Genomic DNA, 56,238 nt, shown 5'->3' with positions numbered 1-56,238 from the left:
GCGACTCGAGCGCCTCCGAGCCGGGGAGGGTGCGCAGGAACCGCGGGCCGGTCTTGGCCGGAGTGGGGGCATCGCCGCGCTCGTCCTGGAGCGCCCGCAGCTCGGCCGCAGCAATGGTCCTGCGCTCGCGGCGCGCCTGCATGAGCTGCAGCACCGAAAGGCCGAAGGCAAGCGCGAACAGCGCCGTCGCCAGCGAGGCGACGAAGACGTGGATGACGAGCCACACCGACTTCAGGGGGTCCATGAGCGGCGTGATCTCGACGTAGAACTTGAGCGCCGAGGCACCGAGCAGGAGCACGACCATCCCGGTGATGAAAGCCCCGAGGAAGCGCAGGTCGTAGCGCAGCAGCACGATCAGATACACCGCGACGATGAGCAGGGTGCCGGTCAGCGCGAACTCGTACATGTTCGACCACGGCACGCGTCCCGAGGCGATGCCGCGGGTGACCGCTCCACCCAGGTGGAACAGGAATCCGAGCACCGTCAGCGACGTGCCGATGCGCGCCCACACCATCCGCGGGCGACGCGACGGCGGCGCCTCGAGCGCCGCTTCAGCGGCACGCCCCTCCGCCCGCAGCCGCGCGACGGAATCGTCGGCGACACCGGCTGCTCCCACCGAGACGAGCTCCCGATCACGGGCGAGCTCGGCATCCTGCGCGTCCACGGCGTCGGCGCCTCGGCGCGAGAGGTCGACGGCGTACGCGATGAAGGCGAGGGCGTAGACCGCGATCGCGGTCCACACGAGGAGCACCGACACCGAGTCGAGTGTGAGGGTTTCGGGCATGGCGATCAGTCTACGTCCGGACGGATGCCGCGACCCGGCGCCGCTGACCCGTCGCGGAGTGCGACCTCGAGCGCGTCGCCATGCCGTTGCGCCACCTGGTCGATCGCGGCGGCGAGGGTGGGATCCTCACCTCGCGCGAGCGCGGCGTACTCGATCCGGATGGTCCGGCCCGCGGTGGTCGCCTTGACCCACATGCGGCGGCGCGGGACGAACAGCGCTGCCAGAAGGCCGAGCAGCGCCAGCACCGCGAACGAGAGCACCCACGGGGCGATGACATCCCGGTGCACCGAGAGCGAGACGTAGCGCTTGACGGCGCCGTCGTAGCCCTGTGCGTGGGTGCTGTCATCGCCGGTCGCAGCGCCGGGCGCCTCGTTCTCGAAGGTGATCGTGCCGTAGCCGTCGGGCAGATCGGTGGTCTGACCCGGCATGAGCTCGATGGGGTCGACTCCCGTATCGCCGCCGGTGAGGCGGGTCATGCCGGTCGGATCGAGGCTGTAGACCGAGCGCGGAGTGCCATCGTCGATGCCGAGGTCGCCCGAGTACACGTTCAACGTGAGCACGGGATAGACGAGCGCCGGATAAATCGAGGTGAGGGCTCCTGTGGAGAGCTTCTGCGCGGTCGGATAGAAGAAGCCGACGAGGCCGAGCTGCTTCGGCAGGCCGTCCGGCACCTTCACGACGCCGAGCGATGTCATGTGCGCGTCCTGCGGCAGGAACGGCACCGGGTCCTGGAACACGATGTCGCCATCGGCGTTTCGGATGGTGATCGTGGGGGCGTAGCCGTTGCCCATGAGGTAGATCTTGTCGCCCGCGACCTCGAGCGGGTGATTCACCCGCACTTCGCCCTCCTGCGGCGCCTCTCCCCCGAGCTCGGTCGTGAGGTGGGCGATGAAGTCGCCGGCCTGGCCGGCTCCGGCCGAACCGGGCGGCTGGTACGTGACCGAGAACTTGTCGAGGGTCAGCGAGTACGGGGTCAGCTTGTCTTCGTCGACGAAGCGACCGGGGTTGAAGGAGGAGTAGTCGAGCATCGTGTTCACGAAGCTGCGACCCTCGATGATGACGCTCTGTCCGGTATAGGTGAGGCCACCGCCCACCGCCACCGCGATGAGCACCCCCACGAGCGCCCCGTGGAAGATCAGGTTTCCGGTCTCGCGGAGGTAGCCGCGCTCCGCCGAGATCGACAGCGAGCCGGCCGTGTCGTACCGCTCTGTCCGGTACCCGGCGCGCTTCAGCTGGGCCTCGGCGAGGCTGATCGCGGTCGCGGCAGAGGCCGCGGCATCCGCATCCGCAGTCAGCTCGACGATCGACTCGCGGTGGTCATCGAGACGGCTGAGCCGCGCAGGAGTGCGCGGCGGGCGAGCGCGCAGCGCCTTCCAGTGATGCTTCGTGCGCGGGATCACACAGCCGATCAGCGAGACGAAAAGGAGGATGTAGATCGCCGAGAACCACGCCGACGAGTACACGTCGAACAGCTGCATGCCGTCGATGATCGGGGCGAGCGTCGGGTTGTCGGCGAAGTACTGCGCGACGCCGTTCGGGTCGGCGCTGCGCTGCGGGACGATCGATCCAGGCACCGCCGCGATGGCGAGCAGGAGCAGCAGCACGAGGGCCGTGCGCATGCTCGTGAGCTGCCGCCAGCACCACCGCAGCCATCCGATCGGGCCGAGGGTGGGCTGGACGATGTCGTCGCCGCCGGCAGCGGGCGGCGCGGAGTCGGCGTGGTCGGCCGGCCGCAGCGGATCGCCGACGACCGATTCCCCGTCGCCGGAACCGTCAGAGCGGGAGGGGGACACTGGTCATCACCCCCTGCAGCTGGGCCATCGCGGCGCTCCACACGCCGGTGACCATGAGCACGCCGAGCACGATCAGCAGGATGCCGCCGATGATGTTGACCGCGCGGATGTGCCGCCGCAGGAAGGTGACGGAGCGGGTCGCCCACCCGAATCCGAGCGTGATGAGGATGAACGGGATGCCGAGCCCGAGCGAGTACGCGAGCCCGAGCAGGGCCGCGCGGGCGGGGTCGCCGAGGTTCCACGAGACGGAGATGATGGCGGCGAGCGTCGGGCCGATGCAGGGTGTCCAGCCGATGCCGAGCGCGATCCCGAGGAGCGGGGCGCCGATCAGGCCGGCGTTGCCGCGCACCTGCGGGTGGACCGTGCGCTGGGCGAACCCGAACACGCCGATGAAGACGAGCCCGAGCAGGATGATGACGACCCCGAGCACCCGCGTGATGACCTCGTTGTACTGCAGGAAGAACTGGCCCAGCGTTCCGCCGAGGATCGTGACCGCCATGAACACGACGGTGAACCCGGCGATGAACAGCAGCACGCCCAGCAGCAGGCGCGACCGGGTGGGGGCTTCGGGCTCGACGGTCGCTGAGCCTGTCGAAGCGGGTGCCACCCCGGTCGCTGAGCCTGTCGAAGCGCCCGAACGCTCTGCGCCGACCGGCTTGGGCCGCGGCTGGACGGCTCCCCCGATGAAGCCGAGGTAACCAGGAACAAGCGGCAGCACGCACGGCGAGAGGAAGGACAGCAGCCCGGCGATCAGGGCGATCGGCAGTGCGACCCACAGCGCGCCGCCCGCCATCACGGCATCGAGGCTCACTGCTTCTCCGCGAGCGCGTCGCGCACGAGCGCCGTCAGGATCGAGGCATCCGGAAGCTGGCCGATGATGCGCGCCGCGACCCTGCCCTCCTTGTCGAGCACAAGGGTCGTGGGGGTGGCGCTGATGGGGGTGCGCTCGGCGAACGCGAGCTTGATCGCGCCGTCCTGCGCCGCGAGCAGGCTCGGATAGGTCACGCCGTACTTGTCGGCGAAGGCGACGGCCGAGGCCGCCGAGTCGCTCGTGTTGATCCCGAGGAAGGCGACATCGTCGCCCTCGAAGGCCGCCTGGGCCTTCTCGAGATCACCCGCTTCGGCGCGGCAGGGCCCGCAGCCGGCGTACCAGAAGTTGACGACGAGCACCGAACCGGCGAAGTCAGAGCTGTCGACGGTGTCGCCGGTGGCGGTGGTCCCGTCGAACTCGACCGGCTCGCCGCGATCGGCTGCGGCGATCTCGACCGTCTGGAAGCCATCGGCGGCGATGTAGCCCTTGTTGTCGCCTGCCCGGTACTGCTCTGCCAGCGGGTCGTTGGAGCAGCCGGCGAGCGCAGCGGCGAGGGCTGCCGCGACGAGGACGGATGCCGCGGCACGGCGGGGACGAACGGTCACACCGCCCCCACATCGACAGCGTCCGCCGTGGCCGCGGGCTCGACGTAGCCGACCTCGACCCACTCATCGCCGCGACGCTCGAAGCTGGTCACACTGGAGAGGGCGCAGCGCCGCTGCCGGGGATCGTGCCGGGGAGGCACCCGGCTGACGGCGAGGTGGGTCACCCAGATCGGCAGCTGATGGGAGACGATCACCGCGTCGCCGGATGCCGTGGCGTTCCAGGCATCCTGCATCGCGGCATCCATCCGCGCGATGATCTGCGCGTACGGCTCTCCCCAGCTGGGCGTGGCCGGCTGGCGCAGGTGACGCCAGCTGAAGGGATTGAGCAGCGCCCGCTTCATGCGGCGCCCCTCGAAGACGTTGGTCGGCTCGATGACGCGCTCGTCGATCTGCGGCTGAAGGCCGAAGAGCTCGGTGAACGGCTCGGCCGACTCCTTCGTGCGCTGCAGCGGCGAGCAGACGAGCGTCGTGACCGGCCGCTCGAGCGTGCGTACGTACTCGGCCGCCTGGCGCGCCATCCGGCGTCCATCCACGCTGAGTCCGAACCCTTCGAGTCGCCCGTAGAGCACGCGAGACGGGTTGTGGACCTCTCCGTGGCGCACGAGATGAAGGCGGTCGGCAGGCACGGCGTCAAGTCTACGGCGGCCGGTTCTGTGGGGATGCCGAGCGCCGGACCGCGGGCAGCTGTGCGGCCAGTCGGGAGCGACAGCCACCGCACGTAGACTGGTCGCTCGTGAGTGAACGCGTTCTGGTGAAGCAGCTTCAGGGTCTTTCCGATGGCCCGGTGTCCGTGTCGGGATGGGTCGAGACCGTCCGCGACCAGAAGAAGGTGCAGTTCGTCATCCTTCGCGATGAGACCGGCGCGGTGCAGCTGGTGAACCCCGCGACCCGCCCCGCGGACCCTTCGACAAGTTCAGGGACCGAGGACCCGCAGGATGCCTCAGCCCTGGCGCTCACCGAGCTGATCTCGGGCCTCGCGACCGGCACGTTCCTGACTGTCAAGGGCGAGCTCAAGCACGACGAGCGCGTCAAGCTCGGCGGCGTGGAGATCAAGATCGGGTCGCTCGACATCGCCGGTGCGGCACTCCCCGAGACGCCGATCGCCGCCGACAGTGGCCAGGACAAGCGCATGGACTGGCGCTTCCTCGACCTGCGGACCCGCCGCAGCAACCTCATCTTCCGCGTGCAGACCACCCTCGAGCACGCGATGCGCACCTATTGGATCGAGCGCGACTACATCGAGGTGCACTCGCCGAAGCTGATGGCATCAGCATCCGAATCCAATGCCGAGCTCTTCTCGCTCGAGTACTTCGGCGACCAGACCGCCTACCTCGCGCAGTCGCCCCAGTTCTTCAAGCAGATGGCCCAGGTCGCCGGATTCGGCAAGATCTTCGAGATCGCGCCGGCGTTCCGCGCCGACCCCTCGTTCACCTCCCGCCACGCCACGGAGTTCACGAGCATCGACGCCGAGATCAGCTGGATCGACTCGCACGAGGATGTCGCGGAGATGCAGGAAGAGCTGCTCGCGTTCGCCATCCAGGCCGTCAAGGACAAGCACGGCGCCGAGATCGAGGAGCTGTTCGGCCTCGAGGTGCAGGTGCCGGCGGTGCCGTTCCCGCGCATCCCGCTCGCTGAGGCGCTCGAGATCGTCAAGGCCCGCGGCTACGAGGTCCCGCGCACCGATGGCGACCTCGACCCTGAGGGCGAGCGCCAGATCTCCGCGCATGTCGAGGAGACCTTCGGCCACCAGTTCGTGTTCATCACCGACTACCACCCGGAGATCCGCGCGTTCTATCACATGCGCGACGAGGAGACCGGGCTCACCAAGAGCTACGACCTCCTCTTCAAGGGCGTCGAGATCACGACCGGCGCGCAGCGCGAGCACCGCGTCGACGTGCTGATCGAACAGGCTGCCGAGAAGGGTCTCACCCCCGAGCACCTCGACTTCTACTTCGACTTCTTCCGGTACGGCGCCCCGCCGCACGGCGGGTTCGGCATGGGCCTCGCCCGGGTGCTGATGCTGCTGCTCGGCGAATCGTCGATCCGCGAGGTCACCTACCTCTTCCGCGGCCCCACGCGCCTCGCCCCGTAGCCAGGCGTTAGCGGGCCTCAGCTCGACGCCACCTCGAGCGCCGCGCGCAGGCGATCGGCGGAGACGCGCCAGTGCGCGTGGAAGTCGCCGTCGATCAGGACGACGGGGATCTTCTCCCACCAGAGGGCGTACAGCGCCGGGTCGTCGAGGATCGACTGCTCCTGCACCTCCACGGCGTCATCGGGATAGTCGGCGACGACCAGCTCCACGATGTCGCGAGCGACGTCGCACAGATGGCAGTCGGGCTTGCCGATGAGGGTGAGGGTCGTCACCGTCTCATCCTATGAAGTCACCGGTGCGCCGGCCGCACGGCTCAGAGCTCGACGTCGTACCCGGCCGAGACCCAGTCGCTCGTGCCGCCGTCGACGTTCGTCGCGTCATACCCTCGCGCCTCGAGGGCCTCGGCGACCCGGGCGGAGCGGCCGCCCACCTGGCAGATCACGTCGAACGCACCCTCGGGGAGCTCATCCAGCCGCGAGCCGATGGTCGACATCGGCAGATTGACCGCTCCGGGAACGTGCCCGCGGGCGAACTCGTCCTCTTCACGCACATCGATGAGCGGCACGCCTTCGCGGGCGTGCAGCTGGTGGACGTCGATCGACTTCATGGCGAACCTTCCCTGGCGGATACACGAAGCGCCCGTCCAGAGGACAGGCGCTCGGTGTCTGAGCCGCTGCTACTTCTTGTTGCGGCGCTGGTGGCGAGTCTTGCGAAGCAGCTTGCGGTGCTTCTTCTTCGCCATGCGCTTGCGGCGCTTCTTGATGACTGAACCCACGGAAAACCTCACTATGTCGTGGTCTGGGCGCAGAACGAACTGCGCCCGCGATCGGGCAGAAATGAAATATGCCTCGCGACAGTCTAGCCGACGTCGGCGATGGGCCGTTGCAGGGCCTCGGTGACCGCGGATTCGGGGACACGATAACTGCGCCCGAACCGCACGGCGGGCAGTTCCCCGGAGTGCACGAGCCGGTAAACCGTCATCTTCGACACCCGCATGAGCTCGGCGACCTCGGCGACCGTCAGGAAACGGACGTTCGGCAGTTCAGCCATGTTCCCCCGCCCCCCATTTCGGCGCACGCGTGCGCTGGTGCCACTCTAGAGCCGGGCCGGGACGCGTGTAAACCCGTGGGACTGCTGTGACCGATGAGACGGATGCCGCGGCTCGGCCGTGCACCGACTCCCAGCGAATCCATAACGGCGGGGCGTGCACTGTGATCATGGACGACCCGACCCTGCCTGCAGCGCCGCAGCCTAACGCCGATGTCCCCCCGCAGCCGGGGTACGGACCCCCTCAGCCGGGGTACGGACCGGCGTACGGGCCCCCGCAGCCGGGGTACGCCCCTGCCCCGCCCGCTTCGAGCGGATCGTCCCACCTCTGGGTCATCCTCGTCTCGATCATCGGCGGCCTGCTCCTGCTCGCCGGAACGTTCATGACCGGCGCAGCGGTGGGCTTCTGGGTCGGCGCGCATCATGGGGCACGGATGAGCATCGGCGTTCCCGGCTGGGGGCCGCACGGGGGCCCGCTGCAGTGCGAGAACGGGAACGGGAACGGCAACGGGAACGGCAACGGGAACGGGAACGGGAACTCGGAGAAGCAGGACTCCCGTGGGTGGACCTGCGAGTACACCGAGCCGTGATCGCCCGGCGGTGGCAGGGGTGATGCTCAGGCGGGCGCTCAGCGCCCGGGAAGCTTCTTCAGCGCGCTCGTGACGACGTGCTTGGCGGAGGCCGCAGCCCGGCCGACAACGTCGGCCGCGTGCGCCGCGGAGTCCGTCAGCGTCTGCGCGCTCCCGGCCGGGGCCGTCAGGTCGTCTTCATCGATGAGGAACGGGATGAGCCAGTCATCGACCTCGTCAAGCGGAGCCGGCGACAGGCTGTAGTAGCGGTGCTGTCCTTCTTCGCGGACTGAGACGAGGGATGCGTCCCGCAGCACTTTGAGGTGCTTCGACACGGTGGGCTGGCTCACTCCGAGCTCCTGGACGATGTGCGAGACGCTCGTCCCGTGCCGCCCGTCGACGGAGCGGGAGAGCAGCAGCTGCAGGATGTCGCGCCTCGTGCCGTCTGCGATCACGTCGAAGATGTCCGCCATGGGGCAAGACTAGTCGGGCGCCTTGCGCAGTACCATGACGAAGAGTTCGACAGGACAGGGGACGACGTATGACGCCGGATCCGGTGAGCCCCTTCTCCGCTGTGCGCGTGCGTCGGAGCATCCGGCGAGTGTGGGATGACCTCCGCAATCTGACGACCGCCTCCCCCGCGCGGTTCGCCGTCCTGGTCTTCGCGACTCTGGTCGCGCTCTTCACCGCACTGCTCTCGATGCCGGCCGCCGCGGCCGACGGACAGCGGACGCCGTTCGCCGATGCCCTGTTCACCGCGGTGTCGACCATCTGCGTGACGGGCCTCTCCACCGTCGACATGGGCACGCACTGGTCCGGTCTCGGGCAGGCGATCATCTTCATCGGCGTCAACGTGGGGGCGATGGGCGTCCTCACGCTCGCTTCGATCCTGGGCCTGGTCATCTCCAAGCGCCTCGGGCTGCGTGCGAAGCTCATCGCCGCGGGCGACACCAACCCCGCCCGCGCGCACGGTGGGCCGGTCAACGAAGGGCAGACCGTGCGGCTCGGCGAGGTCGGGCAGCTGCTGCGCACCGTGGCCTTCTCGACGATCCTCATCGAGCTCGCACTGGCGATCCTGCTGTATCCCTCGCTGCTGATCGGGGGCGTCGCTCCGCTGACGGCGCTCTGGGAGGCGCCCTACTACGCCGCGATGGCCTTCACCAACACCGGCTTCTCACCCAATGCAGGCGGCCTCACTCCGTTCGCGACGGACTACTTCTTCCTGACGGTGATGATGGCGGGTGTGTTCCTCGGATCCATCGGATTCCCGGTCATCTACACACTGTGGCGGTACCAGTGGCATGTGCGGCACTGGTCGCTGCACGCGAAGCTCACCCTCATCACGACGGTGCTGCTCTTCTTCGTGGGCGCCGCGGCCTTCCTCAGCCTCGAGTACGACAATCCGTTGACCTTCGGCGAGATGAACGGCTGGGACACCATCTTCCAATCGTTCTTCCTGTCGGCGATGACCCGCTCCGGCGGGTTCTCGGTCGTCGACATCGGAGAGCTCAATGGCTCGTCGCTCATCGTCGGCTCGATGCTCATGTTCGTCGGCGGCGGGTCGGCATCGACCGCGGGCGGCATCAAGGTGACGACGCTCGCCGTGCTCGCCCTCGCGGTGTGGTCGGAGGCGAAAGGACGCCAGTCCGTGCAGGCGTTCGGCCGGCGCATCCCGAGCGACGTGCAGCGGGTCGCCCTGTCGGTCGTGGCGTGGGGCGCGACGATCGTCGCGCTGTCGACGATCACGATCACCCACTTCACCGGCGCACACGTCGAAGACGTCCTGTTCGACGTGATCTCCGGCTTCGCCACCGTCGGCCTGTCGACGGGACTCACCGAGACCCTGCCCGACCCGGGCATCTACATCATGGCGCTGACGATGTTCATGGGTCGCGTTGGTACAGTGACTCTCGCCGCGGCCGTGGCCGCGACATCCCGTTCGCAGCTGTATTCGCTGCCGGTGGAAAGGCCGATCGTTGGTTGAGCAGATCCGCGGCGACGCACCCGTCCTCGTCATCGGCCTCGGGCGCTTCGGCGCCGCCTGCGCCGGCGAGCTCGACCGGCTCGACCGCGAGGTGCTCGCGATCGACGACAGCCTCGAGCTCGTGCAGAAGTGGTCGGAGCGACTGACGCACACGGTGCAGGCCGACGCGAAGAACATCGATGCGCTGCGGCAGGTGGGGGCTCAGGACTTCCAGGTCGCGGTGGTCGCGGTCGGCTCGAGCATCGAGGCATCCGTCCTCATCACCGCCAACCTCGTCGACCTGAAGGTCCCGCAGATCTGGGCGAAGGCGGTCTCGCAGTCGCACGGCAAGATCTTGTCCCGCGTCGGCGCGAACCATGTCATCTACCCCGAGCGCGAGGCCGGCGAGCGCGTCGCGCACCTCGTGAGCGGACGGATGCTGGACTTCATCAACTTCGACGACGACTTCGCCCTCGCCAAGATGTACCCGCCCAAGTTCATCCGGGGCGTCGGGCTCAACGAGTCCGGGGTGCGGACGAAGTACAACATCACCGTGGTGGGAGTGAAGAGCCCCGGCAAGCCGTTCCGCTACGCCGAGGCGAACACCATCGTCACCAACCACGACCTCATCATCGTCTCGGGCACGAACAGCGACATCGAGCGGTTCGCCTCGCTCGACCGTTGACGCGCTACGTCAGCTGCGCGAAGGCCTCGACACGATCGGTCGGGCCCACGATGAGGATCGCATCGCCCGGCGAGAGCACCGTCTGATTGTCGGCGTTGACCCAGCGATCGCCCTTCCCCTTGAAGGCCGTGACCGTGACGCCGTGCGCCTGCCGGAGGTTCGTCGCGCCCAGAGCTGTGCCCTGGTAGTCGGGCGGCGCGGAGATCTTCGCGAGTGAGTACCCCGGCTCGATCTCCAGATAGTCCATCGCCGCGCCGCGCACGAGGTGCGCGACCCTTCGCCCCATGTCCTGCTCGGGATTCACGATGTGGTGGACGCCGAGCTGCTCGAGGATGCGACCGTGCTGCTCGCTGATGGACTTCGCCCAGATGATGGGCACCTCCATGTGGCGAAGGAGCGCGCACACCAGGATCGAGGACTGGATGTCGTGCCCGATCGCCACGACGACGCGATCGAATTCGTGCACCGCGAGCTGGCGGAGCACCTCCTCCTTCGTGGCATCGGCCCGCACCACCTGGGTGAGCTGACCGTTGTGCGATTGCACGAGGTCCTCGTCGGTGTCGATGCCGAGGACCTCCGTGCCTGTGTCCATGAGTTCGAGCGCCAGCGCGCTTCCGAACCGGCCGAGGCCGATCACGGCGACGGAATCGGCTTCGGCGATGCGACGGGCACTCGTGCCCAAGAGGGGGAATTTAGCCAATGGCGGGCCTCTCCTTCGGATAGGTGTACAGGATCTCGCGGTCGCGCAAGGCCAGGGCGGAGCCCAGCGTGAGCGGACCGAGCCGGCCCAGGAACATCAGCAGCACGAGCACCACTTCGGCTGCGGGCTGCAGGTCGTAGGTTATGCCGGTCGTGAGACCCACCGTGCCGAATGCCGAGATCGCCTCGAAGAGCACCTTGTCGAACGGCAGTTCGGTGAAGATCATCAGGGCGATCGTGCCGGACATGATCGCGGCGATGGCGATGAGCACGACCGTGATCGCCTGGCGATGAACCGCACGGGAGAGCTGCTTGCCGAAGACGTTGACCACCGCGCGGCCGCGCAGCTCGGCCAGCATGATGAAGAAGAGCACGGCGAACGTCGTGACCTTGATGCCACCGGCCGTGCCGGCAGGTCCGCCGCCGATGAACATCAGGATGTCCATCCCCACCCACGTCTCGTCGTGCATCAGCCCGATGTCGACGGAGTTGAACCCGGCCGTGCGCGTCTGGACCGACTGGAAGAACCCGATCAGCAGCCGGGCGGCCGGGTCGTAGCGGCCGAGCGTGCGCGGGTTGGACCACTCGAGAATCGTGATGTAAGCCGTGCCCAGCACGAGCAGCAGCGGGGTCGCCGCGAGCACGATGCGTGTGTTCATGGTCCAGCGCAGCGTGTTGCGGAACTCCCGGCGCAGCTGCAGCAGCACCGGGAACCCCAGACCGCCGAGGATGACGGCGGCGCTGATCGGCAGGCAGATGAACGGGTCGGCCGCGAAGCCGATGAGGTTGTCGCTGTACAGCGCGAATCCGGCGTTGTTGAACGACGACACCGAGTGGAACAGCGCGTGCCACGCGGCATCGCCGACGCTGTAGCCGTAGCCGACCAGGAACCGGGCGAAGAGGAAGCAGAACGTCACGGCCTCGATCAGCAGCGAGATCAGCACGATCCTGCGGACGAGTCCCCGGATGTCGGACAGCTCGATGACGTTCGCCTCGGTCGCGGCGTTGAGTCGCGACCGGACGCTCATCTTGCGGGCGAGCACGAGACCGACCAGCGACGCGAAGATCATGATCCCGAGGCCGCCGAGCTGGATCAGGAGCAGGATGACGACAAGCCCGAGTCCGCTCCAGTGCGTGGCCGTGTCGACGACCGTGAGACCGGTGACGCACACGGCAGAGGTCGCCGTGAAGAGCGCGTCATAGAAGTTGGTGCCTTCGCCGCTGCGGGACGCGGCGGGAAGCATCAACGCCCCCGTGCCGAGCAGCAGGACGACCGTGAATCCGCTGACGATGCTCTGCGCCGGGTGCACACGGAGCCGGCGCCGGATACGCGCTCTCTCTGCGCTGACGCGACCTGCCACGGCTGAGCACTCTACGCCCGAACGATTGCGCGCGGATCACGACACGGGACGCCGCCTCTCCCCAGGTTGGTGCGGCAGCGGTCAGGAGCCGGCAGCGAGCTCCCGCGCGCGGGCGAGCGCGGCATCCGTCGCCTCAGCGAAGAGGCCTGCCAGCTGCGCGTGCTTGAGCACCGCGACCGCCCTCTCGGTGGTGCCCTTCGGGCTTGTCACCTTGCGACGCAGCGCGGCAGGCTCGTCGCCGGATGCCTCGAGCAGCGCGGTCGCGCCGATGAAGGTCTGCTCGGCCATGAGTCGCGCCTGCTCCTCGGTGAAGCCCTTGCCGACGGCGGCTTCGGTGAGCTCCTCGATCAGGAGGAAGACGTACGCCGGGCCCGACCCCGAGATCGTGGAGAGCGCGTCGATCTGGCTCTCCGGGACCTCGACCACGCAACCCACCGTCTCGAAGAGGCGCCGGACGAGCGTGGTCTGGGCAGGGCTCACGCCGTCTCCGGCGGCAAGGCCCGTGACGGCCTTGCCGACCAGCGCAGGCGTGTTCGGCATGGAGCGCAGCACGGCGATCTGCGCGCCCAGGATCTCCTGGAAGGTCGCAATCGTCACACCGGCCGCGAGGCTGACCACGATGGTCCCGGGGCTCAGACGCGGCGCGATCTCGCGCAGCAGGTCGGGCACCATCGCCGGCTTCACGCCGATCAGGATGATGTCGGCGGATGCCGCGGCATCCGCATTCCCCGATGACTGACGTTCGAGGGCGACGCTGGTCACCCCGGCAAGCTCGGCGAGCTCGTCGGCCTTCGCCGCCGAGCGATTGGTCGCGGTGATGCCGCTGGCGGCGAGTCCAGACGCGACGAGCCCGCGCAGCACCGCACCGCCCATCGAGCCGGCGCCGAGGATCGCGATGGAGGGGAGGGTTTCAGGCATGCCGACCATGCTAGCGAGCGAGCGTGAACGGCTTTCCGTGGGCCGGCGCCGCACTTGCCGGAGATCCGCCATTCACCCGCGCCGACCGCCGGACTATGGTCGAAGAAGCGGGCGCAGTGGGGTTCCCGCGGGACAGCGAAGGATGCGGCATGACCCTGTTCGACGGCATCACGGCACGTGCGATCGAGACGCCCCGGCTGTTGGTGAACATTCTGGAGCGGGTCGGTGACGACCCGGCCACTGCACCGGAGAAGACGGTCGTGCTGATCCATGGCAACGTGTCCTCTTCGCTGTTCTGGCAGGAGATCATGCAGGATCTTCCGAGCGAGCTGCGGGTGATCGCGATCGATCTGCGCGGCTTCGGAGACACCGAGAACGCGCCCGTGGATGCCACACGCGGCGTCCGGGACTTCAGCGACGACGTATCGGCGACGCTCGAGACGCTCGGCATCCCGTCCGCTCACCTCGTCGGCTGGTCGATGGGTGCAGGCGTGGTCATGCAGTACGCCCTCGACCACCCGGTGCTCAGCCTCACGCTGCAGTCACCCGTCTCCCCGTACGGATTCGGCGGCACGCGACGCGACGGATCACGACTCACCGACGACGACGCCGGAAGCGGCGGCGGGGGTGCGAACCCGGACTTCGTCGAGCGTCTGAACGCCCGTGACACCAGCGACGAGGTGGCGACGTCGCCGCGCAGCGTGTTCCGCTCCGGATATGTCGCCGAGGGCTATCAGACCGCCCACGAAGACATCTGGGTCGCCTCGATGCTGTCGACCTCGACGGCAGTGGGCAACTACCCAGGCGACGCCGTGGCCAGCGAGAACTGGCCAGGATTCGCAGCGGGGACGACGGGCGTGCTCAACACCATGGCCCCGAAGCATTTCAACACTGCGGGCATCGTCGCCCTCACCCCGAAGCCGCCGATCCTGTGGATCCACGGCACGGCCGACGCCATCGTCTCCGACGCGTCGTTCTACGACTTCAACCACCTCGGGGCGCTCGGGATCGTCCCCGGATGGCCCGGCGCCGACATCGCGCCCGCGCAGGAGATGGTGTCGCAGACCCGCGACGTGCTCGGGGCATACGCCACCGCGGGCGGCGAGGTCACCGAGGTCGCCCTGGAGGGTGTCGGTCACTCCCCGCACCTGGAGCGTCCGGCGGAGTTCCGCAGCGCCCTCCTCCAGGTGATCGGCTACGTGGGGCATCCTGTCGATCCCTCCCCGCCGACTGAGGCCATCATCATCAGGTCTTCGGACTGACCCTGCAGGCGTCACCTGCGCGCCGACGCGATCAACGGCGACCGTAGACTCAGCGCATGAGTACAGAGGGTGGCACCAAGGCGATCATCGCGGCTATGTTCGCGAACCTCGGCATCGCGGTCGCGAAGTTCATCGCCTGGATCGTGTCGGGCTCGGCATCGATGCTCGCCGAGGCGATCCACTCGCTCGCCGACACTGGCAACCAGATCCTGCTTCTCCTCGGTGGACGCCTGTCCAAGCGCCGTGCCGACGCGGACCACCCCTTCGGCTACGGGCGCGAACGCTACGTCTACGCCTTCCTGGTCTCGATCATCCTGTTCACCGTCGGCGGCCTGTTCTCGATCAACCACGGCATCGAGAAGCTGCAGCACCCGCACCCGCTCGAGAACGTGTGGGTGCCGGTCACGGTGCTGCTGATCTCGATCGTGCTCGAGTCGTTCTCGCTGCGCACCGCCATCCGCGAGAGCAACCATGTGCGCGGCAAGGACCAGTCCTGGGTGTCGTTCGTCCGCCACGCGAAGGCCCCTGAACTGCCCGTAGTGCTGCTCGAGGACATCGCCGCACTGATCGGTCTCGTCTTCGCGCTGCTCGGCGTCACCCTGACCGCGATCACCGGCAACTCGGTGTACGACGCCGTCGGCACGCTCCTGATCGGCTCCCTGCTCGTGCTCGTGGCGATCGTCCTGGGCATCGAGACCAAGAGCCTGCTCGTGGGTGAGGGCGCGACGATGGCCGACCACGACCGCATCCTCGCCGCGCTCGAGGGCGGCCCGCAGGTGGAGAAGGTCATCCACATGAAGACCCTCTACCTCGGCCCCGACGAACTGCTGGTGGCGGCCAAGCTCGGTTTCGCCTCCGATCGGCTGCTCGGCGAGATCGCGAACGATATCGACGTGATCGAGGCGCGTGTGCGCGAAGCCGTGCCGATCGCACGGGTGATCTACCTGGAGCCCGACATCCTGCGGGCGGGCGGGCCGGCCCCGCTGACCGAGGAGATCGTCGTCCGCTCGAGCGACTGACCGATCTCGATGCAGTACTGCCTGTTCACCGAGCCGCAGCTCGGCGCCGGCTACGACGACCAGCTCGCCTTCGCCCAAGCGGCTGAGCGCCTCGGCTTCGACGGCTTCTTCCGCTCGGACCACTATCTGCGCGGCTCGGCGGGTGATCCCCTCCCCGGCCCCACCGACGCCTGGACGACCCTCGCCGGGCTCGCCCGCGAGACCTCGCGCATCCGGCTCGGCACGCTCGTCTCATCGGTGACGTTCCGGATGCCGGGGATCCTGGCGATCCAGGTGGCGCAGGTCGATGCGATGTCGGGCGGGCGCGTCGAGCTGGGCCTCGGGGCGGGGTGGTTCGAGCGCGAGCATCTTGCGTACGGCATCCCGTTCCCCGTGAAGCGGTTCGACCTGCTCGAGGAGCAGCTCGAGCTGATCACCGGCCTGTGGTCCACCCCGGTCGGCGACACATACAGCTTCGTCGGCGCGCACTACTCGCTGACGGATGCCCCGGCACTGCCCAAGCCCATCCAGGCACGCGTGCCCGTCATCGTGGGCGGAAACGGTCCGCGCCGCACGCCGGAGCTCGCCGCGCGGTTCGCGACCGAGTTCAATCTCGGCTTCCCCGCACTCGACGACATCCCGGAGCGGATCGCGCGCGTGCACGCGGCGTGCGAGCGCATCGGGCGGGATCCCGTGAGCCTGTCGCTCTCGCTCGCGATGTCGACCTTCGCGGGACCGGACGATGCCGCAATCGGGCGGCGGGCGGCACGTATGGGAAAGACCGCGGCGGAGGTCCGCGACGGCGTCAGCATCGTCGGCGACGCGGACGAGATCGCCGAGCGGATGACGCGGTACGCGGAGCTGGGGATCGACCGGGTGTACCTGCAGCTGCTCGACCTGCAGGACATCGACCACGTCGAGTACCTCGGCACCGAGGTGCTCCCCCAGCTGCCTCGCTGACCGGGCGGGGCAGGCTCAGCGCCGCGAGGCGAAGAACTCCTGCAGCAGTGCGGATGCGGCATCCGCTCGAATTCCCGCGACCACCTCGGCGCGGTACGGCAGGCGCCGATCGCGCACGACGTCGTACACCGAACCCGCCGCCCCGGCCTTGTCGTCCCACGCGCCGAAGACGAGTCGCGAGAGGCGTGCCTGGAGCAGCGCGCCGGCGCACATCAGGCACGGCTCGAGGGTCACCACGAGCGTGCATCCCTCGAGATTCCAGCTTCCGACGGATGCCGCGGCCTCCCGCATCGCGACGACCTCGGCGTGGGCGAGCGGATCGTGCGTGAGTTCGCGGAGGTTCCGGCCTTCGCCGATCACGGTGCCCGCGGCATCCGTCACCACCGCCCCGACGGGGACGTCGCCACCAGCGCCGGCCTCCGCGGCGAGCGCGAGCGCGCGGTCCATCGCGGCGAGATCCGCAGGGTCGGTCATCACACCACGAGACTACGACCCGGCTAACCTGGGCGTATGCGCCTCCACGTCGCCGACCACCCGCTCATCACCCACAAGCTCACGGTGCTGCGCGACGAGCGCACCCCGTCGCCGGTGTTCCGTCAGCTCACCGAAGAGCTCGTCACGCTGCTCGCGTACGAGGCGACGCGCAACGTGCGCGTGGAGCCGCACGAGATCCGCACCCCCGTCACCACGACGATCGGCGTCCGCATCGGAGAGCCGCGCCCGCTCGTGGTGCCGATCCTCCGCGCCGGACTCGGGATGCTGGAGGGCATGGTCAAGCTCATCCCCACGGCTGAGGTCGGCTTCCTCGGCATGGTGCGCAACGAGGAGACCCTCGTGCCGTCGACCTACGCCGAACGACTGCCCGACGATCTGAGCGACCGGCAGTGCTTCGTCCTGGACCCCATGCTCGCCACCGGAGGGTCCCTCGGCGCGGCGATCGAGTTCCTGTTCAAGCGCGGGGCACAGGACGTGACCGCCATCTGCCTGCTGGGCGCGCCGGAGGGCGTCGCCGCGATCGAGAAGCAGTGCGGCGACCGGGACGTGACCCTCGTGCTGGGAGCGCTCGACGAGCGCCTCAACGAGAAGGGGTACATCGTCCCCGGGCTCGGCGACGCGGGCGATCGCCTCTACGGCACCGTCTGAGCCACCGCTGCGGGTCTACAGCTGACGCTGCAGCTCTCCGACCGATCGCAGCTCGACCGGTTCGGGCGCGGGCGCCGACTGCGCCCCGATGTCGGGTACGCCGCGCAGTGCCGCGATGGGCGTGAGCGCGCGGCCGTTGAACCGGCTGGCCGTGACCGCGGTGTAGGCGCCCATCGTCGGGCTCACCAGCAGATCTCCGACCGCGAGCTCGGGCAGCAGCTCCTCGCGCGCGACGACGTCGGCGCTGTCGCACGTCGGACCCGCGAGTGTCGTCCAGCGGTGCGATGACGGGTCAGGCGTGTCCAGCTCCCGCACCGCGAAGACGAGCGGGTGCACGTCCTCGCTGACGACGTTCGAGTACGAACCGTAGACCCCATCATCGAGGTAGGCCCAGAGCCCGTCGGCCCGCTCAGCCACACCCACCACGCTCGTGACGAGCGTCATGGCTTCGGCGACGAGGATGCGCCCGGGTTCGGCGATCACCCTGAGGTGGGCGGCCCGCTCCTCGAGAATCGGTCGGATCGCGGCGGCGACCTCCTCCAGCGGGGCGACCGGGGTGTCGTAGCCGACCGGGAACCCGCCGCCGATGTCGAGGGTGTCGAAGCGCACCCCCTGGGCGCGCTCGAGCTCCGCCATGAGATCGAGGGTGTCGTTCGTCGCTGCGGCGAACCGCGCGGGGTCGTCGAGCTGGCTTCCGACGTGGAAGCTGAAGCCCGCAACGCGCAGTCCGAAGTCGCGCGCCCTGGCGACGAGCTGCGCGGCCTCGAAGGGGCCTACGCCGAACTTCGATGACAGGTCGCTCTTGGCATGCGGGCTGCGGTACGCGAGGCGGATCAGCAGCCGCGTCTCCGCCGGCGCACCGGCGAACTTGGCGAGTTCCCCGGCATTGTCGATGACGAAGGTGCGGATGCCGGCATCGAGCGCTTCGGCGATCTCGGAGCTCTTCTTCACCGGGTGCGTGTGGATCACCCGGTGCGCGCCGATGCCCTCGGCGCGCAGCAGGGCCAGCTCGGCATCCGACGCGATATCGAAGCCGCACCCCTCCCCGGCGAGCGCGCGGATGACCGCGCGGTGCGCGAGCGCCTTCACGGCGTAGTGGAAGCGCACGGACGGAAGGGCGGCCTGCAGCCGGCGGAACTGCCGGCGCACGCGGTCGGTGTCCAGCAGCAGCAGCGGCGTGCCGTGCACCGCGAGCGCGGCGCGGGCCTGATCCATCGCCAGCAGTGCGGCGGTCTCAGCGCGACGGGTGTCGAGGAATGCGTGCGCCGGCCGGATCGGCGGGTGTGGCTGGTTCATGATGCGTTCTCCTCGGTGGCGCCGCGCAGCCCGGTGCGGTCGGTGACGGTGAATGCGCCGGCCGCGATCACGTAGAAGACGATGTCGGCGACGACCTTGCCGGCGAGGAGCCCCCAGAACGGATCCGGGATCAGCCACACGCCGAGCACGAGCGCGGCAGGCCGGATCACGAGCGAGTCGAGCAGTTCGGACGGCCCGAACTCCGCAGCCAGGAGCAGCAGCGTGCGCACGCCCGCGCGTCGGCGGGAGCGGGTGATGCCGCGGCCGGGCCGGACCACCCGGATCTGCTCGAGGTAGACGGTGAAGGCGAGGACGGCGTAGAAGCCGATGCTCTCGCCGATCAGGGCGGCTACGGCGATGACGGCCGGGGCGTCGGTCCAGGCCGTGACGCCGAATCCGGCGAGCATCAGCGCCGCCGTGCCCACGATCTCTGCCGGCAGATAGCGGTGGATCCAGAACCGGATGCCGTGACCGGTTCGATTCCCGTCGTCCGCCACTTCCTCGATCGCGGCTGACGCTGCGTGTTCGACTGCGCTCATCGCTGACTCCCCCCTTCCCCAGGAGAGAGTCCGCTGCCGCGCCTTTGATACCTCCGCTGCGGAACTCGGGGTCAGTGCAGGACGAGCCGGGCGAATCCGCTCAGCCGTGCGACGCCTTCCGGCGTGTGCGGCAGGTCGTCGAGGAGTCCGGGCGAATGCACGACGTACGCGGTGTGCATGGCTCGTGAGATCGCGACATTGAGGCGGTTGCGCAGGAGCAGGAACTCCAGACCGCGCGGCGCGTCGCGGCCCGACGACGCCGCCAGCGAAAGGATCGCCACCACGGCCTCTTTGCCCTGGAACTTGTCGACAGTGCCGACCGGCACACGATCGAACCCTGCCGCCGCAAGGGACTCCTCGATTTCCACCTGCTGCGCGTTGTAGGGCGTGACGATGATGATGTCCGACTGCTCGAGCGCGCGCGGGGCGAGCACGGTGATCTCTTCGTCACTCACCGTCGTGCCGGTCCAGGCCCGGCCGAGCAGCCCTCGCACGATCGTCACGACGGCGTCCGCCTCCTCCCGCGATTGGGTGGAGTTGCCGTGGTGGCGCACTGGGACCGCCGCCAGTCCGGGCTCGATGCCCTCGAGGACGCGCAGCCCCGCGGAGGGATGCGATGCGAGCTCGCCGCGGTACGACAGCCGCGACACCGGCTCCGCGACGGCCGGATGCATGCGCCAGGTGCGGGCGAGGAAGTACCCGAACTCGGGTGGAACGACATCCGATCCGTCCATCACCCAGCCGAGCGCGGACGTGTCCACCGGCTCGGGGTGGGTGCCCTGGCTCACCTGGGGCAGCTGCTGCGGATCGCCCAGGAGGAGCAGGCGGGACGCGGCGAGCGACACGGCGATCGTGGAGGCGAGCGAGAACTGCCCGGCTTCGTCGATCACCAGCAGGTCGAGGCTGCCACGGGGAATCCGGCCCTCGTGGCTGAAGTCCCATGCCGTTCCGCCGACGACGAACCCGCCGGTCTGCTCGGCGACGTACGCCGCCATGCCGTTCTTGGGGATGACGGTGAAGGATGTCTCGGCCGAGGCATCCTTCGGCGCTTTGGCCACCTGCGCGGGCGAGACGCCGGCGTCGACGATGCGGTCGAGCATGTTCTCGACCACGGCGTGCGACTGGGCGACCACGCCGATCTTGTAGCCGTGCTCGCGGATCAGGCGCGCGATGACGTGCGAGCCGACGTAGGTCTTACCGGTGCCTGGTGGGCCCTGCACCGCGAGGTAGCTGCGGTCCAGGTCGAGGAGCGACCGCACGATCGCATCGACGTCGTTCCCCGACGACTGCGCGAGCCCTCCAGCCGGTCCCTGAGCGTGTCCAGCCGGTCCCTGAGCCTGTCGAAGGGTGCGCGGCGGGCGCCGGCGCAGGATGTCGGTCGCAGGGTCTTCGGGGAAAGCCGGCGCCGCGGCGATGAGCGTATCGGCCCACGCGTCGATCGCGGACTGCTGGTTGCCTGCGCGCGGCGGGGGCGGCGGAGTCAGGGCGATCGGCAGTTCTGACCACGTCTCGCCCTGCACCGCGTATTCCTCGACGATCGCGCCGTCGTCGAGGACCTCGACCACCCGCACGCGGTGGTCGGCATGGATCCAGCGGGGCGACGGCTCGAACGGGAACGGCGCAGGCAGCTCGTAGAGCGCGAAGGGGTCGGTCCCTGCGCTCAGACGGGTGCCGGGCGCGAGCTCGCCGCGCAGCTCGAGCACGCGCCGGTCGGCCCTGGCGCCCTCCGGGCGATTCCAGTCCTCGATCACCTGGCACCGGGCGCCGTCGAGCACGACGACGTCGCGCACCTCTTCCCAGATGGCGACGGGCTCGCGCAGGCGCAGAAAGTGCGTTCCCCAGTAGCTCTTCGCCTCGCGCGGGTAGTAGTCGATCGCGGCGGACGCGAGGCGCAGCGACTGGGCGTCGTCCGAGTCGTCCGGGAGGCTGCGCGACGCGGCGGACAGGGCGAGGGCGCGCGGCGACGGCTCGTACACCTTCTCGTCGGGCTCGGGCTCCGGTGACGGCCGCAGATTGGCCTCGCGCGCCCGGTCGACGAGCCAGTCCCGGAGGCGCCGAGTCGAGACGCAGTCGTACCGGTTGTAGTCGGCGAGATCGTCCAGGATTTGGCCGGCGCCCGCGGTGTCGCCGTCTTCCTGCAGCGCCCGCGCCTGGACGTACTTGACGATCGAGTCGTCGCCCTTCTGCACGTCGCTGGTGCGCACCTCGTCGCCCATGTACAGCGGCTCGAGCTTCTTGATCGAGTACGACCGCGACCCCACGCGCAGCGACCGGCGCACGATCGGATAGAGATCGACGAACACCCCATCGCGCAGCAGTCGGTCGACGTCGGATTCGCGGATGCCGTGGCGCGCTGCCATCGACAGCAGGTGCGTCGGCTCGTAGGGCGCGTAGTGGTAGATGTGCATCCCGGGGTGCTGGCGGCGGCGGAGCGCGACGAAGTCGAGGAAGGTCTCCAGCGCGACCCGCTCCTGCGCGAAGCTGTGCGCCCAGAGCGGGGTGTACTGCTCCCGCAGATCCACCCACCCGAACAGGTAGTCGATCCCCCACTGCAGGACGCCCATGGCATCCGGCGCCTCGGTGTACAGCGGGTCGCCCTCGAAGTCGAAGAAGAGGTCGCCCAGGTCGGGCCGAGGCAGCGCGCCGAGCGCCTGCGGCAGCACAACCTCGAAGGTCGGCACGACCACGCCCGATTCGGTCGCGGGCGCGTGCTCACCACCGTCCTCCGGGTGGGCAACGAGCGGAGGGATGCCGCTCCCGGCCGGGCTCGCCAGCTGGAGGCGAGCCTGGGTGCGCAGCATCGCGAACGTGTCGGCGCTCATCCGCGCCGGCACAGCGGTCGCGGTGGCGAGGTCGTCGATCGTGAGGATGCCGGCCGCGCGAAGTCGCTCGCGCTGCACGGGTCGCATCCCGGCCACGAGCAGCAGGTCGCGGCCCGCGATCACCTCGGCGTCGCAGGTGGCGCAGCGACCGCACGCGACGACGCCGAGCTCTCCGCGCCCGTCACCCCAGGCGATGGCGGCGCCCTGTGCGCCGAGCGTCAGCTCGCGGTCGTCGATGAGGGCGCGCAGCCGCGCGCGGCGGAGTTCGAACACCGGGAAGATGTCGGCGACCTCGTGCACGCTCACCGTGCCGTCGCCGAGCAGCAGTTCCACCCGATCGGCGCGCGGCACCCCGAGGCGATCGAGCTGATCGACATAGGCCGCGAGCTGCATGAGCGCGGTGACCTTGGCGCGCCGCGCGAGCTTGGTGTCCTGCACGATCCAGCGGCCGGCCTCATGTGGAGCCTGCCCTGAGCCTGTCGAAGGGTCGCGCACGAGGAAGTCGGCGAAGCCGACGAAGTCGGGGGTCGAGAACGCGGCCTGGTAGATCACCGTCACGTCATCGGACGCCAGTGCTTCATTCGTCCGCGCGACGGCTTCGGCGAGAGCCGCGGCATCCGTCGACCGCGCCGCGGCGATCTCGACCACGCGTTCGCCGTGCGCCGCACGGTAGGAGGCGAGGGCGCGAAGCTCGTGCTCTCCGCCGAGGCGGCCGGCGCGTGCCAGGGTGAGGTCTTCCGGCTCGACCACCGCCGGCACACGACCCAGTCGTGCGTCGATCGCCCGCAGCCACGCGAACTCGCACTCGGCGGCGGCTTTCAGGTCGCTCGCACTCCAGACGATCCGGCCTTCGCCTTCGATGTATCGCATGATGCCCTTCCGCCCTCGACGATAGCCGCGAGCCCCGACATGCCCGCGCGCGTCGCCTGTCGAGGCCGACCCGCCACCTGCCAGACTGGGACGGTGAGCACAGCCCTCCCGTTCGAGAGCGCCTATCGGCATGGCTTCGCGCGCGTCGCGGCCTGCACCATTCCCGTCGCGATCGCCGACCCGGCCTCGAACGCCGAGGCCGTGCTGCAGGCGGCCCGAGAATGCGATGCCGAGTCGGTCGCCGTCGCCGTCTTCCCCGAGCTGTGTCTCAGCGGGTACTCGATCGACGACCTCCTGATGCAGGATGCCCTGCTCGACGCTGTCGAGGCCGCCGTCGCACGACTGGTCGAGGCATCCGTCGATCTCTTCCCCGTGCTCGTCGTGGGAGCGCCGCTGCGCCATCGCAACCGCCTGTACAACTGCGCCGTCGTGATCCACCGCGGCGAGCTGCTGGGCGTCTCGCCGAAGTCGTACCTGCCGACCTACCGCGAGTTCTACGAGCGCCGCTGGTTCGCGCCCGGCGACGACCAGCAGGGCGAAGACATCCGGGTCGCAGGCCTCGAGGCCCCCTTCGGGCCTGACCTGCTGTTCGAGGCCCTCGATGTGCCCGGTCTCGTCCTGCACGCCGAGGTGTGCGAAGACGTCTGGGTGCCGATCCCGCCGTCGTCGCTCGCGGCCCTCGCGGGCGCCTCGGTGCTGCTCAACCTGTCCGGCAGCCCGATCACGATCGCCCGCGCGGACGATCGCAAGGCGCTCTGCCAGTCGCAGTCCCTCCGCTGCCTCGCCGCCTACGCCTATGCCGCGGCCGGCGCCGGCGAGTCCACGAACGACGTCTCGTGGGACGGCCAGACCATGATCTACGAGGGCGGCACTCTGCTCGTCGAGACCGAGCGCTTCCCGGACGGCCCGCGGCGCAGCGTGGCCGACGTCGACCTCGACCGCCTCCGCCAGGATCGCCTCCGGCAGGGGACGTTCGACGACAACCGCCGCACCCACGACGCCTATTTCCGGACGGTGCACTTCGAGCTCGACCCACCCGCCGCGGACATCGGCCTGAAGCGCACCCTCGACCGGTTCCCGTTCGTGCCCGACGACCCGGCCAGACTCGCCCAGGACTGCTACGAGGCGTTCAGCATCCAGGTCTCCGGCCTGGTGCAGCGGATCAGCGCGATCGGCGGCCCGAAGCCCGTGCTCGGGCTCAGCGGCGGCCTCGACTCGACGCACGCGCTGCTCGTGGTTGCGCGCGCGATGGACCGGCTCGGCCGCCCGCGCAGCGACATCCTGACCTACACGATGCCCGGATTCGCCACCAGCGAGCACACCAAGGCCAACGCGATCGCCTTAGCCGAAGCGGTGGGCGCGTCGATCGAGACGATCGACATCCGCCCCGCCGCCTTGGAGCTGCTCGATCGCATCGGGCACCCCTACGCCGACGGCGAGCCGGTGCACGACATCACCTTCGAGAACGTCCAGGCAGGGCTGCGCACCGATTACCTCTTCCGGCTCGCCAATCAGCACGGCGGCATCGTCATCGGCACCTCCGATCTCTCCGAGATCGCCCTGGGCTGGTCGACCTACGGCGTCGGCGACCAGATGAGCCACTACGCGGTGAACCCGGGCGTGCCCAAGACGCTCATCCAGCACCTCATCCGGTGGGTGATCGCGCACGACGACGAGACCACCCCGCTGGGCGATCACGCCAAGGAGGTGCTGCAGGCGGTGCTCGACACCGAGATCAGCCCCGAGCTCGTTCCCGCCGGCCAGGACGGCCGCATGCAGTCCACCGAGGATCGCATCGGCCCCTATGCCCTGCATGACTTCGCGCTGTTCCACATCCTGCGTTACGGGTTCCGGCCCTCGAAGATCGCCTTCCTCGCGGAGCGGGCATGGCAGGACGCGGATGCCGGAGCCTGGCCGCCCGGATTCCCCGCCGAGGACCGCTACGCGTACGACCTGCCGACCGTCGCGAAGTGGCTGCACGTGTTCCTGAACCGCTTCTTCGCCTTCGCGCAGTTCAAGCGATCGGCGATACCGAACGGCCCCAAGGTGTCGCCTGCGGGCTCGCTGTCGCCGCGCGGCGACTGGCGCGCCCCGTCGGACGGCAATGCGCGCGCCTGGATCGCCGAGCTGAAGGCCGCGCTTCCCGACCTCGTCGAGGACTAGGTCGAACGCGGGTCAGGACTCGTTCGAGTAGGCGAGCGTGATGACCCAGCCGTCGCGAGACAGGTCGACCAGCGAGTAGTGCACCGGTCGGTCGGGGATCCAGCCCTTGTGCTTGGAGAGGTCGAGCCGCACATACTCGGGCTTCATCCGCACGCCGCGGCCGTCGGCCTCGCGGACGGCCTGCACCTTGGTCCAGTGCGAGATCAGTGCCGACATGTCATCGATGTTGACCATGTGCGAGTGCTTGCGCATATCGGCCAGCGTGGCTTCGTCAGGCTGCGTGTCGCGCAGGTCGATGCCGAGCTGCACGCCGTCGTCGGCGACCACCGCCACCGTCGCTCCGCGGAAGCTCGCGGTGCGGATCTCCAGCGGCAGCTCCTTCTCGTCGATCTCGGCGAAGAGCTGGGTGTGGAAGCCGAACTGCGCGGGCGCTTCGCGGTGGATACGCACGGCCTTCTCCTCGACGCCCATCCGGGCCGAGATGATCTGCCGCGCCAGAATGCGCTTGCGGTCGTGCTCGGGGAGCTTCGGGTCCCAGCCCAGTCGGGCGCCGATCCCACTCGGGGTGTCGAGCAGCACGGATTCCATAGAGCACCTCTTCCTGCGGACGATCGCACTTCATCTTGGCGCATCCCGTGGTCACCTGCACTCAGCGCGCCCGACGCCCTCGGCGAACGCCGGGACGGTCGGCCTGACTGCACGCACTCATCCGGCGCGAAGACCCTCGCCGCAGTGGGAGACTGACCCCATGGCCAGGCGCGCGACCGTCGTCGGCAGCGGGCCCAATGGACTCGCCGCGGCGGTCGCGCTCGCCCGGGCGGGCCTCGAGGTGGTGGTGCTCGAGGCGTCGAGCACGATCGGCGGCGGCGTCCGCACCGCCCCGCTGACCCTCCCCGGGTTCCGGCACGATGTCTGCTCGGCCGTGCACCCCGCGGCGCTGAGCTCACCCTTCTTCCGTGCCTTCGGGCTTCGCGAGCGAACCTCGTGGATCGTGCCGGAGGCCTCGTTCGCGCAGCCCCTCGACGGCGCAGCGGGCGGTGGCCGTGCGGCGATCGCGTGGCGCGACATCGACCGCACCGCCGACGCCCTCGGCCCCGACAGCCGCGCCTGGAAGGCCGTCGTCCGGCCGCTCGGCGAGCATCTCGACGGCGTGGTCGACTTCACCGGCAATCAGCTGATCCGGATGCCGCGGCATCCGGTGACGACCGCGCGCTTCGGTCTGCGCGCCCTGGAGCTGGGCACGTCGCTCGGACGCCGCACCTTCGCGACCGAGGAGGCGGATGCGCTCTACGCCGGGGTCGTGGCACACGCCAACTCCCAGCTGCCCACGGTCGGCGCGGCGGCTTCGGCGCTGTTCCTGCTGGCCCACGCCCACGGGCCGGACGGCTGGGCGTATCCACGTGGTGGTGCGCAGTCGATCGCGGACGCACTGCTCGCAGACCTGCGCGCGCATGGTGGCGAAGTGCGCACCAACTCGAACGTCACCTCGCTCGCGACGCTCGATTGGGGAGATCCGGATGCCGGTGACCTCCTGCTGCTCGACACCTCGCCGCGCCTCGTGCTGACCCACCCCGACCTGCCTGCACGGTATGCCCGCGGCATCCGGCGCTACCGGTATGGGGCGGGCGCAGCGAAGGTCGACTTCGCGCTCGACGGCCCGGTGCCCTGGTCGCACCCGGACGTCGGCCGCGCGCCGACCGTGCACCTCGGCGGAACCCGCGCCGAGATCGAAGCGAGCGAGAACGCGGTCGCCGCAGGCCGGATGAGCGACGCGCCGTATGTGCTGGCCGTGCAGCCGTCGATCCTCGACGACTCGCGGGCGCCGGACGGCAAGCAGGTGCTGTGGGCGTACCTCCACGTGCCGTCCGGGTCCACGCTCGACCCGACCGAGCTCGTCACCCGTCAGGTGGAGCGGTTCGCGCCGGGGTTCCGCGACCGCATCCTCGCGTCGCACTCGATGAGCGCCGCGGACCGCGCCGCCTTCAACCCGTCGGACATCGGCGGCGACATCCTCGGCGGCGCGTTCACGTTCGTCCAGGCGTTCCGTCGGCCGGTGGTCTCGCGCACCCCGTGGCGCACCCCGCTGCGCGGGGTCTACCTGGCGTCGGCGTCGACTCCGCCCGGACCAGGGATCACCGGCATGCCGGGGTGGTTCGCGGCGCGCCAGGCTCTGGCCGACGCGGCCGGGGTCCCGGTCGAACTCGAGGACCTCTTCGAGGACTGACCCATGGACGGGTTCGCGGCGGTCGACTTCGAGTTCGCGCGGCAGGTGCTCCAGCGCGGGATTGCCGCGCTCTACCTCATCGCCTTCCTCTCGAGCTTGAACCAGTTCCGTCCGCTCCTCGGCGAGCACGGCCTCCTCCCCGCCCCCGAGCTGCTCGAGTGGGCACGGTCATCGAAGAGCCGGGGACGGATGCTGCGCCCCACCCTCTTCCGCCTGCTGCGGTACACCGACCGGCGCCTGGTGGTGCTCTGTGCGGGCGGGATCACCGTGTCCGCGGCCCTGGTCGCTGGGCTCCCGCAGCTGGGGCCGCCCTGGGTGCCGGCACTGTGCTTCCTCCTGCTGTGGGGCGCGTACATGTCGATCGTGAACATCGGGCAGACCTTCTACGGCTTCGGCTGGGAGATGCTGCTGCTGGAGGCGGGGTTCCTCGCCGCCTTCCTCGGTTCGGATGACCAGCCGCCGGCGACCGCCGTGATCGTGCTGTTCTGGTGGCTGCTGTTCCGGCTCGAGTTCGGCGCGGGGATGATCAAGATCCGCGGTGGGCGGGAGTGGCGCGATCTCACCGCACTCACCTACCACCACGAGACGCAGCCGATGCCTGGTCCGCTCAGCCGTCAAGCGCACCTCCTCCCCCGCTGGTTCCATCGGTTCGAGGTCATCGGCAACCACTTCGCGCAGCTGGTGGTGCCGTGGTTCCTGTTCGCGCCGATCCTCGGGCTCGTGGTGCCAGGACCGGTGCCGGCGATCGTCGGCGCGGTCGCGGCATCCATCGTCCTCGCCACACAGCTGTGGCTCGTGTTGACCGGCAACTTCGCGTGGCTGAACTGGGCCACGATCGTGCTCGCGTTCTCGGCGATCGGGCTGCCCGCCCTTCGACAGGCTCAGGGACCGGCCGCCGCGGCCGCTGGACCGTGGCTCGTCGTCACGAGCGCCGTGGGCGTGTTCTACCTCGTGATCAGCTGGCCGGCGGCCCGCAATCTCACCGCCCATCGACAGCTCATGAACGCGAGCTTCAACCGGTGGCAGCTCGCCAACGCCTACGGCGCGTTCGGCACGGTGACGAAGCGCCGCATCGAGTACGTCGTCGAGGGGACGCTCGACCACAATCCGGATGCCGCGGACTGGCGTGAGTACGACTTCAAGGGCAAACCAGGCGACGTCCGCCGGATCCCGCGCCAATGGGCGCCCTATCACCTGAGGCTGGACTGGCTGATGTGGTTCCTCCCGCTTGGGCGGTCGCTCGACGACTGGTTCCAGGTCTTCCTCTTCCGCCTCCTGGAAGCGGATGCCGCGACCCTGCGCCTGCTCGCCCGCGACCCGTTCCGCGGCGAGCGACCGCGCTGGGTGCGGGTGGTCTCGTATCGCTACCGCTTCGCCACCCGGTCCGAATTCCGGGCGGTGCGCGCGCGGTGGGTGCGCGACGAACGCCACATCCTCGTCCGCCCCATCGGGCTGCGCGGCTGATGCCCAGGCGGAATGGACGTACCCTCGAAGGGTGAGCAGCCCCGCACCCGACTCGAAGAAGCCCTCGCCGTCGCGCATCGCCATCTGGGTCGTCGTCGGAGCCGTGGGGGTCTACATGCTGGGGTCGGGCATCATCGGGATCATCTCCGGCGGAAGCTGAGCGTCGCGCTCAGGCCGTCCTGACAGACTGGCGCGGTGAGACTCCTCGTCGCGGCCCTCGAGGCCGAACTGATCGCCTTCCCCGCCGAACTCCCCGGATTCGACCGCCTGGTCACCGGACCCGGCAAGCTGCAGGGCGCCTTCGAGCTCACCCGCGCACTGCAGGCCGCGGACTACGACGAGATCGTCGTGGTCGGCACGGCCGGGGCGATCGACCCTCTGCTCGAGGCATCCGTCTACGAAGTCGGTTCAGCGATCCAGCATGACGTGACCGACATCGACGGCATCGTCGGCCAGCACGTCTCGCTGCCGACCCGCCTCGAACTCGGGCGGGAAGGCGTCACGATCGCCACTGGCGACCACTTCGTCGATGACGCTGAGGCCGTTTCGGTGATCCGGCCGCTGGGTGCGGGCCTCGTCGACATGGAGACCTATGCCTATGTGTGGGTGGCCGAGCGGTTCGGCATACCGATCCGCGTGCTGAAGGCGGTCTCGGATCGCGCGCAAGACGGCGCGCTGACCGACTGGCGCGAAACCGTGACCGCCTGCAGTCACCAGCTGCGCGAGCGAATCCAGGACGAGTACGGCGCCTGATCGGTTGGGCCTACGGCACCCAGTGCGAGGCCGTCCAGGCGACCCCCGCGAACTTCGTCTGCCCGGCCAGCGACGGGTGGAAGTAGTCGTTCGTCGAGATGTCGCTGGAAAGGAACGCCGTGGTTGCGATGGCGTTTCCGTCGAAGGTGCAGTTGATCGCGGCGGTGCAGAGAGCGGCGAGCGCCGCGTTGTAGGCGGTGACTCGCGCCTGCACGTCATTGCGCCTCTGGACATCCGCGGGCTGGGTGCTTCCGGCGTTCGCCAGCATCGACTGGCAGACGCCCCCCAGAGTCCAGATGAACCGGGCACTGAGGCTGCTCGCGTTGACGGAGTACAGCGTCAGGAGGTTCGGGATCGATGCGACGAAGATCTTCGGATGTGAGCCGGTCGGCTTCGAGAGCTCGGTGAGCGCTGCAGAAATGTTGGCGGAGTAGACCTGGGGGTCGGTCATCGTCGCGACCGACGGGGTGCAGGCGTCGTTCGCACCGATCTCGATCGTCACATACTGCGCCTGCTGAGCGACCGCCTGCTTCGCCTGCCCGAGCAGCGCGTCTGCCTTGACGCCACTGACCGAATCGTTGAAGCGGGTTGTCGCTCCAAGCCGCGAGGCGACGGACTGCACGGTCACGTTGGTGCCCGTCGCCCAGCTGTTCGCCGGGCAGTCACTGATGCTTCCGCACGACGACATCGCCTGCGTGATGGAGTCGCCGAGGGCGGCGATGATCTTCGTCGGTGCTGGGGTCGAGGTCGGCGTCGCGGTGGGCGTTGCTGTCGGCGTCGCAGTGGGCGTCGCAGTGGGCGTCGCGGTAGGGGTCGAAGTCGGCGTCGACGTGGGCGTGGACGTGGGCGTCGACGTGGGCGTCGAGGTCGGGGTCGACGTGGGGGTCGAGGTGGGGGTCGAGGTGGGCGTCGCGATCGGCGTTCTGGTCGGCTTTCCCTTGGGCGCCGGCGCCTGGGTGGACGTTGCAGTTGGCGCAGGCGAAGGCTTCGCGCCGGGCGCGGCCGAGGCTCCTGCACTTCCGATCATCGAGCCGGCGACGAGGACGGCTCCGACGATGAGTGCGGCGACGACACCGCGCGTCCGACGTGGTTCGTTCATGGCTCTCTCCCCATCGGAGTCTGGCCGGATCATCGCGCGGTCGTGCTCACGTCCGATTCACCGGAGTTTCGGGTCAACGACCCCCAGGCCGATGGCGCAAACCTTACGCCCGCCGGGAAGATCGCACAATCGAGCGGCGGCGCGCCACGCCGATCAGACCTGGGCGGCTACTTGACGTACTGCGTCTGAGCCCAGGTGTTCTGAGCGAGCTTCACCTGTCCCGCCAGCGACGGGTGGAAGTAGTCCCGTGTCGAGATGTCGCTTGCAAGGAAAACGGTGGTCGCGACGGTGGCGTCGAAGCGGCACCGTGGGGTCTTGCTGCACACCTCAGCCAGCACTGCGTTGTACGCGTCCACCTGGGTCTGCACCGCAATGCGGCGGTCGAGGTCGGTCTGCTTGGTGCTCGTGGGACTCGCCAGCATCGACTGGCAGATTCCGAGCACAGTCCAGGTGAAGCGAGCGCTCGAGCTGCCCTTGTTCACTTCGTAAAGCTGCTTGAGGCTCGGGATCGAGGCCACGAAGATCTGCGGCTGCGAGGGGCTGGCCGCGAGCGTCGCCAGTGCGGTGGAGATGCTGGTCGCGAAGGTGCCGGCGGCGCCATCCCCGACCTTCCCGACCGGCGTCATGGTCGCCACCGTCTTGGTGCAGGCGTCGTTCGCACCAATCTCGATCGTCACATAGCCGGCGGCCTGACCGACCGCCTTCGTCGCCTGCGCGGGCAGTGCGCTTGCCTTCGCCCCCGACACGGAATCGTTGAAAGCCTTGGCCGGAAGGATGCCGAGCTGCTTGGCGTGGGAAGGCACGCTGGCCGCCGAACCGGTCGACCACGAGTTCACCGGACACCCGGAGAGGCTGCTGCAGGTCATGAGCGCCTGGGTGATGGAGTCGCCGAGGGCAGCCATCGCTGTCGGGGCCGGGAGCAGCAGCGTCGGGGCCGCCGTGGCTGCGGACCCGCCCAGCAGCGATCCGGCGACGATCACGGCGCCAGTGACGACGGTGGCCAGGATGCGGCGCGCCTTACGAGTTGTGTGCATGGTCTCTCCCCAGCGATGCCACACCGGCGAGTTCGTGAACGGGCGTGCACGACCGACATCTCCGGCGATTTCGGGTTTCGGCAGGTCCCCCAGGGGCCTGGCTCGCGCACACCCTATCCCGCGCTGGGAAGATCGCACAATCAGACACGTGCGCGCTGTGGAATCAGACGGTCGACGCGACATCCTGGCGAATGACGCTGGGGCCGCGACCGCTCGCCTCGACGAGCAGCTGAGCGGGCAGCTGCTCCTTCATCGTCTCGACGTGGCTGATGACGCCGACAGTGCGGCCGCCCTGGCGCAGCTCGTCGAGGGTGCGCATCGCGAGTTCGAGGGTGTCGGCGTCCAGTGAGCCGAAGCCCTCGTCGATGAAGAGAGTGTCGAGTCGCACCCCTCCGGCCCGAGCGGTGACGACCTCGGCGAGCCCGAGCGCGAGCGCGAGCGAGGCGAGGAATGTTTCGCCGCCGGACAGCGAGTGCGGTGGCCGGGTCTGACCGGTGTGGGCGTCCATGACCTCGAGCCCGAGTCCGGACGACGCCCCGCGGGCGGCTCGCGCATCGGTGTGCTGCAGCAGGTAGCGTCCCGCGGTCATCGCTCCGAGGCGCAGGTTCGCGGCGAGCACGATCTCTTCGAGCTCTGCCGCGAGCACGAACGACTCGAGCGTCATCCGGTGGGTGTTCGGCGCGCGCCCCGCGACCGTGTTCGCCAGGCGGGTGACGACGGCGCTGTCCGCCGCGAGGTCGCCGAGGGCAGCGTGGGCCGTCCGCGCGCGGTCGATGAGGTCGGCCACGCGCGCTGAAGTCTGCGAGGCCTCGGCCGCCTGGTCGACGGCACGACTCCAGCGGTCGCGGGCCGCGGCGAGGGCTGCGCTCGACGGCTCGAGATCGATGACCTCTTCGGGAGCACCGGCCAGCTCGAGCTCCAGCTCGCGCAGCCGATCACGCTCGGCCCGGAGTGAGGCTTCGTGTTCGCGGATACCGGCGTCTAGCCTCTCCCGGGTGTCCGTGTCGCGAAGAGCCGCGGTCGCCTCAGCGGCGTCGGAGAAGTCGGATGCCGCCACCCGGTCATCGCGATCGCCTGCGGTCTCGCGCCGGGCGCGCTCGGCCGCACGGTCGGCGCTGAGCGCCTCGGCGAGGACGCGTGCCCGATCTCGGCGCGCGGCGGCCCGGTCGATCCGGTCCTGGACGGAAGGGAAGTCCGCACGCGCCGCGTCGATGGTGCGACTGGTCGCCGCCACTTCCGCCGACGCTGCGGCGATCGCGAGCCGCAGCGCTGCGAGGTCGCCTGCCAGGCGTTCCCGCTCGGCGACGACGGCGGCATCGGCGTCCTGGAGGTCCTGGCGCTGCGCCGCGAGACGGTCGCGTCGTTCCGCGGCGGACCGGGAGGTCGAGACCTCGGCGGCTGCCTCGGCATGGACCTGCTCCAGAGCGTCTACCGACTCACCGCCGGCGCTCGTCACCGCCGCAGCGCACTCGCTGCGTGCGGCGTGGGCCTGCTCACGAGCGGCGGATTCCGCCGTCGCCGCGGCGTCGCGAACCTGCTCGGCCGCCGCGATGACGTCGTCGCCTACCGGCTCATCGGACGGAGCCGCCGGCTGCGGGTGCTCGGTGGCCCCGCAAACCGCGCACGGTTCGCCCGCGACAAGCCCCTGCGCGAGCTCCCCCGCGTGCCCCGCGAGACGACGGCGCAGCAGATCGGTCACGCGGGTGCGGGCGTCGTCGTGCCGGCCGCTCGCGGCGAGGTAGGCGGCCTCAGCGTCTCGGAGGAGGAGCTGGAGGCGCTCGGCCTCGCGCGCCGATGCCAGACGACCGGTGACCGTCGTCAGGCGCTCTTTCGCGCCTTCGAGGCGGTCGGCGAGCACCCGGGCCTGAACGAGCTCCTCGTCGATCTTCGCGATGGTCGAGGGGATCGCCGCGCGGCCCTCGTCCAGGCCGGCCAGATCCTGTTCGAATTCGCTCGCGGTGGCTTCATCTTCGGCGAGGCGTCTCTGCGCGACGGCGAGCTCGCGCTCCTGCAGGGCGGCCGCGGTCCACAGCGCGAGGTCGCCCGTCAGCTCATCGACGACCCGTTCGAGGTCGGCGGCATCGACGCCGGGATCGTCTCCCCCCGCGGCCCATGCCGTCCGGGCGGCATCGACGTCGGACGCGGCCGTCGCGGCCCGCGCCGCGGCGCGTGCCGCGGCCTCGATGGACCCGCGCAGCGCTTCGGCCGCGTGCGCGCGATCGAGCACGGCCCGATCCGCGGCGATCTTCGGCAGGAGCACTTCGAGCTCCGCGAGGGTCGCGCGCGAGCGCGCTCGACGCTCCTGGGCGTCGCGCAGCGCCTTCGCGGCGGTGTGCGATGCCTCGGCGTCGCGGTGAGCGAGGTCTGCGGCATCCCGTTCCCGGATCGAGGTCTCGGCACGATAGGCCGCACGTTGCGCGCCGAGGTCGGCGGAGCCGAAGCGGGACTCGACGTCGGCCGCAGGTGTCTCGCCTTCGGCGCTGAGCTCGGCAGCGGCGAGGATTCGCTCGGCCTCGCCGAGGAGAAGCGACACGCCTTCGCCGGCCGAGGCGAGCGCCTGCTCGGCGTCTTTGCGACGCTGTTCCAGCGCCGACTGGTAGTCCTCGTACGTACGGGTTCCGAACAGCCGCCGCAGCAGCCGCTGGCGTTCGTCGTTCTTGGCGAGCAGGAACTCGGCGAACCGGTTCTGCGCGAGCAGGATCACCTGCAGGAACTGCTGCTGGCTGAGCCCGAGCACGTCCTCCAGCGCCAGGCCGACGTTGCGGGCCCCGGAGGCTCGCCCGACCCAGCCGGCGCCGTTCCATTCGTCGAGCTGCGCATCGGCGCCCACGAGCGTCGTTCCGCTGCCGCGCTTCTTCGCCCGCTCATACTCCGGCGAGCGGGTCACCCGCCAGCGCCCGCCGGCGGCACTGAACTCGACGGTCACCGACGTGGGGTCATCGGGCCCGCAATGGTCGCTGCGCAGCCGTCGCTCCACGCCGTCGTACCGCGGCACGCCGCCGTAGAGCGCGAAGCAGACGCCGTCGAGCACACTCGACTTGCCAGCGCCGGTGCGCCCCGCGATGAGGAAGATCCCGTCGTCGGCGAAAGCGTCGAAGTCGACCACCTGCCGCTCACGGAAGGGACCGAACCCCTCCAGTTCGAGTCGATGCAGCCTCACGCAGACGCCTCCGCGAGCGATCGCTCGTCGATAAGGTCGCGTACGAGCTCCGCCTCCCGGGCTGAGGCGCCCTCGCCGTCGCGGACGTGCGCGAGGAACGTGTCGATGAGGTCGGCGTCGCTGCGCGCCGCGCGGACGCGCCCCGCGTAGGTCAGTCCGTCGGCTTCGCGGCGCCCGTCGGGCAGATGCATCACGGTCGCGCAGTGCGGGAAGCGGGCTTGGAGGCGACGCATCGGATCGAGCTGGGGGGTGGCGTCGGTGTACTGCGCGCATACCCAGGCGTCTTCGGCATCCGTGAATCTCGCGTCGGAGAGCAGGTCGTCGAGGCTCGCCCGGATCGTCGTGAGCCGCCGAGGAACAGGCAGATCAAGCCACTCCACCGAGGCCAGGCCCACCGCATCGAGATCGACGATCCATGAACCGCGCGGCTTGTCGGCCTCACCGAAGCTGTAGTGCAGCGGGGCGCCCGCGTAGCGGACCCGCTCTGACAGTCGCTGCCGCCCGTGGATGTGCCCGAGGGCCACGTAGTCGGGTCCTTCGAACACCGACAGCGGCACGAGGTCGACGCCACCCTGCTGGATGTCGCGCTCCAGCCCCGGCGTCTGCTCGACGCCGGCGGCGAAGCAGTGCGAGATCGCGACAGACCGGCCGCCGCGCTCGACGAGGTCGTCGCGGACGAGCCCCATCGCGTACGCGAGCGCCTGGTGCTGCGAGCGCAGCTCGGTGTCGGGCCAAAGGTGCCGGACGAGGGCGGGCTCGAGGAACGGGAGTCCGTAGAAGTGCACCGGACCGTGCTCGTCCTCGATCGATACCGGAATGCCGACGGTGAGCGGGTCGGTGATGACATGGATGCCGTCGCGCAGCAGCCCGGACTGGAAGCCGAGGCGTGCCGCCGAGTCGTGATTGCCGCTCGTGACGATGACGGCGGCTCCGGCATCCGAGATCCCGCGCAGCGCGCCGCTCAGCACGCCGTAGCAGGCCGCGGCCGGCGCGGCGGAGTCGAAGACGTCGCCCGCGATGATCACCACATCGACCGAGTGCTCGCGGACCTGCGCGGCGAGCGTCTCGAGCACGCCGCGCAGCGCATCGAGGGTGGAATGGCCGTGGAACGACCGCCCGATGTGCCAGTCCGACGTGTGGAGGATCCGCATGCCACTCACGGTATGCGCGGCCCCCGACATCGCCGCTGAGGCCCACCGTGGGAGCCCGATCCTGCCACGAGGGGTCAGGGACGCACGTCGTCGTGGGTCACGACGCGGCTGAGTTCAACTCCCCCTCCAGGGAGTGCCCAGAAGTGCACGCGGCGCGCAGCAGGGGTGCGCTGCTCGATCGCGGCGCGATAGCACTTGGCCCCGTCGCCGCGGACGAGATCGGGATCCGCACCGCCGTCGCCCGAGCGGAGGGCGTGGAGTTCTCGGCCCGGGATCTGGCGGATGCGGCCGGTGACGGCATCCACCACCGCTCTCATCGCCTTGTCGAACTGCCCTTCATCGAGAGGAGTGAGGGATGCCGCGAACTCAGGTCCCACTTCGAAGTCGGCGAGCGGCCAGGATTCCCGCTCGCTCGGCTCGACACGGTCGACCCACGCGAGGTAGACCTCGTGATGCACCCACGCCTCGTCCGTCGCCCACCTCGCCCGACGATCGCCGCGACCCTCCGTTGGTGCGACCGGAGCCGCGCGCCGCGCTTCGCGCAGCGCCTGCGTCCCCTGACGCCGTTGGTCCTTGAGTTCTTTGAGCTGCCGCTCGAGCTCGCCGCGCTCCGCCAGCTCCTCACGCAGCCGCGTCTCTGCTCCACTCGCCAGAGCGCGCAGCCGGCTGAGCTGCGAATCGTCGGCGCCAGCCTCGGCGAGCCGGCGCTCGAGCTCGGCGCTCCGGGCTCGTTCGGTTGCGAGCTGCAGCTGCGTGGTCTGCAGCGCGGTCCCCGGGGCGGCGGCGAGCACGGGTTCGACCGCGACCGGTTCGGGTTCGACGACCGCTTCAGGCGCCGATGCGATGACCCGCCGGCCCGGCCCAGGCATCGGCCGCGCCGCTCGTGCGAGGCCCGGTTCCGTAAGGAGGGATGCCGCGGCCTCCCCTCCGCCGACACTGGCACCCGCCGCGGCCTGGACGAGTGCCCCGGCTGTGGCCGGGGCATCCGCTTCTGCCCCACCGGGTCCCGCTGGCGCGGATGTCGCGGCTGACTCATCGAGCGCGGCGAGCTCGGTCGCGGCATCCATTGTCTGCAATTCGAGCGCGCGGCCCTTTGCGAGCCAGGGGCGACCGCCGGCGGTGAGCGCGAGAGGCGGGACGATCGGATCGTCGTCGTCGACGTCGACCAGTGAGAGGTGCAGGGTGCCGTCGCTCAAGTGCGTGACACGGGCCGCGACCACATCCCCTTCGGCAACGAGCAGGTCGACCGTATCGAGCGGGTTCGGCGAGATGTCCCGGCCGCGGAGGACGAACTCGACCGCGGGGTGGAGCAGCAGCGTTGCGCGCGCGGCCGTGACCTTGCGCACAAGCGCGAGGGTGACACACCGATGCGGAAACGCCTTCTCGAGGTCGGCCTGCGTCGGTCGCGGCGTCTCGACGAGCATCAGCTTGGCGTCGAGATCGAGCACGCCAGTGACCCGTTGACCGGTGTGCAGGCTCCACTCGAGCGGAATCGGCGGGTAGGTCAGCTCACTTGAGATCGTCGCGTGACCGCGGCCGTCGACGTCGACGATCGCGCGGGTTCCGTCCGCGATGAACCCCTTCACGACTCCGGATGCCGCGACCCGCCGCTCCGACGGCTTGGCGAACAATCCCGCCGCACCGGCATGGCCAAGCACGTCGCCGATGAGCTGCTGTGTCGCCTTGGCGCTCGGGAATCGCAGCGGCGAGCGGCGCCAGTGCGGATCAGTGATGAAGTCGTGCGGATAAGACCGCCCGGCGCCGCCGTAGACCTGGGTCTTGTCGGGCAGGAGCGAGTCGAGCTCGCGGGTCAGGTCTCCGGTGGGGATCAGGAAGAGTTCGGCGATGTCGGCGAGTTCTCGCTCGAGCTCTGCCTGATCGTGGGCGACAACACCCGTATGCGGGTCCGTCGACACCACCACCAGCGGGCGCAGCCGCATCTTCATGATGCGGTCGGCAAGGGCCACGACGTCGGCGGACGACTGGACGTGCTCGGTCACGATCCCTCCTTCCGGCCAAGACGATCGAGATGCCTGTGAGCGTATGGGACGGGTACGACATGGGAGATGTCGGAGCCTGTCGCTGATGCTCTGGTAGGTCTTGGGAGCCGACGCCTCTCCTGGCTGACACTCGACTGAGCGAGTCTTCTGACTGGGTGTGATCGGTCACGATCCGCGCTTCCTGCCCTAGACAATCCAACGTCTACACGACAATGTGGGATCGATCGGGGCATGGTGTCGGGAAATAGTGCGTAGCTCAGGGCAGGGATATTCAGGCGAGTCGCCGGCGCCAGTCCCTGGCCACTCGACCCGCACCGCGTAGCCTGAATCACACTGTTCAAGCTCGACGAGGAGTGCTATGGCTAGGATCGCCCGCGTACTGCCGGGAACCCAGGACGTCAGCCCGCACAAGACTTTTGTCGACTGCTACGTGCAACTCGTCAACGACGATTCGGGCGAGCCTCTCGTGCACCTCAGCACATTCGGTTCCCGCGATCGAGCGTCGCGTCCCAAGAGCAGCCAGACGATGCAGTTCGACCGATCAACGGCGCTTCAGCTCGCGAGGGTGTTCGTGCATGCCTATGGAGTCGAAGTACTTGGAAATCTGTCATCAATCGGTGGAGACACACAGGATGTCGCGCGCTCACAATAGGTTCGGTCGACTTGGGGTTTTCGGTGGGTGGTCGGTCTCGGAAGGCTTTCTGTGTTCAACGATGAAGTGATTGACGAATACGCCGACATGGTCGGCGCTTTCGTCGCGGGGGGTCTCAGCATCTCCTCTGTGAGGTCAAAGTTCCTGCTCTTGCGGGTTCCCGAGCCACTCGCCGAGGCTGCAATCGCACGGCACGAACTCAGGATGTTCGACATCGCCGGCGTCGAGGTGCTCCGGGGTGAGGGCGACCACAACAACTGGTACCAGGGACCTACCGCTTCTGACCGATTTTGGCCGCCCGTTCAGGAGCGACTGCTCCAGTCGTTGCCGGCGAGCGCGGTCGAGAGCATCGATCACATTACGAGCCTCACTCTTGCGCAGCTCACGGCGCCAGGTACCACTCGATTCGCCGACCGTGGCCTCGTCGTCGGATACGTGCAGAGCGGCAAGACAACCAACTTCATGGCGCTCGCAGCCAAGGCGGCCGACCGTGGATTCAAGCTGATCGTCATTCTGTCGGGCGTGACAGATATTCTGCGCAACCAGACTCAAGACCGAGTCGACACCACCCTCGTGGGAGATTCGGTCGACTGGTACCCATTGACGAGGGCGAATGACGACTTTCGCGAGACCGGGGATGGGGCGCCGCTCTTCGTGAGGTTCAACGGAGCGCTCGTGGCTGTAATCAAGAAGAATCCGGCAAGGCTGCGTCGCCTCCGCAACTGGATTCGCAGTGCTGGCGATGTCGCGCAGCAACTGGCACCGCTGCTTCTCATCGACGACGAGGCAGATCAGGCAAGCATCGATGTCGGAGCCGAGCGGACATCCGTGATCAACCAATTGCTGCGCGACATCCTTGATCACCCCCGAAGTGCGTACGTCGCGTACACCGCCACTCCTTTTGCGAACCTGTTGATCGACCCGAATAACGAGAATGACCTTTACCCGCGTGACTTCGTCGTTTCGATGCCGAAACCCGCGGGCTACTTCGGCGCCGCTGAACTGTTCGGCGACCCGGCCGATCCCGAAGATACGGGCCTCGATCTGGTAAGGACGATTCCCGCTGCTGAGGCGATCTTCGCCCATCCACCTGCGGGCACCGGGGCAGTGTTCACGTGGCAACCCGCGGCCGGCTCTGAGCTGCGCCGCGCGGTGATGTGGTTTCTGCTGTCAACGGCGGCGAAACGAGCACGGCTCGGCGGCGTCCGGCACTCCACAATGCTGGTGCACACTTCGATGCTGTCTGCGGCGCACTACAAGACGCGCGAAGTCGTCCTCGAACTGCTAGCCGGCCTCCGGATCGGGCTGGCTACGGAGGATCAGTCCCTCCTCGCTGAGCTTCAGGCGTTCTACGAGACGGAAGTGCAACGAGTGTCCGCCGCCGAGTTCGATCATTCAGCGGTTCCGTGGGAGGACGTCTCCAGGGGTCTGCGCGCAAGCGCCGAGGACGTTGACGTCGTGGTCGACAACTACAGGTCAACCGACCGTTTGTCATATTCCCGGCTCTCACCGACGACTGCGATCGTGATCGGTGGCAACACCCTCAGCAGGGGCCTCACACTCGAAGGTCTCACCTCGAGCTATTTCGTGCGCTCCGCATCGGCCTACGACACGTTGCTTCAGATGGGGCGATGGTTCGGCTATCGCCCTGGATATGAGGATCTCTGTCGGATCTGGCTCACACCCGAGCTGACGAAGTGGTTTCGTGACCTGTCCGGGGTCGAGCTCGAGCTGCGTGCCGAGATCGCCAGGTATGGGAGAGAGGGTCTGACACCTCTGGAAATGGGCGTGCGGATCCGGCTGCACCCGGACCTCGCCGTCACAGCCCAGGCGAAGATGAGGCACGCTGTCCCCGCGAACGTATCGTTCAGCGGACGTGCGACCGGGTCGGTGATCTTCAACACCACCGACATCGACTGGCTGACAAGGAATCTCGAAGCGGCTCGGACGGTGCTCGAAGCCGCCGCCAAGCACGGCGCGACAAGAACTAACTTCGCAGGCGGCAAGTCGCTCAGCGCGACCTACCCGGGATTCACCGATGTATCACCCGAAGACGTCCTGCGATTCATAGATGAATTCCAGTTCCACCCTGCCCAAGCCAGCCTCTCGGCGGACCTTCTCAAGAAATACATCTCCAACGAGATGCTCGCGGACAATCTCCTGCGCTGGCGCATCATTGTGATGGCCGGAGGCTCAGGAGCAACCTTCGAACTCCCCCACGTCGGTCAATTCAAGATGGCGAAGCGCACACGTCTGATCGACTCTGATCCCGCGAACATTCGTGCGCTCATGAGCGCCGATGATCGGATACCGGGCATCGACTGGGCTCCCGGAGAGACTCCTCCGACAGGGGACGCGCTCTTGACCCTTCGCGGCGAACGTCTGCCGGGCGAGGCTATTCTGCGGCTATATGTCATCGACCCCGCGTCGTCGCCGACGCCGGCACAGGCAGGTGCGCGGGCGGCGCTCGATGCAGCAGCGCCGGTCGTTGCAGCCGCGTTCGACTTCCCCTACGCGAAGTCGCCTGATTCCAAGGTGAGCTACGTGGTGGCAAAGGTCCCGGGTATCGCCGATGTGGAAGAACTCGACGAGATCTCGTCAGCGGATCAGGCGGACGAAGCGGAGCTCGACTGAGATGCCACGACTTGAGCTTCACTCCGAGCCGGTACACCCGACAGGCGCGATGGACGGAGACGCTGTCCGCAAGACGATCGGCAAGCCGGACCTGCCGTTCTGGGAAGTGTTCTTCCGCGAGACTGTGCAGAACAGCTGGGACGCGAGGATTGAAGACTCGATCGACTTCGGCATCCAAGCAATCACCTTCGGTCCCGTAGAGCTGGAAGTCCTGCGTGGGCAGGTCTTCGCGGAGATCCCCCCCGACCGCACGGATCTCCAAAGTCTCCTCGCGAACGGTCCGTTGCGCGCGCTGATCGTTCGAGACAGCGGCACGAAGGGTCTCGGCGGGAATGCTCGCGCGGACGAGGTCGCGGCCGAAGGAGAACCGACCGATTTCCGCAGCTTCGCCTTCAATGTCGGGCGGGACCCCGACCGGAAGGCTGGTGGCGGAACATATGGATTCGGAAAGGCTGTGCTTTACACCGCAAGCCGGGTTCGCACCTGCTTGGTTTATACGCGCACACGGTGGGGCGATCAGATGCTCGACCGATTCATTGTGACCACAGTCGCGAGCCGCTTCCAACATGAGGGCAAGATCTTTACGGGGCGGCACTGGTGGGGCGTGCTCGACGAGCCGGCGGTGCTTCCTCTCGAGGGAGACGGGGCACTGCAGCTCGCCACCAAACTCGGCATGACTACTGTTGGCGGCGGAACGGGTACAACTATCGCTGTGCTCGACCCCAGCGAGCCCGGGGTGGCGGATGACAGTGACCTCGGAGCCGCACTCGATGGTGTTCGTAGTGCTGCCCTCAAGTGGGCTTGGCCACATCTGGTCGAGTCGAGCGGTGACTCGTCAATCCGCTTCTCGTTCGTTTACGAGGGCGAGAGCAGACCGATATCCATCGATGAGGACCCCGAGATCCTGCAATTCGCAGCCGCGTATCGCGAGGCGCTAGTGGCAATAGCAGACTCCACCTCAGAGATCTCTTGGCAGGTGACAATCCCGCGCATCCCGATCGACGTAGCTGTGGCCAAGACGGGCGTCCTCGCTGTCCGGCGAGCCTTGCAGATCGACGATGTCAGTTACGAGCTGAACAACAAGGTCGCGCTGATGCGCAATCCGCGATTCATCGTGAAGTACTTGCAAATCGACCCAGACCCACAAGGTCAGTACGTCGCGGGGGTGTTCATAGCCGACCCGGAGCTCGACTCCACATTTGCCGCACAGGAGCCCGTCACCCACGATTCGTGGGCATCGGAGGCTAGCCGCTCGAAGTACCGTCCGGTGGCATGGACTCTTCGTGACATTCGCAACGCGACGCGGGTCGCACCGCCAAGCGCCGAGGCCGCGGCGTCCGAGGTGGCCGTGGGAGGCATCGCGCATCTATCTCGCGTACTCGGCGAGAGCCTCATGGGATTCGCCCGATTGGGCCCTGAGCGACGGCCGAGGCTCGCGCCCGCTCCACGAGTGCCTCGCGCCGACTTCTCGGTGAGGGTCGGAGACGAACCCACGCTCGTGGGAGTGGACGGCTCGCGAGTCATCGTGGACTTCCCGATCGAGGTTCGCAGCCGCACTGGCGCTGACCTTTCGCCCTGGCGCGCACTTGCGACCCCCACGATTGCTGCCGAAGGCGGCCGCACTGAAAGCGGTTCCGCGGTGGAGCCCGAACTGGTCGAGGTAGTGGGATGGTTTGCCGGCGATCAGCGGGTCGCCAGCGAGAGGGAGGTGGAAGCGCTGAGCGTGCATCTTCACTCGCGCCTGACTGTGCGGCTCTCACACTCACCGCATGTCGCTGTCGGTGTACGCGTGAGCAAGCGAAAAGTTCAATGAGCCGTCCTCTGAGCCGTGGGTACCTGCCGCTTCCGTCCACGGCGGCACGACTCGACACTTGGAACGTTGCGATCGAGAACGGGCCATCCTACGACGAGCCATCCGCGACTCCGGACTGGACCTATTTCCAAGGGATTCAGGTCACGGCAAACCTTCTTTGCGACTACTCGAACCTCGCTGCAAGCGCGCATCTCTCGCCCGACGCCAGGTTCGGTCTGTCGCTCGAGTGGTCTTCATCGGTGGGCTTGCGAGGTGTCGGCGAGCCCGTCCCGATTACGGGAGCGGAGACCACGGCAGTAGCACAGATCCCGGCGGGGCATGTGGGCGGGGCTCTTCAGCTGGCGCTCACCGTCCTGCTGCTGGATCCGGGTGCAACTGTGGCTAATCCGCTCGCGGCAACCCAGCGCGGTGCGGTGATGTGGAGCGACAGCTGGCGAGTGCATCTCGAGGGGATTGCTGCGCGACTCCCAATCGTGCCGACTGGGCTTGGGGCCGATCCGTTCTACGACTTCCACAACGCGCGTTGGTTTGTTGATGTCGATCAGACCGACCTTGCCGCGCCGATCGATGCCGCACTGCGGGTCTTCGTGAATGAAGGAAACGAGAGCGTCCAGCGGATGCTCCTAGAACCAACCGCCGAGGTTTCGCAGACCCTGACGGCGTCGTTGCGCCTCGATATTCACCGCCAGCTTCTCACGATCGCACTGACTGAAGAATCCGGCTACGAGGATGACGAGGACTATCCCGATGGTTCCCTCGGCGCCGCGATGCATGCGACGCTCCAGCTGTTTCCAGACGGGTATGACGAGCTCCAGGCGAAGGCGACGTACGACCCCGGTCGTTTCGACGCGGAAGTCCAAGGGCGCCTCGGAAAGGAGCGCTCCGATGCCTGACCCACTTCCCGCCACATGGCCACGGTTGGAAGTCAACCCTGAGCACGAAATTCCGGCACTCTTGCAGTTGACCGTGGACGAGGCGGCTGAGCGGGTAGACCTTTCCACAGATCATCTTCGGTTCTATCCGATGGCACCGCGTCGCGTGGGCTCGGCGGATCTCCTGCAACTTCGAAACGGCGTACTCGCCATCGCTGAGCGGCACGGGTTTCCGAACGCCCGAAGTAGGGGCGCGCGTCCGAGCTTCGACCAGGAACTGGCGGCAGAACTCGTTTCGCTCGCGCCAATGCTTCCCGTCGAAGCGGCGAATCAGCAAGTGTGGGCTTTCATTACCTTGCGGGTACTACCGGATGTTGCGTTGTGGCGGTGGCCCTCCAGGGTCGAGACGAACGCGCTCTCCTGGGCGGACGAAGATGATGACTTCGAGTTCGAATCGGAGCAACCGTCATCCCACGTCGGCCGGCTTCTCGATCGACGTCGAGGTCTTTTCCGGCAAGCCTGGTGGCGGGGGTTCCTCCTAGGCACACAGAGCGTTCTCCTCCTCGACGAGGACAATTTCGTGCAGCTCACAGACCGGATCTCGCTCACCGGGGACAGTCGCCTGGGCGCGTCGATCGTGGCATCGCATCTGCACTATCTCAGCAATCCCACCTACGACCGACGCTACGGGCTGCGACGGGCTCTTGTGCTGGTTGGGCGCCTACTCGGTCGGCTGAACGTGGACGCGCTAAGTGACAACGAGATCCACTCTGCAGTGGTTGCCCAATTTGAGAACTCCGTGGGCGTGGTGAATCCGAACAAGAAGCCGATCGGATCGAACTCGGTTGCGGGCGAAGGCAGTTTGCGGGAGACATCAGCGTCGGCAGGCACCGCGTCATCAGGCGGTGAGGTCGAGGACGCCACGATGTGGCCTGCCTTCGACAGCGGGGTCCTCTATGAGGTCGCTGGTGATGGGCCTCAGTACGACTCGGTGGTTCCTCGGTTTCTCGCGTTGGTGGGCCCTTACCGGCCGCTGGTGGAGCCGCTTCTCAGGCCCGCCGAGTGGCAGGAGGCGATGGCGATGGCGCGACGTGCCGTGAACTACGCACGCACGCTCAATAACGATCAGTTAGCGATCGAGATTGCCGCGGACCTGGACAAACTCGCAGGCGAATGGATGCAGATGACCACTGATGAACAGGCGGTTGCAACGGCAGCGTTCGAGTACTTTCTCCTCGAGGACGACGAAGTCAGCGATCTTGAGCCCCACGGTCTGCTCGACGACGACGATGTAGTTTCCGCCGCTTTCGATGCCCTAGGGCGGGAACGAGGGGATGGCGGCACGAGGTTCAGGAGAGTGCGATGACAGCGGAGTTGACCCCCCTTGACACATTTGCGGCGATGGTCACACTTGCCGCGGAAGCCGAGGACCTGTCGCAGGGTTCCGCCTTCGCTGCACAGGCGGCGACTCTCTTGGAGGAAGCAGGAGAACTAAACGGTCCCGATGTCTACCAGCAGGCAGTGGGTACTATCAGCGCACTCGACTGGGACGCCGATACAGCCCGCCTTGCGGTATTGGTGGCCGACTTCGCTCCCGGTCGGTACGGAGCTCCGAGGGATCCACGTGATGTGATGCCACTCGTTGCGACTGCGATGGGCCAGATAGATCGTCTTCTCAAGGCCAGCCCTGACGGGTTCGCCGAAGATGCCGCAGGTCGAGCTCTTCAGTTCATCAGCGAGGTCCGCGGTGAGGTGAAGTCGATTCGGATCATCGTCGCCTCCAACGGATCATTTGAGAGGCAACGCTCGCCGCTCGACACGGTCGGCGGATTGCCATCCGACCTGGTGGTGTGGGATGCGAGTGACTTCGTTTCTCAAGTAACGCACTCGTCGGTGCGAGATCAGACCATTGATTTCACCGAGCTGACGGGCGGGGGAATCAAGTATCTGGGCCCGGTCGGCGGTATCCCACTTCAATCCTTCTTGCTCGCAATCCCGGGGGATGTTGTTGCCGACCTCTACCAGGCTCATGGAGCGAGCATCCTCGGCAGAAACATTCGGGCGTTTCTGCAAGTCAACAACAAGGTCAACAGGGGGATCCGGAAGACGGCAAGTGACTCACCCGAGAAGTTCTTTGCATTCAACAACGGCTTGTCGCTCACGGCCACCGGGTACTCGCGCGCCCTCCCTGGAGGGATCCCCGTAATCACCGCATTGACCGGCCTTGAAATTGTGAACGGCGGACAGACGACTGCATCGCTCCACCACGCGAAGTACCACGACGGGGCGAGCCTGTCCGGCGTCACCGTTCAGGCGAAACTGACCATTCTTCGTCCCGATGACGTGAACTCGGACGATCTCGCTCTGCAGATTGCGCACTTCGCGAACAGTCAGAGCCCAGTCCGCATGGGCGATCTCTCGTCGAACAGCGACTTCTTCAGGGCGATCGAGCGCCTATCCCGACAGGTTGACTTTGGCGGCGAACTCGGCGGACAGCGACAGTGGTATTTCGAACGAATCCGCGGGCAGTTCGCAACAGACCTCGCCGCGGCCAAGTCCCTGGGGAATGAAGCGCGATTCAAGGCCCGCTTCGACACAAGCAGGCGCTTCGACAAAGCGGACCTTGCGAAGTACGAGTTGGCGTGGCTGCAGTTTCCGTTTGTGGTGGCGGCAGGAGCTGAGCGGTCCCTCGCATCATTCACGAACCTCGAAAATGGCCCAGCCAAGGGTGGCGTTCCAGACGAAGAGTACTTCCGCCGCGTCGTCGCCAAGGCCACGCTGTGGCGAGCCGCAGACAAAGTCATCGGCGCACTCGCGCTCGGCGGCTACAAAGCTCAAGACGTCGCGTACGTCGTGGCGCTCATCTCGAATCGGGTTGCAGGTCGCCTCGATCTCAACAAAGTGGCCAATCTGCAGGATGCGGGCGACGACTGGCGGCATGCGGTGTCCGAGCTTGCCCCAATAGTGCATCGAAACCTCATCGAAAGCGCGGGTGCGCGCAACGTCTCTAGCTGGGCGAAGACAGCGGCGGCGTGGCAGGCAGTTTTGAGCATCGACTGGACGCCACCTGAATCGCTTCGTTCGTCCGCTCCACGGAGAGACGAGACCCGCACCGCGGTCGCTCAGTCGCAGGTCGGCCTCGACCTGGCCGCAGATCCCGCCGAACGTGAAGCACGCGACCGCGTTGTGGAGTACGGGAGCTCGGCCTGGTTCCAGCTCAGCTCATGGGCGAAGGACACCGACAACCTCCAGAGCTGGCAACGCGGCATTGCGTTCAGCATCGGCCGTGCGATCTCGTCCAGCAAGACGCCCACCGCCAAGCAGGTGACGCAGGCTATCAAGATCCTGGACGAGGCGGAACGCCTCGGGTTCAGGGCCGACCGAGGTTAACGCGAAGCTACGACCACCACTGCCGCGTGGGAGTCCTTCAGTGTCGGACGCCTGCCGCAGAATGAAAGCCACGGAACGGAGCACCATGGAATTCGCAATCGGAGAACTCTTCTGCGGCCCTGGCGGGATAGCCCTCGGCGCGCACCGCGCGGCCGATGAGGTTGATGGCGTAACAGTGCGGCACGCGTGGGCGTCCGACTACGACCGCGCAACCTGCGACACGTACCTCGCCAACATCCCTGGCGCGACGAACAAGACTGTCATCCACGAAGACGTACGCAAGCTCGACATTGCGGCGCTTGCCCCGATCGATGGTCTTGCTTTTGGCTTCCCGTGCAACGACTTCAGCCTGGTGGGAGAGCAACTCGGTGTGAATGGCACTTTTGGACCGCTGTACCAGTACGGCGTCGCGGCTCTCGATGCACACAATCCAGCCTGGTTCGTGGCTGAAAACGTCGGAGGCCTGAGGAGCAGCAACGACGGCGGCGCCTTGAAGATGATCCTCTCTGCTCTTCGGCGTGCGGGAGAACACGGCTATCGCCTCTATCCTCACCTCTATAAATTCGATCAGTATGGCGTTCCACAGCGGCGCCACCGGATCCTGATCGTTGGGATCAGATCGGACATTGACGTCGAGTTCCGGGTGCCCTCCCCGGATCTCTACAAGCACATCGACGTGAGCGTGGGCAGACGCCTCACCAAGCCTCCGATCGCAGCCGATGCGGCGAACCACGAACTGACCCGTCAGTCCAAAGCTGTCGTCGAACGTCTCACACACATCCTTCCCGGACAGAACGCGTTCACTGCTGACCTGCCCGACCACCTCCAACTCAATGTGGCGGGCGCCAAGATCAGTCAGATCTACCGACGGCTTGAGTTCGAGCTGCCCGCCTACACAGTGACCGGGTCTGGTGGCGGCGGTACGCACGTTTACCACTGGCGCGAGCCCCGCGCGTTGACCAACCGCGAACGGGCGCGGATTCAGACATTTCCAGACGACTTCGTCTTCGAGGGTCAAAAAGAGAGCGTGCGGAAGCAGATCGGAATGGCTGTCCCAGTTGAGGGCGCCCAGGCTGTCTTCACCGCGCTTTTCCGGAGTTTCTCTGGAGAGAGCTACGACAGCATCGAGCCCAACCTATTGCATATGGTTTCGGCTTCCGAAGTCTGGGAGTCGGAACTTCGCGTAGCGAACTAATGAGGTGAATCGACTGCTGCGAGACGATCTGTTTGAGGGCGCGCTCTTGCGCCCTATTGCACAAGGGTGCGACGAGCTCCACGTGTTGAGTGGGTACTCATCTGCAGATATGGCCGTGTTTCACGTCATGGAAGCGCGCCAACATCTCAAAGCAGACATCAGCGTCCGGCTGTACATCGGTATGACCGGCGAAAGCGGACTCGACATCGCCTCACATCGCGCATTCGAGTCTGCCGTCGCCGCCCTCACGGGGGCGTGGTTCCGCGTCGCCTACGCGCCGCGGGGCTTCGCCGACCACAGCAAACTCTACGTTTGGCGGCGACAGGGGGTTGCCGTGCGGGCGTGGACTGGGTCCGCCAACTACACCCTCTCTGGGTTTGGTCTCGCCAATGCACGACGCAAGGAAACGCTCACGGACGTCGACGCCCGCGCAGCAGAGGACGTAATCGCCCGGGCGGCGGACCGCTTCGTTTCGTTTGACGATCCGAACCTCGGACAGAAGGTGGACGTGTATCGCGAAGTCACAGCGGCGGTGCGGGAGCCGATCGCCGAGCTCGCAAGCGCAATTGTCACCCCGCCAGACACTCCAAACGTACGTTTGCCACTCGTGCAGACTGTGCGGATGCCCGGCGAGGTGCACAACCCCGGTGCTGGGCTGAATTGGGGTCAGCGCGGCACGCGACGGCGTGCTGAAGCCTATATCCCAGTACCTGCTGCGATCGCGCGGGCAGGGTTCTTCCCGTCACGCGGCATACCCTTTGCAGTCCACACGACCGACGGCGACGTGCTCTTCATGACGACGGCTCAGGACGGCGAGAAGGCCCTGCACAGCGTTCCGGACAATGCACAGATCGGACTCTACTTCCGACGACGACTCGGACTCGATAGCGAGGCTCCCATTCGCACCGCGAATCTCGAGCAGTTCGGTTCTAAGCATGTCACCGTCTGGAGACGCAGCAACGGAAGCTACGTCATGGACTTCTCGCCGCAAATAGCGACATAGGCTCGTGTTGTGGAAGCTGGATCCTCCTGGGCGAGCGACGAGCACGCCCGGCGCACCATGCAAGCCAACCGCCGACGCGACACCGGTCCCGAGCTGGCCGTCCGAAGGCTCCTGCACGCCCGCGGTCTGAGGTATTGGGTCGATCAGCGCCCACTACCCGAATCCAATTTCCGCGCGGATCTCATCTTTCCGACCGCTCGCATCGCAGTGTTCATTGACGGATGCTTCTGGCATGGGTGCCCCGAACACTACGTGGAACCAAAGACGAACGTTCAATACTGGCGGCCCAAGATCGCGCGGAACGTAGAACGTGACCGCGCCGCCGACGCAACCCTTGTAGCAGCCGGGTGGGAGTCGATGCGATTCTGGGAACACGAAGACTTCTCCACGGTGGCGGCACGAGTCGAGGCAGAGGTACGGGGAAGACGTGCCGCCCAGCCGCTCTGAACGAGACTGACGCAGAGCGGCATCGAACCCGGGTCACATCAGTTTGCTGTGTTTCACCGGCGACGCGATCAGTTGCTGCAACCCGCGCCCGCCGACGTCACTCCTCCTGAACCGGGACCGCCCGGATCAGGAGGAAATCCTTGCGGCGCAGCATCCGGAGCACTATTGCTCTGCCGCCGCCGAAGGCGCGGAGTCCGGCCTCCCGCGGATAGTCCTCGACCGAGGTGATGCGGTACGTCCGCCGCGGTGGCCGATCTCGCCGCCGGACTTGAGGATGTTGCGATACCAGTTGACCTCGGTGCCGTAGGTGAGTTCGGCGATGAAGCCCTCGGGCACCGGGGCGAGTACGAGCGGGGTCTCGAACGTCTTGCCCGACCGTCGGCCGGTGTGTCGCACGAACGCGAACGGACCCTTCCCACGTTTGGCTGCGGCGAGCGTGGCGGGGTTGAGATAGCGGCCGATGAAGGCGAGCCAGCGGTCCTTCAGAGTCATCGAAGGGTCCCGCGGTTGGCGCGCGACGGCGACTGTGAGAACTCGCGCGCGGGCTTGCCGACGTGTCCGCTCGAGAGGGAGCCGGTCTCGTAGAGGCGCTGCTCCATGGTGCGGCGGAAGCTGTCGCGCGGCAGCGACGTGCCGGCGACGGCTTCATGCAGGAGGTGCAGCTCCCGCAGCGTGAAGGTGCTGGGGAGGAGCCGGAACGGGTCAGGACGCGCGCGGTACTCCCGCCGCATGTGTTCGACGGCCCGCCGCACGATCTCGTCGTGATCGAAGTCGAGGCCTCGCGCCTTCTCCACCGGGATGAGCGCGATGTCGCGATCGCGGGCCGCCTGGAGGGCGGGCGGAGTCGCGTCGGCCTTCGACGGCGGGAGAACGCCCGCGCCGCGTGCGCCGAGGCGGTCGTACGGTCCGTCGACGTGCTCGAACTTGCGCGCCGGCACCGCGGCGAGGTGCGCGACCGACAGCACCCAGCCGCGATCATCGCGCTGCGGTGCGTCGAAGACGCGCAGCTGGTGGGCGCCGACAGCACGTAACCCCGTCTTCGCCCGCAGGGAGCGCTCGACGGCATCCGCCAGCCGCTCCCCCTCGTGAAGGAACGTGCCGGGCAGCCGATACGTACGCGACTCGGGATCACGCACGACCAGCACCGACAGCGGAAACCCGTCCGGCACGGTCAGCACGGCCGTGTCCACGGCGATGGACGGTCTCGGGTACTCCGTCAACGAGCGCCCGGATGAGTCTCGATACACCATGACGCCATTGTCGCAGAGTCACCCTAATCCCTAAGCGCCGCGTCGAGATCCCTTGAAATGACGGATGTCGGAAGGCCGTGGCATCCTGCACTTGACACAGTTAGAGCGAATAGGCTCTAATGTGCGTTAGGGCGGATTCGCTCTAACTGGGGTACTGAACTGAGGACACGTCATGAATGCATTCCTTCCGCGGCTCCACGTCGGCGCCGGCACACAGCGCGGCGCGCTGACCCTCTTTCCGGTGTGGGTCGAGGGTGCCGCGACCCGCGGGATCGGCTGGCGCTCCGACCCGCTCGTGGTCGAGGAGCGCACAGGCAACGCGGTCGTGGCCGAGCTCGTCATCCGCAACACCAGCGATCGCCCGCGCGCGATCATCGAAGGCGACCTCTTCATCGGCGGCCACCAGGACCGCACGGCCGCGGAGACGATGGTGCTCGACCCCGGCGAAGCGCGCGTGCTGCCGGTGCGGTGCGTCGAGCACGGCCGCTGGGGCGGCGGGGAGGAGAACCACCGCGCGACCTCGCTGCGCACCCCGTACTCCGTCCGCTACGGCACCCACGCCGGCTCGGCCGTTCCGCTCGACCAGGGCGAGGTGTGGGAGCGCATCTCGCGGCTCGAGCGTCGCCACGGCATGAGCCGCACGTCGGCTCTGACCGATCATCTCTCGCACAGCCGCCAGATTCGGCGGGCAGAGGCTGGGCATGCCGCCCGGGTCACCACCGGTCCCGCGGCCTCTGCGCTGCCCGACGTGAGTGGCCTGCGGCCCATCGACGGCCAGCGCGGCGTCATCGTCGGCATCGGCGGACGCGTGGCTGCCGTCGAGGTCTTCGGATCCGAGTACGGGCTGAAGACGCGCTGGAAGGGCATCCTTGATGCCGCGGCCCTCGACGCCGCAGGCCACGCCCAGATCGCGACGTCTGGCACCGAGGCCCGTGACTTCGCCGCACGGATGCTGCTCACCCCGCGGCGGGACGCATCGCGGGGACGCGGCATCCGCCACATCGCGGCTGCCGACGGGCAGACCGCGATCGCGACATCGTGGACGACGGATGCCGCGGGCCACCGCACCGGGATGCTCCACCTCACGGCCTTCAATCGGGCGCACCCGGTGCTCGTCTAGGTCGATGTCGGGGTCAGGGTGGGCGACGGGCTATACGTCCCAGTCCCGCCCGAACCAGCGGCGGATCCGGGAGCGGCCGAACTCGGCCTTGTCGGTCGCATACTCCGGGCCCGGACCGAGCAGAGTTCCGTGCGGTCGCCCGTCGAAGAACGAGACATCGACGATGCCGACCTGGCTGTCGCCGAATTCGACGTAGCACGTGCCATGCCCGTCGTACTCGGCTTCGGCCGCCGAGCCGCGCAGGTGCGCCGCGATCCGGTGCGCCGCCGCGGCCGCCTGGCGCTCGGCGAACACCCCGGCCTTGGGGGTACCGACCGCTGCGACATCGCCGACGGCGTAAACACCCGGCCACGTGGTCTCAAGGGTCCGCGAATCCACCGGCACCCAGCCGTCCACCGTGAGGCCCGACGCCTGCACCACTCCGGGCACGCGATGCACCGGCACTCCGAGGTACAGGTCGAACGGCAAGGTCGATCCATCGCCCAGTCGCACCGTGCGCGTGTCTGCGTCGAGCGAGCGGACCGCGCGATCCGGGATCCACGCGATGCCGTGCTCCTCGAACGCGGCCAGCAGGGCGGACGAGGCATCCGGCGACGGCGGGATCGGGCGCGGAAACGGCATGACCAGCGAGATCGACGACCGATCGCGGATGCCGCGTGCCCGCAGCAGTTCGTCGAGCAGCAACGCTGCCTCGCTCGGCGCCGGCGGACACTTGAACGGCCCGGCCGTGATGCCGATCACCACGTCACCACCGCCGAACTCGGCGAGCGTATGCTGCAGCGCGAACGCGCCCGCTTCGCTGTAGAACTCATGCCCCGCCTCGGCGAGACCAGGGGTGCGCGCGATGTCGTACTCGGCGCCGAGCGCGATCACGAGAACGTCGCCCTCGAATGGGCCGGCGGTGGTCTCGACCCGTTTGGTCGCCGGATCGATCGCGGTGACCTCGGCGCGCACGAACGTCACCCCCGGTTTGACGAGATCGGCGTAGGGATGGAACACCTGCTCGGCCGTCGTGCGACCGAACATCACGTCGAGCTTGGAGAACCCGAAGACGAAACCTTCGGTGCGATCGATCAGCACGACCTCGACCTGGCCGGCCAATTCCTCGGCGAGGACACTCGTCAGTTCGAGCCCGCCGAAGCCTGCTCCCAGCACCACCACTCGCTGCATCAGACGCGCCCCCACTCCCCTCGCACCCGGCCTGACTGTAGAGCCCAGAGGCCTGGATCCGATAGTGGGTGTGGCGTGTCATCCCGATGTAACACGGCCGGACGTATCGTGGAACATGGCGCCTCCGACAGATTCCGCCCCACGATCGACCATCGTCGCCCTCGTCGGGACAGAAAGCGACGCCCTGCTCGCGGGCCTCGGCGATGTTCCTGCCCTGCTCGCCCTCTCCTTGCGGGAGAGCGAACCCGCCGTCGCGGCCCGGGCCGTGGCCGCGGCATCCATTCCCTACGTCGTCCACGATGCCGACCCGCTCGAGCATGTCGCCGCCGCCTGGGTGGAGCTCTACGAGGAACGGGCGACGCTCGGCACGCTCGAGGTCGAAGTCGAGACCCTCCTCGGGCTCTTCGCCGCGGGCGATGCGGTCATGCCGGACTACTACATGGTGCTCGGTCCGGAGGCCATCACCGGCACCTGGCGCCATTGGTGGCTCGGCGCGCTCGCACACCATGCGCCTTCGCGGGTGCTGCCGGTCGAGGCATCCGGAGCCGCGCTCCGTGCCCGCCTGCGCTCGCTGCCCGCCTCCCGACCGTGGCCGGAACCGAATACCTGGCTGCCGCGCGTGCAGTTCGACATCCCGGATCGCGTCGGCCTGCGTGACGAGCGCGGGGCAGCCTGAGGCCGCCCCACCGAGCCCAACTGCGGGGCTCGTGCACGACACGCCGTGCCAGGTCGCCCGGCCACGGCGTGTCGCCGAAATGCCCCGCAGTTGGGTACAGACGCGCCCCGGCTCACGCCGGGATCGACCTCGTCGCCACCAGGTCCCGGTACCAGAGCCCGCTTTCCTTGATCGTGCGCTCGAGCGTGTCGAAGTCCACCCGCACGATGCCGAACCGCTTCGCGTAGCCGTAGCCCCACTCGAAGTTGTCGAGCAGAGACCACACGAAGTAGCCGCGCAGATCGACACCGCGGGCCATGGCCCGGTGCGCCGCCGTGAAGTGCCGGCGCAGGTAGTCGAGACGCTCCGGGTCGGGCACGGAGTCATCCTCGGCGACCTCGTCCTCGAAGGCGGCGCCGTTCTCGGTCACCATGAGCGGCTGGTCCGGGAACTGCTCCGAGAGCGACACGAGCAGCTCCTCGAGGCCCTCCGGAGCGATGTTCCAGCCCATCGCGGTGTAGGGCCCTGGCTGCTCGACGAACTCCACGATCGCTTCGCTGCCGGGCCACGCCGTGCCGCCCGCGGCACCCTTGTGACCGTCGTTCGTCTGCTTCGGCGAAACCCCGTCCCACAGCTGCACGGTCGCGGTGGAGTAGTAGTTGACCCCCAGCACATCGATCGGCTGGTGGATAGCCTCGAGATCCCCGTCGTGGACGAACGACCAGTCGGTGACGGATGCCGTGTCCTCGAGCAGGTCCGCATCGTAGACGCCGCGCAGCATCGGGCCCGTGAAGGCGCGGTTCGCGAGGGCGTCGATCCGCCGCATCGCCTCCGCCGCGCCATCCCCGACTCCGCGCAGCACGTGGAAGTTGAGCGTCACCGAGTACTCCGGCGTGCCGGTCGAGGTCGCCCGCAGCGCCTGGATGGCCCGGCCGTGGGCGAGGTTCAGGTGATGGACCGCGGCGAGCGCAGCGGCCGGCTCGTGCCGACCCGGCGCGTGGCCGCCCTGCCCGTAGCCCAGGTAGGCCGAGCACCACGGCTCGTTGAGGGTCGTCCAGGTGTGCACCCGGTCGCCCAGCGCGGTTCCGACGATGCGGGCGTACTCCTCGAACGCGTCGACGGTGGAGCGCACGGCCCAGCCGCCCTCGTCCTCGAGCGGCTGCGGCAGGTCCCAGTGGTACAGCGTCGCCACGGGCTTGATCCCGCGCGCCAGCAGTCCGTCCACGAGCCGCGAGTAGAAGTCGAGGCCCGCCTGATTGGCGGGTCCCCGGCCGGTCGGCTGGATCCGCGGCCACGCGATCGAGAAGCGATACGCGTCCAGGCCGAGCGAGGCCATCAGATCGAGATCGCTCTCCCAACGGTGGTAGTGATCGCACGCGACGTCACCGGTATCGCCGTTCCAGACGAGTCCGGGGGTCTTGCTGAAGGTGTCCCAGATCGACGGACCGCGTCCGTCTTCGTCGAAGCCGCCCTCGACCTGGTACGACGCGGTCGCCGACCCGAAAGTGAAGGACGGCGGAAACACCAGTCCCGAGTCCCGGTAGTCGGCCCGGCCTGCAGTCAGTTCGCTCACTGTCGTCATCCTGTCACCTCTGCGCGGTCGACGTTGAAGGTCTCCGACCGCCCATCGGGGTTCGTCACGGTCACGGTGGTCGAGCCCGAGCCGCCCGCGAAGACGCGCAGCGTCAGCCCGTCGAGATAGTCGTAGTCCGGCCGATCCTGGCGGGCACCCCACGGCAGGACGCCGCCGGGCCGCACGTAGATCGGCAGCG

53 protein-coding genes (2 of these 53 running past the window's edge) are annotated in these 56,238 nt (G+C 68.1%); 25 read left to right on the top strand and 28 right to left on the bottom strand.

Annotated elements, in window-relative coordinates:
- The 5 genes in view from ccsB to ACXJ3V_RS04160 are tightly spaced (at most 14 nt apart) and all read right to left on the bottom strand, a layout consistent with a single transcriptional unit that may run on beyond the window.
- Nucleotides 1-784 carry the 5' portion of a c-type cytochrome biogenesis protein CcsB gene (gene ccsB, locus ACXJ3V_RS04180; protein ID WP_457099003.1) on the bottom strand. It extends 293 nt beyond the left edge of the window, so 784 of the gene's 1,077 nt are visible here — the first part of the coding sequence; it begins with the start codon at nucleotides 782-784; its stop codon lies off the left edge, out of view.
- Between the two features lie 5 nt (nucleotides 785-789).
- On the bottom strand, nucleotides 790-2,577 hold the full coding sequence (resB, locus tag ACXJ3V_RS04175; protein ID WP_457099002.1) for a cytochrome c biogenesis protein ResB: 1,788 nt from the start codon (nucleotides 2,575-2,577) through the stop codon (nucleotides 790-792).
- Nucleotides 2,558-3,370, bottom strand: coding sequence for a cytochrome c biogenesis CcdA family protein (locus ACXJ3V_RS04170; protein WP_457099417.1), 813 nt, complete (start codon nucleotides 3,368-3,370; stop codon nucleotides 2,558-2,560). The genes resB and ACXJ3V_RS04170 overlap by 20 nt, the downstream gene beginning before the upstream one ends.
- 14 nt (nucleotides 3,371-3,384) lie before the next feature.
- Nucleotides 3,385-3,993, bottom strand: a complete 609-nt coding sequence (locus ACXJ3V_RS04165; protein ID WP_457099001.1) for a TlpA family protein disulfide reductase — start codon at nucleotides 3,991-3,993, stop codon at nucleotides 3,385-3,387.
- On the bottom strand, nucleotides 3,990-4,619 hold the full coding sequence (locus ACXJ3V_RS04160) for a histidine phosphatase family protein (RefSeq protein ID WP_457099000.1): 630 nt from the start codon (nucleotides 4,617-4,619) through the stop codon (nucleotides 3,990-3,992). Before ACXJ3V_RS04160 ends, ACXJ3V_RS04165 begins: the two co-directional genes overlap by 4 nt.
- A 107-nt stretch (nucleotides 4,620-4,726) precedes the next feature.
- Between ACXJ3V_RS04160 and aspS the strand changes: the two genes are divergently transcribed.
- Entirely contained in the window at nucleotides 4,727-6,085 is a 1,359-nt protein-coding gene (gene aspS / locus ACXJ3V_RS04155) for an aspartate--tRNA(Asn) ligase (protein WP_457098999.1), read from the top strand.
- 17 nt (nucleotides 6,086-6,102) lie between these two features.
- Here the strand turns inward: aspS and ACXJ3V_RS04150 are convergent, their stop codons facing one another.
- The 4 genes from ACXJ3V_RS04150 to ACXJ3V_RS04135 form a co-directional block, all read right to left on the bottom strand.
- Entirely contained in the window at nucleotides 6,103-6,357 is a 255-nt protein-coding gene (locus ACXJ3V_RS04150) for a glutaredoxin family protein (protein WP_457098998.1), read from the bottom strand.
- 41 nt (nucleotides 6,358-6,398) lie between these two features.
- Entirely contained in the window at nucleotides 6,399-6,692 is a 294-nt protein-coding gene (locus ACXJ3V_RS04145) for a rhodanese-like domain-containing protein (protein WP_457098997.1), read from the bottom strand.
- A 69-nt stretch (nucleotides 6,693-6,761) separates the two neighbouring features.
- Complete coding sequence (locus ACXJ3V_RS04140) at nucleotides 6,762-6,860, bottom strand: 30S ribosomal protein bS22 (RefSeq protein WP_003792170.1); 99 nt, start codon at nucleotides 6,858-6,860, stop codon at nucleotides 6,762-6,764.
- Between the two features lie 83 nt (nucleotides 6,861-6,943).
- A complete protein-coding gene (locus tag ACXJ3V_RS04135) occupies nucleotides 6,944-7,135 on the bottom strand; it encodes a helix-turn-helix domain-containing protein (protein ID WP_457098996.1) in 192 nt (63 codons plus the stop codon).
- A 167-nt stretch (nucleotides 7,136-7,302) separates the two neighbouring features.
- Between ACXJ3V_RS04135 and ACXJ3V_RS04130 the strand changes: the two genes are divergently transcribed.
- The gene (locus ACXJ3V_RS04130) at nucleotides 7,303-7,722 is read left to right on the top strand and encodes a hypothetical protein (RefSeq protein ID WP_457098995.1); all 420 of its coding nucleotides are present in this window, start codon (nucleotides 7,303-7,305) and stop codon (nucleotides 7,720-7,722) included.
- A 38-nt stretch (nucleotides 7,723-7,760) separates the two neighbouring features.
- Here the strand turns inward: ACXJ3V_RS04130 and ACXJ3V_RS04125 are convergent, their stop codons facing one another.
- Nucleotides 7,761-8,174, bottom strand: a complete 414-nt coding sequence (locus ACXJ3V_RS04125) for an ArsR/SmtB family transcription factor (RefSeq protein ID WP_457098994.1) — start codon at nucleotides 8,172-8,174, stop codon at nucleotides 7,761-7,763.
- A 68-nt stretch (nucleotides 8,175-8,242) separates the two neighbouring features.
- Here ACXJ3V_RS04125 and ACXJ3V_RS04120 point away from each other — a divergent pair, with 68 nt between their 5' ends.
- Nucleotides 8,243-9,685, top strand: coding sequence for a TrkH family potassium uptake protein (locus tag ACXJ3V_RS04120; RefSeq protein WP_457098993.1), 1,443 nt, complete (start codon nucleotides 8,243-8,245; stop codon nucleotides 9,683-9,685).
- Nucleotides 9,678-10,349, top strand: coding sequence for a potassium channel family protein (locus ACXJ3V_RS04115; protein WP_457098992.1), 672 nt, complete (start codon nucleotides 9,678-9,680; stop codon nucleotides 10,347-10,349). Before ACXJ3V_RS04120 ends, ACXJ3V_RS04115 begins: the two co-directional genes overlap by 8 nt.
- Nucleotides 10,350-10,353: 4 nt before the next feature.
- On the opposite strand, the gene ACXJ3V_RS04110 is transcribed toward ACXJ3V_RS04115, so the two are convergent.
- The 3 genes from ACXJ3V_RS04110 to proC all read right to left on the bottom strand — a co-directional run bounded on the left by ACXJ3V_RS04110 (nucleotide 10,354) and on the right by proC (nucleotide 13,327).
- A complete protein-coding gene (locus tag ACXJ3V_RS04110) occupies nucleotides 10,354-11,031 on the bottom strand; it encodes a potassium channel family protein (RefSeq protein ID WP_457098991.1) in 678 nt (225 codons plus the stop codon).
- 10 nt (nucleotides 11,032-11,041) lie between these two features.
- Entirely contained in the window at nucleotides 11,042-12,409 is a 1,368-nt protein-coding gene (locus ACXJ3V_RS04105) for a TrkH family potassium uptake protein (protein WP_457098990.1), read from the bottom strand.
- Between the two features lie 81 nt (nucleotides 12,410-12,490).
- A complete protein-coding gene (gene proC, locus ACXJ3V_RS04100) occupies nucleotides 12,491-13,327 on the bottom strand; it encodes a pyrroline-5-carboxylate reductase (RefSeq protein WP_457098989.1) in 837 nt (278 codons plus the stop codon).
- Nucleotides 13,328-13,476: 149 nt separating this feature from the next.
- Between proC and ACXJ3V_RS04095 the strand changes: the two genes are divergently transcribed.
- The 3 genes from ACXJ3V_RS04095 to ACXJ3V_RS04085 are packed head-to-tail and all read left to right on the top strand — an operon-like array spanning nucleotide 13,477 to nucleotide 16,547.
- Nucleotides 13,477-14,589 carry an alpha/beta fold hydrolase gene (locus ACXJ3V_RS04095; protein WP_457098988.1) on the top strand — a complete coding sequence of 371 codons (1,113 nt, stop codon included), beginning with the start codon at nucleotides 13,477-13,479 and terminating at the stop codon, nucleotides 14,587-14,589.
- Between the two features lie 56 nt (nucleotides 14,590-14,645).
- Nucleotides 14,646-15,608, top strand: a complete 963-nt coding sequence (locus ACXJ3V_RS04090) for a cation diffusion facilitator family transporter (RefSeq protein ID WP_457098987.1) — start codon at nucleotides 14,646-14,648, stop codon at nucleotides 15,606-15,608.
- A gap of 9 nt (nucleotides 15,609-15,617) precedes the next feature.
- Nucleotides 15,618-16,547: an LLM class F420-dependent oxidoreductase gene (locus ACXJ3V_RS04085; protein WP_457098986.1), complete on the top strand. Its 930-nt coding sequence runs from the start codon at nucleotides 15,618-15,620 to the stop codon at nucleotides 16,545-16,547.
- A gap of 15 nt (nucleotides 16,548-16,562) precedes the next feature.
- Here the strand turns inward: ACXJ3V_RS04085 and ACXJ3V_RS04080 are convergent, their stop codons facing one another.
- Nucleotides 16,563-17,021, bottom strand: a complete 459-nt coding sequence (locus ACXJ3V_RS04080) for a nucleoside deaminase (RefSeq protein ID WP_457098985.1) — start codon at nucleotides 17,019-17,021, stop codon at nucleotides 16,563-16,565.
- Nucleotides 17,022-17,057: 36 nt separating this feature from the next.
- Here ACXJ3V_RS04080 and upp point away from each other — a divergent pair, with 36 nt between their 5' ends.
- Nucleotides 17,058-17,690: a uracil phosphoribosyltransferase gene (gene upp, locus ACXJ3V_RS04075; RefSeq protein WP_457098984.1), complete on the top strand. Its 633-nt coding sequence runs from the start codon at nucleotides 17,058-17,060 to the stop codon at nucleotides 17,688-17,690.
- A 15-nt stretch (nucleotides 17,691-17,705) separates the two neighbouring features.
- On the opposite strand, the gene ACXJ3V_RS04070 is transcribed toward upp, so the two are convergent.
- The 3 genes from ACXJ3V_RS04070 to ACXJ3V_RS04060 all read right to left on the bottom strand — a co-directional run bounded on the left by ACXJ3V_RS04070 (nucleotide 17,706) and on the right by ACXJ3V_RS04060 (nucleotide 23,217).
- Nucleotides 17,706-18,986, bottom strand: coding sequence for a type III PLP-dependent enzyme (locus tag ACXJ3V_RS04070; RefSeq protein WP_457098983.1), 1,281 nt, complete (start codon nucleotides 18,984-18,986; stop codon nucleotides 17,706-17,708).
- Nucleotides 18,983-19,525: a hypothetical protein gene (locus tag ACXJ3V_RS04065; RefSeq protein WP_457098982.1), complete on the bottom strand. Its 543-nt coding sequence runs from the start codon at nucleotides 19,523-19,525 to the stop codon at nucleotides 18,983-18,985. Before ACXJ3V_RS04065 ends, ACXJ3V_RS04070 begins: the two co-directional genes overlap by 4 nt.
- Nucleotides 19,526-19,596: 71 nt before the next feature.
- The gene (locus tag ACXJ3V_RS04060) at nucleotides 19,597-23,217 is read right to left on the bottom strand and encodes a TM0106 family RecB-like putative nuclease (protein WP_457098981.1); all 3,621 of its coding nucleotides are present in this window, start codon (nucleotides 23,215-23,217) and stop codon (nucleotides 19,597-19,599) included.
- A gap of 93 nt (nucleotides 23,218-23,310) precedes the next feature.
- Here ACXJ3V_RS04060 and ACXJ3V_RS04055 point away from each other — a divergent pair, with 93 nt between their 5' ends.
- A complete protein-coding gene (locus ACXJ3V_RS04055; RefSeq protein WP_457098980.1) occupies nucleotides 23,311-25,380 on the top strand; it encodes an NAD(+) synthase in 2,070 nt (689 codons plus the stop codon).
- A gap of 12 nt (nucleotides 25,381-25,392) precedes the next feature.
- Here ACXJ3V_RS04055 and ACXJ3V_RS04050 read toward each other — a convergent pair whose 3' ends face one another.
- On the bottom strand, nucleotides 25,393-25,968 hold the full coding sequence (locus ACXJ3V_RS04050) for a hypothetical protein (RefSeq protein WP_457098979.1): 576 nt from the start codon (nucleotides 25,966-25,968) through the stop codon (nucleotides 25,393-25,395).
- Between the two features lie 160 nt (nucleotides 25,969-26,128).
- On the opposite strand from ACXJ3V_RS04050, the gene ACXJ3V_RS04045 reads away from it, so the two are divergent.
- Genes ACXJ3V_RS04045 through ACXJ3V_RS04030 form a run of 4 tightly spaced genes read left to right on the top strand, consistent with a single transcriptional unit; the run spans nucleotide 26,129 to nucleotide 29,821 of the window.
- Nucleotides 26,129-27,604 (top strand): phytoene desaturase family protein, encoded by a 1,476-nt coding sequence (locus tag ACXJ3V_RS04045; protein WP_457098978.1) that lies wholly within the window; start codon nucleotides 26,129-26,131, stop codon nucleotides 27,602-27,604.
- A 3-nt stretch (nucleotides 27,605-27,607) separates the two neighbouring features.
- Nucleotides 27,608-29,068: a lipase maturation factor family protein gene (locus tag ACXJ3V_RS04040; protein ID WP_457098977.1), complete on the top strand. Its 1,461-nt coding sequence runs from the start codon at nucleotides 27,608-27,610 to the stop codon at nucleotides 29,066-29,068.
- 31 nt (nucleotides 29,069-29,099) lie between these two features.
- Entirely contained in the window at nucleotides 29,100-29,228 is a 129-nt protein-coding gene (locus ACXJ3V_RS04035; protein WP_457098976.1) for a hypothetical protein, read from the top strand.
- Nucleotides 29,229-29,263: 35 nt separating this feature from the next.
- Nucleotides 29,264-29,821: a phosphorylase family protein gene (locus tag ACXJ3V_RS04030; protein WP_457098975.1), complete on the top strand. Its 558-nt coding sequence runs from the start codon at nucleotides 29,264-29,266 to the stop codon at nucleotides 29,819-29,821.
- Nucleotides 29,822-29,831: 10 nt separating this feature from the next.
- Here the strand turns inward: ACXJ3V_RS04030 and ACXJ3V_RS04025 are convergent, their stop codons facing one another.
- Complete coding sequence (locus ACXJ3V_RS04025; protein ID WP_457099416.1) at nucleotides 29,832-30,509, bottom strand: GDSL-type esterase/lipase family protein; 678 nt, start codon at nucleotides 30,507-30,509, stop codon at nucleotides 29,832-29,834.
- Between ACXJ3V_RS04025 and ACXJ3V_RS04020 the strand changes: the two genes are divergently transcribed.
- The gene (locus ACXJ3V_RS04020; RefSeq protein WP_457099431.1) at nucleotides 30,454-31,095 is read left to right on the top strand and encodes a hypothetical protein; all 642 of its coding nucleotides are present in this window, start codon (nucleotides 30,454-30,456) and stop codon (nucleotides 31,093-31,095) included. The two genes, ACXJ3V_RS04025 and ACXJ3V_RS04020, sit on opposite strands and share 56 nt — an antisense overlap.
- Here the strand turns inward: ACXJ3V_RS04020 and ACXJ3V_RS04015 are convergent.
- The 4 genes from ACXJ3V_RS04015 to ACXJ3V_RS04000 all read right to left on the bottom strand — a co-directional run bounded on the left by ACXJ3V_RS04015 (nucleotide 31,088) and on the right by ACXJ3V_RS04000 (nucleotide 38,265).
- Nucleotides 31,088-31,954 (bottom strand): GDSL-type esterase/lipase family protein, encoded by an 867-nt coding sequence (locus ACXJ3V_RS04015; protein ID WP_457098974.1) that lies wholly within the window; start codon nucleotides 31,952-31,954, stop codon nucleotides 31,088-31,090. The two genes, ACXJ3V_RS04020 and ACXJ3V_RS04015, sit on opposite strands and share 8 nt — an antisense overlap.
- A 163-nt stretch (nucleotides 31,955-32,117) precedes the next feature.
- On the bottom strand, nucleotides 32,118-35,114 hold the full coding sequence (locus tag ACXJ3V_RS04010; RefSeq protein ID WP_457098973.1) for an AAA family ATPase: 2,997 nt from the start codon (nucleotides 35,112-35,114) through the stop codon (nucleotides 32,118-32,120).
- Nucleotides 35,111-36,265, bottom strand: a complete 1,155-nt coding sequence (locus ACXJ3V_RS04005; protein WP_457098972.1) for an exonuclease SbcCD subunit D — start codon at nucleotides 36,263-36,265, stop codon at nucleotides 35,111-35,113. Before ACXJ3V_RS04005 ends, ACXJ3V_RS04010 begins: the two co-directional genes overlap by 4 nt.
- A gap of 74 nt (nucleotides 36,266-36,339) precedes the next feature.
- Nucleotides 36,340-38,265 (bottom strand): hypothetical protein, encoded by a 1,926-nt coding sequence (locus ACXJ3V_RS04000; protein WP_457098971.1) that lies wholly within the window; start codon nucleotides 38,263-38,265, stop codon nucleotides 36,340-36,342.
- Between the two features lie 358 nt (nucleotides 38,266-38,623).
- Here ACXJ3V_RS04000 and ACXJ3V_RS03995 point away from each other — a divergent pair, with 358 nt between their 5' ends.
- The 9 genes from ACXJ3V_RS03995 to ACXJ3V_RS03955 all read left to right on the top strand — a co-directional run bounded on the left by ACXJ3V_RS03995 (nucleotide 38,624) and on the right by ACXJ3V_RS03955 (nucleotide 50,271).
- The gene (locus tag ACXJ3V_RS03995) at nucleotides 38,624-38,917 is read left to right on the top strand and encodes a hypothetical protein (RefSeq protein ID WP_457098970.1); all 294 of its coding nucleotides are present in this window, start codon (nucleotides 38,624-38,626) and stop codon (nucleotides 38,915-38,917) included.
- A gap of 51 nt (nucleotides 38,918-38,968) precedes the next feature.
- Entirely contained in the window at nucleotides 38,969-41,551 is a 2,583-nt protein-coding gene (locus ACXJ3V_RS03990; protein WP_457098969.1) for a Z1 domain-containing protein, read from the top strand.
- A 49-nt stretch (nucleotides 41,552-41,600) separates the two neighbouring features.
- The gene (locus ACXJ3V_RS03985) at nucleotides 41,601-43,364 is read left to right on the top strand and encodes a hypothetical protein (protein ID WP_457098968.1); all 1,764 of its coding nucleotides are present in this window, start codon (nucleotides 41,601-41,603) and stop codon (nucleotides 43,362-43,364) included.
- Nucleotides 43,361-44,257 carry a hypothetical protein gene (locus tag ACXJ3V_RS03980; protein WP_457098967.1) on the top strand — a complete coding sequence of 299 codons (897 nt, stop codon included), beginning with the start codon at nucleotides 43,361-43,363 and terminating at the stop codon, nucleotides 44,255-44,257. The genes ACXJ3V_RS03985 and ACXJ3V_RS03980 overlap by 4 nt, the downstream gene beginning before the upstream one ends.
- Nucleotides 44,250-45,602, top strand: coding sequence for a hypothetical protein (locus ACXJ3V_RS03975; protein WP_457098966.1), 1,353 nt, complete (start codon nucleotides 44,250-44,252; stop codon nucleotides 45,600-45,602). The genes ACXJ3V_RS03980 and ACXJ3V_RS03975 overlap by 8 nt, the downstream gene beginning before the upstream one ends.
- Nucleotides 45,599-47,626, top strand: a complete 2,028-nt coding sequence (locus ACXJ3V_RS03970) for an AIPR family protein (RefSeq protein WP_457098965.1) — start codon at nucleotides 45,599-45,601, stop codon at nucleotides 47,624-47,626. Before ACXJ3V_RS03975 ends, ACXJ3V_RS03970 begins: the two co-directional genes overlap by 4 nt.
- An 85-nt stretch (nucleotides 47,627-47,711) precedes the next feature.
- The gene (locus tag ACXJ3V_RS03965; RefSeq protein ID WP_457098964.1) at nucleotides 47,712-48,821 is read left to right on the top strand and encodes a DNA cytosine methyltransferase; all 1,110 of its coding nucleotides are present in this window, start codon (nucleotides 47,712-47,714) and stop codon (nucleotides 48,819-48,821) included.
- Between the two features lie 4 nt (nucleotides 48,822-48,825).
- Nucleotides 48,826-49,824, top strand: coding sequence for a restriction endonuclease PLD domain-containing protein (locus ACXJ3V_RS03960; RefSeq protein WP_457098963.1), 999 nt, complete (start codon nucleotides 48,826-48,828; stop codon nucleotides 49,822-49,824).
- 9 nt (nucleotides 49,825-49,833) lie between these two features.
- Nucleotides 49,834-50,271 carry a very short patch repair endonuclease gene (locus tag ACXJ3V_RS03955; protein WP_457098962.1) on the top strand — a complete coding sequence of 146 codons (438 nt, stop codon included), beginning with the start codon at nucleotides 49,834-49,836 and terminating at the stop codon, nucleotides 50,269-50,271.
- Nucleotides 50,272-50,433: 162 nt separating this feature from the next.
- Here the strand turns inward: ACXJ3V_RS03955 and ACXJ3V_RS03950 are convergent, their stop codons facing one another.
- Both ACXJ3V_RS03950 and ACXJ3V_RS03945 read right to left on the bottom strand, forming a co-directional pair.
- Complete coding sequence (locus tag ACXJ3V_RS03950) at nucleotides 50,434-50,763, bottom strand: hypothetical protein (RefSeq protein ID WP_457098961.1); 330 nt, start codon at nucleotides 50,761-50,763, stop codon at nucleotides 50,434-50,436.
- Complete coding sequence (locus ACXJ3V_RS03945) at nucleotides 50,760-51,521, bottom strand: NUDIX hydrolase (RefSeq protein ID WP_457098960.1); 762 nt, start codon at nucleotides 51,519-51,521, stop codon at nucleotides 50,760-50,762. The genes ACXJ3V_RS03950 and ACXJ3V_RS03945 overlap by 4 nt, the downstream gene beginning before the upstream one ends.
- Before the next feature lie 172 nt (nucleotides 51,522-51,693).
- Here ACXJ3V_RS03945 and ACXJ3V_RS03940 point away from each other — a divergent pair, with 172 nt between their 5' ends.
- Nucleotides 51,694-52,641, top strand: coding sequence for an ARPP-1 family domain-containing protein (locus tag ACXJ3V_RS03940; RefSeq protein ID WP_457098959.1), 948 nt, complete (start codon nucleotides 51,694-51,696; stop codon nucleotides 52,639-52,641).
- Between the two features lie 30 nt (nucleotides 52,642-52,671).
- Here ACXJ3V_RS03940 and ACXJ3V_RS03935 read toward each other — a convergent pair whose 3' ends face one another.
- Nucleotides 52,672-53,811 (bottom strand): NAD(P)/FAD-dependent oxidoreductase, encoded by a 1,140-nt coding sequence (locus ACXJ3V_RS03935; protein WP_457098958.1) that lies wholly within the window; start codon nucleotides 53,809-53,811, stop codon nucleotides 52,672-52,674.
- Between the two features lie 115 nt (nucleotides 53,812-53,926).
- Between ACXJ3V_RS03935 and ACXJ3V_RS03930 the strand changes: the two genes are divergently transcribed.
- On the top strand, nucleotides 53,927-54,487 hold the full coding sequence (locus ACXJ3V_RS03930) for a hypothetical protein (RefSeq protein ID WP_457098957.1): 561 nt from the start codon (nucleotides 53,927-53,929) through the stop codon (nucleotides 54,485-54,487).
- 112 nt (nucleotides 54,488-54,599) lie between these two features.
- On the opposite strand, the gene ACXJ3V_RS03925 is transcribed toward ACXJ3V_RS03930, so the two are convergent.
- Together ACXJ3V_RS03925 and yicI are read right to left on the bottom strand one after the other, a co-directional pair.
- Complete coding sequence (locus ACXJ3V_RS03925) at nucleotides 54,600-56,048, bottom strand: GH1 family beta-glucosidase (RefSeq protein ID WP_457098956.1); 1,449 nt, start codon at nucleotides 56,046-56,048, stop codon at nucleotides 54,600-54,602.
- Nucleotides 56,045-56,238, bottom strand: partial view of an alpha-xylosidase gene (yicI, locus tag ACXJ3V_RS03920; RefSeq protein WP_457098955.1) — the end only. It continues 2,098 nt past the right edge of the window; the window shows 194 of its 2,292 coding nt (coding positions 2,099-2,292); its start codon lies off the right edge, out of view; its stop codon occupies nucleotides 56,045-56,047. The genes ACXJ3V_RS03925 and yicI overlap by 4 nt, the downstream gene beginning before the upstream one ends.

The sequence above is a fragment of the Microbacterium sp. P5_E9 genome (assembly GCF_054049175.1).
This window is presented reverse-complemented; position numbering and strand designations above follow the sequence as displayed.

Bases quoted from the DNA above. Each gene is read 5' to 3' on its own strand.
- ACXJ3V_RS03975 (WP_457098966.1), top strand. From the start codon at position 44,250: ATGCCTGACCCACTTCCCGCCACATGGCCACGGTTGGAAGTCAACCCT.
- ACXJ3V_RS04130 (WP_457098995.1), top strand. From the start codon at position 7,303: ATGGACGACCCGACCCTGCCTGCAGCGCCGCAGCCTAACGCCGATGTC.
- upp (WP_457098984.1), top strand. From the start codon at position 17,058: ATGCGCCTCCACGTCGCCGACCACCCGCTCATCACCCACAAGCTCACG.
- ACXJ3V_RS04125 (WP_457098994.1), bottom strand. From the start codon at position 8,174: ATGGCGGACATCTTCGACGTGATCGCAGACGGCACGAGGCGCGACATC.
- ACXJ3V_RS03965 (WP_457098964.1), top strand. From the start codon at position 47,712: ATGGAATTCGCAATCGGAGAACTCTTCTGCGGCCCTGGCGGGATAGCC.
- ACXJ3V_RS04120 (WP_457098993.1), top strand. From the start codon at position 8,243: ATGACGCCGGATCCGGTGAGCCCCTTCTCCGCTGTGCGCGTGCGTCGG.
- ACXJ3V_RS03950 (WP_457098961.1), bottom strand. From the start codon at position 50,763: ATGACTCTGAAGGACCGCTGGCTCGCCTTCATCGGCCGCTATCTCAAC.
- ACXJ3V_RS03935 (WP_457098958.1), bottom strand. From the start codon at position 53,811: ATGCAGCGAGTGGTGGTGCTGGGAGCAGGCTTCGGCGGGCTCGAACTG.
- ACXJ3V_RS04005 (WP_457098972.1), bottom strand. From the start codon at position 36,265: ATGCGGATCCTCCACACGTCGGACTGGCACATCGGGCGGTCGTTCCAC.
- ACXJ3V_RS04045 (WP_457098978.1), top strand. From the start codon at position 26,129: ATGGCCAGGCGCGCGACCGTCGTCGGCAGCGGGCCCAATGGACTCGCC.
- ACXJ3V_RS04070 (WP_457098983.1), bottom strand. From the start codon at position 18,986: ATGAACCAGCCACACCCGCCGATCCGGCCGGCGCACGCATTCCTCGAC.
- ACXJ3V_RS04090 (WP_457098987.1), top strand. From the start codon at position 14,646: ATGAGTACAGAGGGTGGCACCAAGGCGATCATCGCGGCTATGTTCGCG.
- ACXJ3V_RS04095 (WP_457098988.1), top strand. From the start codon at position 13,477: ATGACCCTGTTCGACGGCATCACGGCACGTGCGATCGAGACGCCCCGG.
- ACXJ3V_RS04080 (WP_457098985.1), bottom strand. From the start codon at position 17,021: ATGACCGACCCTGCGGATCTCGCCGCGATGGACCGCGCGCTCGCGCTC.
- proC (WP_457098989.1), bottom strand. From the start codon at position 13,327: ATGCCTGAAACCCTCCCCTCCATCGCGATCCTCGGCGCCGGCTCGATG.
- ACXJ3V_RS04085 (WP_457098986.1), top strand. From the start codon at position 15,618: ATGCAGTACTGCCTGTTCACCGAGCCGCAGCTCGGCGCCGGCTACGAC.
- ACXJ3V_RS03930 (WP_457098957.1), top strand. From the start codon at position 53,927: ATGGCGCCTCCGACAGATTCCGCCCCACGATCGACCATCGTCGCCCTC.
- ACXJ3V_RS04015 (WP_457098974.1), bottom strand. From the start codon at position 31,954: ATGCACACAACTCGTAAGGCGCGCCGCATCCTGGCCACCGTCGTCACT.
- ACXJ3V_RS03985 (WP_457098968.1), top strand. From the start codon at position 41,601: ATGGACGGAGACGCTGTCCGCAAGACGATCGGCAAGCCGGACCTGCCG.
- ACXJ3V_RS04025 (WP_457099416.1), bottom strand. From the start codon at position 30,509: ATGTCGTCGTGCGGAAGCATCAGTGACTGCCCGGCGAACAGCTGGGCG.
- ACXJ3V_RS04040 (WP_457098977.1), top strand. From the start codon at position 27,608: ATGGACGGGTTCGCGGCGGTCGACTTCGAGTTCGCGCGGCAGGTGCTC.
- ACXJ3V_RS03940 (WP_457098959.1), top strand. From the start codon at position 51,694: ATGAATGCATTCCTTCCGCGGCTCCACGTCGGCGCCGGCACACAGCGC.
- ACXJ3V_RS04060 (WP_457098981.1), bottom strand. From the start codon at position 23,217: ATGCGATACATCGAAGGCGAAGGCCGGATCGTCTGGAGTGCGAGCGAC.
- ACXJ3V_RS04170 (WP_457099417.1), bottom strand. From the start codon at position 3,370: ATGGCGGGCGGCGCGCTGTGGGTCGCACTGCCGATCGCCCTGATCGCC.
- ACXJ3V_RS04145 (WP_457098997.1), bottom strand. From the start codon at position 6,692: ATGAAGTCGATCGACGTCCACCAGCTGCACGCCCGCGAAGGCGTGCCG.
- ACXJ3V_RS03945 (WP_457098960.1), bottom strand. From the start codon at position 51,521: ATGGTGTATCGAGACTCATCCGGGCGCTCGTTGACGGAGTACCCGAGA.
- ACXJ3V_RS04065 (WP_457098982.1), bottom strand. From the start codon at position 19,525: ATGAGCGCAGTCGAACACGCAGCGTCAGCCGCGATCGAGGAAGTGGCG.
- ACXJ3V_RS04135 (WP_457098996.1), bottom strand. From the start codon at position 7,135: ATGGCTGAACTGCCGAACGTCCGTTTCCTGACGGTCGCCGAGGTCGCC.
- ACXJ3V_RS03925 (WP_457098956.1), bottom strand. From the start codon at position 56,048: ATGACGACAGTGAGCGAACTGACTGCAGGCCGGGCCGACTACCGGGAC.
- ACXJ3V_RS03970 (WP_457098965.1), top strand. From the start codon at position 45,599: ATGACAGCGGAGTTGACCCCCCTTGACACATTTGCGGCGATGGTCACA.
- ACXJ3V_RS04050 (WP_457098979.1), bottom strand. From the start codon at position 25,968: ATGGAATCCGTGCTGCTCGACACCCCGAGTGGGATCGGCGCCCGACTG.
- ACXJ3V_RS03995 (WP_457098970.1), top strand. From the start codon at position 38,624: ATGGCTAGGATCGCCCGCGTACTGCCGGGAACCCAGGACGTCAGCCCG.
- ACXJ3V_RS03980 (WP_457098967.1), top strand. From the start codon at position 43,361: ATGAGCCGTCCTCTGAGCCGTGGGTACCTGCCGCTTCCGTCCACGGCG.